This window comes from Micromonospora sp. DT31, assembly GCF_049841795.1.
Classification (GTDB): Bacteria; Actinomycetota; Actinomycetes; order Mycobacteriales; family Micromonosporaceae; genus Micromonospora.
This window is the reverse complement of sequence record NZ_JBNCKZ010000007.1, coordinates 1-54,203: the sequence shown is the minus strand read 5'-3', so window position 1 is coordinate 54,203 and position 54,203 is coordinate 1. Positions and strand designations below refer to the sequence as shown.

Sequence of the window (54,203 nt, the reverse complement as noted above, 5' to 3'; positions counted from 1 at the left end):
ACGCCCTGACCCGAGTGGAGGCGGGGGAGCTGACCATGCTGCCGCCCACCATGGTCACGCTCGCCGAGGTCGCCGCCGCGGGCGATCTGGGCGACGTGGCCCGCGCCGCGGCGGAGCGCGATCCGGGTACGCCGATCGTGCCCCACATCGACGGCCTGGACGGTGCCGAGCCCCGATTCCGCCTGGCCTGACCTGAACCGGCGGCGCGCCGCGTCGCGCCGAGCCGGCGTTGTTAAGAAGGGGCCCTTCCTCTACCGGAGGCGTTAACAGGGGGCCCTTCCTTACAGCTCAGCCGAAGCGGCCGGTGATGTAGTCCTCGGTCTTCTTCCGGCCCGGGTTGCTGAAGATCTTCTGGGTGTCGTCGTACTCGACGAGGCGGCCCGGGTCGCCGGTCTTCTCGATCGAGAAGAACGCCGTCCGGTCCGACACCCGGGCCGCCTGCTGCATGTTGTGCGTGACGATGATGATGGTGAACCTGTCCTTGAGCTGGAACATCAGATCCTCGATGGCCAGCGTGGAGATCGGGTCCAGCGCCGAGCAGGGCTCGTCCATCAGCACCACCTGCGGCTCGACGGCGATGGTGCGGGCGATGCAGAGCCGCTGCTGCTGACCGCCGGACAGGCCGGCGCCGGGCTTGCCGAGCCGGTCCTTCACCTCGTCCCAGAGGTTCGCCGAGCGCAGCGCCCGCTCGGCCGCCTCCTCCAGGATCGGCTTGCGCCGCACCCCGTTGAGCCGCAGCCCGGCCACCACGTTCTCGAAGATGCTCATGGTGGGGAACGGGTTCGGCCGCTGGAAGACCATGCCGATCATCCGGCGTACCGCGGTGACGTCCACGTCCCGGTGATAGATGTCCTGGTCGTCGATGGTGAGACTGCCCTCTACCCGGGCGCCGGGCAGCACCTCGTGCATCCGGTTGATCGACCGCAGGAAGGTCGACTTGCCGCAGCCCGACGGGCCGATCAGGGCGGTCACCGTCTTCGGCTCGACGGTCAGGTTGATGTTCTCGATCGCCCTGAACCCGCCGTAGTAGGCGGTCACGTTCGTGGCTTCGATGCGCTTGGCCATGGTGGCGGTACCTCCGGGGTTCATCGGCCGAGCTGGTTGCGTCGGGCCAGCAGTTTCGCCGCGACGGTGAGGACGAGGACGAGGACGACCAGGGTCAGCGCCGCGGTCCACGCCCGGGCCGGCGAGTACCTCGACGCCTCGCCCGCCTGCTGGTAGACGAAGAGCGCCAGCGACGACTGGTTGTTCTCGAACGGGTTGAAGTTGATCGCCGCGCCGCCGCCGGCGACGAGTAGAACCGGCGCGGTCTCCCCGGCGGCCCGCGCGATGGCGAGCATGATGCCGGTGACGATGCCGGGCAGCGCGGTGGGCAGCACGACCCGCAGGATGGTCTTCCACTTCGGCACGCCCAGGGCGTACGCGCCCTCGCGCAGTGGCGCCGGCACCAGCCGCAGCATCTCCTCGGTGGAGCGGACCACGGTGGGCAGCATCAGCACGCTCAACGCCAGCGCGGCGGCGAAGCCGGAGAAGCCGGGCCGGCCGTCGTTGAACCAGGGCGACACGATCAGCACCCAGAACGCCAGCACGAACAGGCCGGTGACGATCGACGGGATGCCGGTCATCACGTCCACGAAGAAGCGGATGGTGAACGCGAACCGCCCTCGGCCGTACTCCACGATGTAGATCGCGCAGAGCACGCCGAGCGGCACCGTGATCAGGGTGGCGATGCCGACCTGCTGCAACGTGCCGACGATCGCGTGGTACGCGCCGCCGTTGGCGTCCCGCGACCCGATGTTGTTCATCGAGGTGCCGAAGAAGTTCCCGTCCAACCGCTCGGCGCCCTTGCTGACGAGCGTCCAGACGACCGAGGCCAGCGGTAGCACGGCCAGCACGAACGCGGAGTGGATCAGGGCGCTCCAGGTGCGGTTGCGGGCCGACCGGCGGCCCTCCACCGCGTTCGCCGCGACGAACAGGCCGGCCAGATAGAACAGCGCGCCGACCACCACGACCAGCACCGGGCCGCCGACGGCGAAGCCGTACACCAGGCCGGCCGCGAGCAGCAGCGCCGCGACGGCGATGACGGGCGCGGCGTACGCGGGAAGTCGCCTCGCCCGCAGCGTGGCCGGCTGGGCCGGCGGGCGCGGGCGGCGGGAGGTGAGGGTGGACATCATCAGGCAGCCGACTCCGTGAACTCGCGCCGCCGGTAGATGATCGCGCGGGCGGTGATGTTGACGATCAGCGTGATGGCGAACAAGACCAGGCCGGAGGCGATGAGCGCGCCGCGGCCGGTGTCGTTCGCCTCGGCGAACCGGTTGGCGATGTTCGCGGCGATCGAGTTGCCGCCGCTTTCCAGGATGTTGAACGAGATGGCGTAGGTCGAGCCCAGCGTGAGCGCCAGCGCGATGGTCTCGCCGAGCGCCCGGCCGAGGCCGAGCATCACCGCGGCGATGACCCCGGGCCGCCCGTACGGCAGGACCGCGGTGCGGATCATCTCCCAACGGGTGGCGCCGAGCGCGAGGGCGGCCTCCTCGTTCGCGGTCGGGGTCTGTCGGAACACCTCGCGGGACAGCGAGGTGATGATCGGCAGCACCATGATCGCGAGCACCACGGAGCCGAGCAGGATCGAGTTGCCGTACGGGCCGTCGCCGAAGATCGGGAGCCAGCCGAAGTACGTGTTCAGCCAGGCGGACAGGTCGGCGACCGGCCGGGCGAGGTAGTCCCGGCCCCAGAGCCCGAACACGACGCTCGGCACGGCGGCCAGCAGGTCGATCAGGAAGCCCAGGCCGTTGCCGAGCCGCCGCGGGGCGTAGTGCGACAGGTAGAGGGCGATGCCCAGCGCGACCGGCACCGCCATGAGCAGCGCCAGCAGCGAGCTCAGGACGGTGCCGAAGGCGAGTGCGCCGATGCCGAACTGCGGCGGGTCGTCGTTGGGGAACCAGCCCTCGAAGGTCCAGAACGACTGGGTGTTGGCCCGCAGGGCGGGCACGGCCTCGGCGATCAGGAAGACCGCGATGGCCGCGATGACCACGAGCACGGTGGTGCCGGCGGCCAGGGTCAGGCCGTGGAACGCCCGTTCCGCGCCGAAGGCGCGGGCGCGCGGCAACGCGCCGCCGCCGCCGAGGCCGCCGCCGGGGTCGCCCGGCTTTCCGGAGTGCTCGGACACACGCGCCGGGGCGCCGGCGGGCCGGCCGTGGTTCGTCGCCACGGAGGTCCCGCCGGAGCCGGCGTGCGTCGAGCGCGGAGGGGTGTCACCCATCTGCTGGCTCGCTTCGCGTTGAGGAGGTGTCGATCGGGGTGTCAGGCGAGGCTCTCGACCGCGGCCTCGACCTTGGTGCGGACGGTCTCGGGCAGCGGGGCGTAGCCCAGCTCCACCAGTTCCTTCTGGCCCTCGGCGCTCGCCGCGTGCCCGAGCAGGCCCTTGACCAGCGGCAGCTTGTCGGCGGCGAGGCCCTTGCTGCAGACGATCTCGTAGGTCGCCAGGACGATCGGGTACGCCCCGGCCTCCTTGGTGTTGTAGTCGATCGACATCTTCAGGTCGTTGCCCTGGCCCTCGAAGGTGGCTCCGGCGATGGTCTTGCCGGCCGAGTCGCCGGTCAGCTCGACGAACTCGCCGTTGCCGTTGCGGATCTTCGCCATCGTCAGGTCGGAGTTCTCGGCGTACGACCACTCGACGTAGCTGATGGTGCCGTCGGTGCTCTTGACCTTGCTGGCCACCCCGTCGGACTTGGCCGCGCCGACGCCGCCGGGGGCCTTCCACGCCTTGGAGTTGCCGAGCGTCCAGTCCGCCTCGGCGGTCTTGGCGAGGTACTTGGTGAAGTTGTCGGTGGTGCCCGACTCGTCGGAGCGGTGCACCGCCTGGATCGCGGTCGACGGCAGCTTGGCGTCCGGGTTGTCGGCCTTGATCGCCGGATCGTCCCACTTGGTGACCTTGCCGGCGAAGATCTTCGCCAGGGTGGCCGGGCTGAACTGGAGGTTGTCCACGCCGGCGACGTTGTAGACGACCGCGACCGGGCCGATCACCATCGGCAGGTTGAGCGCCTGGCCGCCGGTGCACTTGGCGTCAGCCTGCGGCTGCTCCTCCGGCTTGAGCGGGGAGTCCGAGCCGGCGAAGTCGGCGGTGCCGGCGATGAACGCCTGGATGCCCGCTCCCGAGCCGCTCGGCTCGTAGTTGATCGTGGTGCCGGAGCACCGCTGCTGGTACGCCTTGATCCACTCGGCCATGGCGTTCTTCTGCGCGGAGGAGCCCTGCGCGTTCAGCGTGCCCGGGGCGCATTCCGCCGCGGCGGCGGAGCCCGCGGCGGCGGACGACTCGTTGTTGTCCGAGCCGCAGGCGCTGAGACCGAGAACCGCGGTAAGAGCGAGGCAGGCGATGGCGCCGTGCCGCTGAAGCTTCACTTGGGGGGTTTCCCTTCACGTCTCTGGTCAGGTCGCCCGGGTTGTCGGGCACCGGCACTGACCGGTTGACACGAAAGGTAGGAGGGCCAGGTGGACGGTTCGCCGGTCGGAAGTGAACGACCGATGAACAGCCTCAAGCGACCAGGTGGCCATGCGCCGAGGAGGGTCTGTCCAGTGCGTGAACGGACCCGGCGACCCCCGGACCGCGCCAGGTCCCGGGCTCAGCCGAGCTGATAGTTGACGTGCGCGGACCAGCGGGCGAACCCGAGCCGCTCGTAGAGCGCCACCGCGCCGCTGTTGCTCTCGTCGACGTAGAGCATCACCCGGTCCAGCCCGCGTCCGTCGCGCAGGTGGGCCAGGCCGGCGGCGGTGAGCGCCCGCCCGAGCCCGCCCCGGTGCGCCGACGGGTCGACGCCCAGCACGTAGACCTCACCCATCGGGGCGGAACCGGGCCGCTCGTGCACCTTGGTCCAGTGGAAGCCGAGCAGTCGGCCCGTCCCGGCGTCCACCGCGAGCAGGAAGCCGGCCGGGTCGAACCACGGCTCGGCGATGCGTACGCGCAGGTCGTCGAGCGTCCACCGGCCCTGCTCGGGGTGCTGGGCGAACGCCGCGTTGTTGACCGCCAGCCAGCTCTCGTCGTCCGCACCGGGCCGGAACGCGCGCAGCCGGACGCCGTCCGGCAGGACCGGCTCGGGGATCGCGGCGGTCAGCGGCCGGCGTAGCTGCCAGAGCACCCGGGCCCGGCTGAAGCCCAGGTCCACCGCGAGCGCGGCGGCCGAGGGGTGGTCGCCGTGCGCCCACGCCCGCAGCGGCCCGGTCGCGGTGGCCACCACGGCCCGGGCCAGTGCCCGGCCGCTGCCCCGGCGCCGGTGCGCCGGATGCACCACCAGTTCCACGCCGATGCCCTCGGCGGGGGCCGTGGTGTCCAGGTGCGCGTACCCGATCAGGCGGCCGTCGCCGGTGCGGGCGGTGAGGTGCGTGGCCGACGCCTGCGGGTCGCGCAGCCGCAGGAGCACGTGCTCGTCGAACGGGTCGGCGCCGTCGGTGTCACCGGCGGTGAGGGCCAGCGCCAGCACGTCGGTCACCTCGGCCGGGGTGAGCCGGTCCGTCCGGGCGATCCGGTCGCCCGGACCGGTCGGGTCGGGTGCGCTGCCACTGGTCGGCTCGGGGCTGCTCATCTGAGCCACGGTAGCGGCCGGCGGGCCGTCGGTCCCGCCGGATCGGTGGCGCCGGTGGTGGCGCGCGTCACGGTGTGTGCGCGGGCAGCGACTCCAGGTCGAACCGGCCCAGCAACTCGGGCAGGAGTTGCTGCAGCGCCTCGACCGTGCCGGAGCGGTCCCCGCCCGCGTCGTGCAGGAGCACGACGGCGCCCGGCCCGAGCTGCGACCGGATCCGCGCCTCGATGGTGAGGGCGCCGGGGGCCCGCCAGTCGGACGGGTCGACGTTCCAGTGCAGGGGCACCAGACCCAGGTCGGCGCAGGCCGACACCACGGCGGGTGTCCAGGCCCCACCGGGCTGGCGGAAGTGGGCGATCCGGGCGTGCGGCGCGGCGGCCAGGATCGCGTCGTTGGTGCGCAGCATGTCGGCTCGGATGAACGCCGGCGCCTGCTGGCCCAGGTCGACGTCGTGGCTCCAGGAGTGGTTGCACAGGGTGTGCCCCTCGGCCGCGATCGCCCGGATCAGGTCCGGGTGGCGCGCGGCGTTCTCGCCCACCACGCAGAACGTGGCCTTCACGCCGTACTGCGCCAGCAGGGTCAGCACCTGTGGCGTCCAGCGGGGGTCGGGGCCGTCGTCGAAGGTCAGCGCCACCCCGGACGTGCCGGTGGCGGTGAGCGTGCCGTACGGGCCGTCGCCGGCCGGCGCGAACGTCTGGGTGTCCGGCGCCGCCTCGTGGCTCGGGCCCGGGGCGGGCGGACGGGTCGCCGGGGCGTCGGGTGGCTGGTTGGCGTGGCGCGGGTCGGTGCCGGGCGCGGTGACCCCGGCATTCGACGGGTGCTGGTCCGGCACCAGGCCGCGACCCAGCGCGTATCCGGCGGCCAGCAGTGCGGCGAGCGCCACCGTCACGATCGCGGTCGCGGTCAGCGTCGCGCGCGGCATCATCGGTGCCGCCCGTTGTTCGCCCCCGTGTGCCCCTGCGCCCGCACCGTGGTCCCCCTTCGCCCGACAGGTCCGGCCACCACGCTATGGCGGACGAATCAGGCAAAGGGGCGAAAGAGAAAGATATCCTCGTTCGGGGTGATGCCGGCGGTTCAGACCGGCAGTGGCGCCGGCTCCGACTCCGGCAGCGAGCGTGACGGCTGCACGACGAACTTGTAACCCACCTGGCGAACCGTGCCGATCATGGACTCGTACTCCGAGCCGAGCTTCGCGCGCAGCCGCCGCACGTGCACGTCCACCGTGCGGGTGCCGCCGAAGTAGTCGTAGCCCCAGACCTCGCGCAGCAACTGGTCCCGGGTGAACACCCGGCCCGGGTGCTGGGCCAGGAACTTCAACAGCTCGAACTCCTTGTACGTCAGGTCGAGCGGCCGGCCCTTGAGCTTGGCGGCGTACGTGTCCGGGTCGATGTTCAACTCCCCGGCCCGGATCGAGCCGCCGGCCCCGGCGGTGGCGTTGCTCAGCCGGCCGACCGCGAGCCGCAGCCGGGCCTCCACCTCGGCCGGACCGGCCCCGGCGAGGATCACGTCGTCGACGCCCCAGTCGGCGTTCAGCGCGATGAGACCGGCCTCGGTCACCACCGCCACCAGCGGCACGCCCAGCCCGGTGGCGTGCAGCATCCGGCAGGTCGCCCGCGCCTCGCTCAGTTCGGATCGGGCGTCCACCAGGACGGCGTCCGGGGTGGGGCCGGAAACCAGGGTGCGCACATCGCGTGGTGCGGTGCGGACCGAGTGCGGCAACAGGTCGAGAGCCGGCAACACCGCCGACGGCTCGCCGGCCCGTGCGGTCACGAGCAGCAGGAGCTCCACGATCACCTCCGTCCCGGCGGCCTTTCGGCCGCGCGCGACAAGCGACACGCCCGGCTCCGGGCGGCGCTGCGAACTTGCGTGGGTCCCGGCGTCGCTGACGGGGCGGGTAACGGCCTGAGCGTAACCGATAGGCGGGCCGCCACCTTCGAGCGCTTTCCCGTTTGCCCTTTCTGCCCATGATCGGGCGGCAGGTTTTAACGTTGCCGAAACGGTGACCTCCGCCCGGCCGCCCGGGTCTGGCACGATCGGGGCGTGTTTCCCTCCACCTCGCGCGACACCGGTCGTGACCCGTGGGCCGTCGACCCGCCCGCCGGCCCGTCCGGTCCCGTGCCCGGCCACCCGCCCGCCCCGCGCACCGGCCCGGCCGAGGAGGAGCCCGAGCCGCGCAAGCGGACCGGCCCGCGCCGGCTGCGCAAGGGCGGCCCGGGCCGGCGGGCCGACGACGAGCCGGAGGAGGCAGCCGAGGAGGAGCAGCCGCCGGTGCCGGTACGCCGCTCGCTGGCGCTCACCGTGGCCGGCTTCGCCGCGCTGCTCGGCGTCGGTCTGGTGCTCGGCGCGCAGACCTCCGGCCCGGGGCACCGGCTGCCGTTCACCGTCATCATCTTCGGCGTCCAGATGCTCTACGTGCTCGCCTGGACGATGGCCATGCGACCGCCGGCGTTGCTCGTCGTCGCGCTGGTGAGCGTCGGCGTGGCGGTGATCGCCGACGTCGCCGCGGTGCAGTCGGACGTCGCCGGCCTCGCCCCGCTCGGTTACGCCGCGGTCGCCGGCCTCCTGCTCGGCGTGCTGGGGCAGCTCGTCCGGCGGGTGGACCGGGTCCGGGTGACCGACTCGCTCCGCGGCACCCTGCTCATCGTGGTGGGTGTGGTCGCCTTCGCCACGCTGATCGTGCTCAGCCGGATCCCCAAGGGCACCCAGGCGATCACCGTCTGTCTCACCGCCGCCGGGGTGGCGGTGCTGGTGGCCCGGCTCACCGACGCGGTGGCGCCGTGGCCGCGGCTCGCCCCGCAGGTGCCACGCGGGGCGGCCGGCGTGGTGGCGGGCGCCATGCTCGGCACCCTGACCAGCGCCGTGCTCGGCAGCTACCTCGTCGGGTTCACCCCGACCAGCGCCGCCCTGATCGGGGTGGTCACGGCGGCCACCGCTGTCCTGGCCGACCTCGCCGTCGGGTACGCCGAGGCGGGCCGGCTGATGGCCGGTGAGCCGCCGACCATGTGGGTGGCCCGGCACATGCAGGGACCGTTGGGCGGCTTCGCGCTGGCCGCGCCGGCCGCGTACGTCATGTGTGTGCTGTTCCTCTGAGCGCGGTTGGGGAGGATCCGCCTCGGGTAAGTACGGTGGCGCCCGCAAGGTGGTAGATGACGGCGGAGACGACGGGAGACGGCGTGGCAGAGGCGTATCCGGCGGAGGAGCGACCCCGCCGCCGCGGCCGGAAGGTGCTTGTCGGCTTCCTCGTGCTGCTGGTGGTGCTCGGCGGGCTACTGATCGCCGCCGACCGGGTGGCTGCCGGGGTGGCCGAGCGGGCCATCGCCGACCAGGTGCGGCAGGAGATCGCCAAGCAGGACGCCCAGTCGGCCGCGCCCAAGGTCGAGGTGGGCGGCTTCCCGTTCCTCAACCAGGTGCTCGACGGCCGGTACGAACACATCTCGATCCAGCTGACCGACGTGCGGGGCAACGTCCAGGGCGACGCGGTGGACGTGCCGCGGCTGGACGTGGACGCCCGCAACGTGACCGCGTCGCTGGACACGCTGCGCTCCGGCCGGGGCGACGTGGTGGCGGAAACCGTCGACGGGCGGGGCACGGTCACCTACGAGAGCCTGGCCAAGCTGATCGACCGGCCGGGACTGACGCTCGGCGAGCGTAACGGCAAACTGGCCGTCACCGCCCCGCTCGACGTGCTCGGCATCAAGCTGACCGTGAACGGCACCGCCGACGTCACGGTGGCGGGCAACAAGGTGGCGCTGCGCTTCAACGACCTCACCGCCGACGGGCTGCCCAACGTGCCGCTGGCCAAGGCCGCGCTCACCCGGTACGCCCAGGGCATCTCGATCGACGTGCCGCTGCCGGAACTGCCGTTCAAGCTCAACCTGCGCAAGGTGGAGCCGACGCCGGAGGGCCTGGTGGTCACGGCCAACGCCGCGAACGTGCCGATCAACTCCGCCGGCTGAGCGCCCCGCCCGTCGGCTCCCGAGCAGCCGACGGGCGGGACCGCCGTCCCGGATGCTGGTCGGACCGGTGGTACTCACCGCGTCGGCTGGTAATCTCCCTGGCCATGGGGACCCACCTCACCAAACGGCGCGCGGTCGACCTGTGCCGCGTGGCCACCTGCCTGTGTCGCCCCGTCATCTGACGGCGGGGCTGTCCCCGGTCGCCTAGAGCGGCCGACCTGATGGGTCCACGAACCTTTCCGGTTCCCCTCAACGCCCGGCAGCGGCGCCGTCGCACGTACCCGTGATCCGTTCCAGCTCTGGGTCCCGCGTGTGGTGCGACAACATTCGACGTCGAACTCCACGCGCAGGCTCACCAAACCATCCTCACCAGGGAGTGAACTGATGAGTCGCGACACCGCACTCGTCTCGGCCGAGTGGGCCGAGAAGAACCTCGACGCCCCGGGCGTCGTCTTCGTCGAAGTCGACGAGGACACCGCCGCCTACGACACCGGGCACATCGCCGGCGCGGTCAAGCTGGACTGGCGTACCGACCTCCAGGACCAGATCCGCCGGGACTTCGTCAACAAGAGCCAGTTCGAGGCGCTGTTGTCCGAGCGGGGCATCGCCAACGACGACACCGTGATCCTGTACGGCGGCAACAACAACTGGTTCGCCGCGTACGCGTACTGGTACTTCAAGCTCTACGGCCACCGCGACGTCAAGCTGCTCGACGGCGGCCGCAAGAAGTGGGAGCTGGACGCCCGTCCGCTCGTCACCGACGCGGTGCAGCGGCCGAGGACCCAGTACGTCGCCCAGGAGCCGGACGCCTCGATCCGCGCGTTCCGCGACGAGGTGGTCGACGCCATCGGCGCCAAGAACCTGGTCGACGTGCGCAGCCCCGACGAGTACGCGGGCCGGCTGCTCGCCCCGGCGCACCTGCCGCAGGAGCAGGCGCAGCGGGCCGGTCACATCCCGACCGCGATCAGCGTGCCGTGGTCCAAGACGGCGAACGAGGACGGCACGTTCAAGTCCGACGACGAGCTGCGCAAGATCTACGCCGACGCCGGGCTGGACGACAGCCGGGAGACGATCGCGTACTGCCGGATCGGCGAGCGCTCCTCGCACTCGTGGTTCGTGCTCCAGGAACTGCTCGGGCACCGCAACGTGAAGAACTACGACGGGTCCTGGACCGAATACGGCTCGCTCGTCGGGGTGCCGGTGGCCCTCGGCGACGAGCCGGGGGAGGCGTGACATGACCGCTCCGACCGCTGCCGGCTGCGCCGCGCCGGACCAGGCCGCCCCCCTCCCGGCGAGCCTGGACCTGGAGAAGGAGACCGTCATCACCGGCCAGGTGGTGGCCGAGTCCGGTGAGGTCGTGCCGGGCGCCTACGTGCGGTTGCTCGACTCGACGGGCGAGTTCACGGCGGAGGTGGTCACGTCGCCGGCCGGCCAGTTCCGGTTCTTCGCCGCGCCCGGATCGTGGACGTTGCGGGCGCTCTCCCGGCACGGCAACGGCGACAGCGCCGTGTCCGCGGCCCGCGGGATCAACGAGGTGACCGTCACCGTCGCCGTCTGACCCACGCTCGATCGTGGCCCGCCACCCCGGCCAGGGGTGGCGGGCCACGGGCCGTCGTGGGGGCCGGTGAGGCCCGGCGGGGTGCCTCGCCGGCGCGTGACACCATGGCCGGGTGACTGCCGTCCAGCCGGGCCACGCCCCGCCCACCCCACCCGACCGGCCCGGATCGCCTCGCCGTCGGCTGCGCTGGCTGGTGGCCGCCACGGTGGCGTGGGGGGTGCTGCTGGCCGGACTCACCTGGTGGTCGGTGCGTACCGACCCGCCGACGGTCAAGGAGCAGCGTTCGCTGGACCAGGCCGGTCCGGTGGTGGACCGGACGGTCGGTGCGCTGAGCGCCGCGGTCGGCGCGGACGGGGTGCCGGCGCTCCTGCCGGACCGGTTGGCGCGCGGATGCCGGATCACCCCGATCGACGGCGGTGCGACGCTGGAACGCGGCGTGGAGGTGATGACCGGCGGGGACGCGCGTGACGTGCTGCGCCGGATCGCCGACCGGCTGCCGTCGTCGTGGCGGGCCGGTGTGTCGACCTACGACGGGCAGCCGCTGCTGCGCGCCGACGCGGGCGAGTTCGTGGCGGTGGAGGGCCGTCCGGGCGGGGCCGGTCGGGTCCTGCTCACCGCCTCGACCGGCTGCCGGCCGGTGGGTTCGGGCTATCGCGCCCCGACGGCCGACGCCGCCGGGGAGTCCGCCGCGCTGGCGACCGCGCTGGGCCGCTGGGGCGGCGCCACCGGGCCGTTCCAGGTGCTGGCCGCGCCCTGCCCCGGCGGTGGGACCGCCCGCACCGCGCGCGCCGAGGCCGACCTGCCGGCGGACCGGCCGCTGGCCGCCGCGTTCGGCGACGGCGTCGCGCCGGTGGTGGACTCCGCCGACCGGTACGCGCGCCCGGGTGACCCGGCCGTGCTGGCCGAGCGGGTCGACGAGCGGGTCCGGGTGGCGGCGACCACCCCCTGCCCGGCCTGACGTCACCGCGCGGGGCGGTCCTCGTCGCTGGGCAGGCGGCTGCGACCCAGGGCGTCCACCCGGCCCCACCGGCCCGGGATGTCCAGCAGCTCCACCCGGCCCATGCCGGTGGGCACCGCCGGGTCGATGATCAGGTGCTCGCCCTGCGGTTCCAGTCCCAACATCACCCGCAGCAGCAGCAGCGGGGTGCCGGCGGACCAGGCCTGCGGGCTGCACGCCGTCGGATACTCCACCGGGTAGTCGGTGAGGTCACGCTCGTAGCCGGCGAACGCCTCCGGCAGCCGCCCGTCGAAGTAGCGGGACGCGGCGAGCATCGCCTCGCAGATCTGGCCGGCCTCGTGCCGGAAGCCGTACCGCCACAAGCCCCATGCGATGATCGAGTTGTCGAACGGCCAGACCGTGCCGACGTGGTAGCCGACCGGGTTGTAGCGGCACTGGTCGTCGGCGAGCGTGCGTACCCCCCAGCCGGAGAACAGGCGCGGGCCGAGCAGGTGCGCCGCGACGGCCGGCGCCCGGGACTCCTCCACGATGCCGCTCCACAGCAGGTGGCCGATGTTGGAGGAGAGCGCGTCCACGCGCTGCCCCCGCGGGTCGAGGGCGAGCGCGTAGTACTCCCGCTCGGGGATCCAGAAGTCCCGGTTGAACCGTTCCTTCAGCGCCGCCGCCTCGCGTTCCAGTTGGTCGGCGTACGCCGGGTCGTTCCAGTGGGTGCGGGCCAGGCGGGCGCCGCGCCGCTTGGCGTCGTACGCGTATCCCTGTAGTTCACAGGTGGCCCGGGGGAACTCGGGCAGCCGTCCGTCGGAGAAGGAGATGGAGTCCGGGGAGTCCTTCCAGCACTGGTTGGGCAGCCCGGTCTCCGGGTTGCGGGTCATGTACCAGACGTAGCCGGTGCCGAGCAGGTCCCCGTACGTGTCGAGCCAGGCCAGCGCGGCCCGGGTCTCGGGTTCCAGCCGGCGCACCAGTTCCGCGTCGCCGGTCCACCGCTCGTACTCGTCGAGCAGGACGACGAACAGCGCGGTGGTGTCGGCGGCGCCGTAGTAGGGCGAGTGGGGTTGCTCCTCGAAGCCGGCGGTCTCGCCGTAGCGCAGTTCGTGCAGGATCTTGCCGGGCTCCTCGTCGCGGAAGTCGTCGACCCGGCTGCCCTGGAGGCCGGCCAGCATGAGGATCGTCGGCCGGACCAGTTCGGGCAGGAACGGCAGCACCTGCAACGAGGTGAAGATGCTGTCCCGGCCGAACAGCGTCATGAACCAGGGCAGGCCGGCGGCGAGCAGCCGTACGCCGAGCGTGATCGACTCGTACCGGAGGGCGGCCAGGTCGTCCAGGCTGCGCCGGTACGCCCCGGCCAGCGGCTCGCAGTCGCACGTCAGCTTCGGCGCGCGGGTGATCAGGGCGTACTGCTCGGCTTCGATCTCGTCTGCCGTGCGCTCGCCACCGAGCGGCAGCGCGGCCCGGATGTCCTCGCCCCGGGCCCCGTAGATGACGGTGCCGACGTGCAGCCGGGTCGTCCACTCGGCGTGCGGGCCGAGCCGCACCCGGAAGGTCATCCCGTTGGAGTCGACCTCGGCGGGGGCGGTGCTGGTCACCATCGCCTCGCGGTGGAACGCCTCCCGACGGTAGGTCAGCCGCAGCCCGTTGCCCTCGACCGTGGGCGTGGTGCGTCCCTTCTTCTCCCCCCGGTGCTTGATCTCGAAGAGGTCGGCGAAGTCGGAGCCGATCTCCAACCGGAGGCGGAACTCCTTCTCCTGCTCGGAATGGTTGAGCAGGGTCAACTCCTCGTCCAGGCCGCCGCCGATGGCGCGGTTGCGGATCACCGAGGCCTTCGCGTCCAGGTAGTGCGTCGGCTCGCCGGGCACCAGGAAGAACCGGGTCGTGTGCGACCGCGAGTCGTCGATGGAGAGCGGGTGCAGGAGTTGACCGTCGAGGGTGAGGATCCAGGTGGAGAGGAACCTGGTGTCGAACGAGAACAGCCCGGTGGGGAAGTCGTACGACGCCTCGATGTTGCCGCGTTCGTCGCTGACCAGGAACGTGTTGCCGTCGAGGATGTTGACCCGGTTCTTCACGCCAGCCGCCGGACGTGGTCGCGGGCGGTTTCCCGGGGGTCCGGTGTGTCGGGGCGGCCCGGCAGGAACCGACGGAACGCCAGGAGCAGCACGACGTGGCCGCTGAAGGTGGCGTCGTTGCGCAGCAGCGTGGCCAGCCACGCCTCCCGGCCGGTGACCAGTCTCTCGAACAGGTCGACGGGCAGGCTCAGGACGCCGTCCGCCGGCCGTTGTTGCTCCCGACCCACCTGGGCGGAGCCGGGCGCCAGCGTCACGTACCAGTGTTCGGTGCGGTTGCCGTCCGCCAGGTCGATCTGAAGGATGCCGCCGACCGGGCTGTTCAGGACGGAAGCGGCGCGGGTCGGTAGGGATACGAAGAACCGCTGGATCGCCTCACTCACAGCTACAGGGTAGGCAATATCCGGACATTTAGGGCGGGTATCGGCGGTCTGAGCAGAATGGACAACCCCGACTGAGCGCTCAGTAAACCAACGCCTGCGCGCCGTCGGCCACGACCTCTTCGACGAACACCGCGGCCCCGGCGATGCGTACGCCGGGGAGCACGTCCTGGGCGCCGATGTCGCGGCGGGCGGCGCACTGCGTGCAGGCGGTCACCTGGCCGGTGGTCAGGACGATGTGCAGCAGTTCCGCCAGCGGCGCGGAGTGTGGCAGGTCGAACGACTCGGCCCGGCCGGGAAGGGCGAACCAGGTCGACTCACCGGTGAGCCAGAGCGACACGTCCACGCCGGCCGCGGCGGCGGTGGCGGCGACGGTGAACGCCTGGGCGCAGCGCTCCGGGGAGTCCGCGCCGGCGGTGGCCTTGACGACGAGAGTGCGCGCCATGCCGTCCAGCATAGGATGGTCCGGATGGTTACCGAGATCGGGTTCGTCAGCCTGCTGGTCGCCGGCTTGGGCGCGCTCGCCGGTGGCCTGGTCTACGTGGCGGTCCGCATAGCTAGAGGTAGATGGTGAGCGCGAGTGAGCAGTGAGAATCCGCTTCAGCCGCCGTGGCTGAACGCGCCGCCGGTCGACGCGTACCCCTTCGAGGAGAGTCACGACCTGCGGATAGGCCCGAAGCTGCACCCCAGCCTGGACGGGTTGCTGCCGTACGTCGGGGTGTGGCGCGGTCGGGGTCGGGGTGGGTTCCCCACGATCGAGGATTTCGACTACGGCCAGGAGGTCCGGATCAGTCACGACGGCCGGCCGTTCCTGTTCTACGAGTCGCGGGCCTGGATCCTGGACGAGCAGAGCCACCCGGTGCGTCCGGCCGGCCGCGAGGTGGGCTGGTGGCGTCCGGTGTTCGACGGTGAGCGGGTGACCGACGAGCTGGAGGCCCTGATGGCCGTGCCGACGGGTGTGATGGAGCTGCACATCGGCAAGCGCAAGGGCACCCAGATCGAGTTCGTCACCGACGCGGTGGTGCGTACCGCGACGGCGAAGGAGGTCACCGCCGGTGCCCGGCTGTTCGGCATCGTGGAGGGGGCCCTGCTCTACGCGCAGGAGATGGCCGCGGTGGGCCACGGCCTCAGTCCGCACCTCTCCGCCCGCCTGACCCGGGTAGCCGGCTGACAGCACCACCGTTCCGCCATGATCATCGGGTGGCGGCGGCGGAACGGACAGCCGCCGCCCTCGTGCTCAACGGGGCGGGGGAAAGTTCAGGAGGGTTTGCAGGCGGGGGGTCAGCGGGGATCCGGGGCGGGGGATGCCGTCCAGGGACGTGACCTCCGTCAGGCCGCGCAGGGAGCTGGTCAGCCAGATGCCCTCGGCCCGGTGCAGATCGGCGGGGGTGGGCAGGTCCTCGGCCGCGGTCAGGCCCAGCTCGGCGGCCCGGCTCAGCAGGTGATCGGCGGTCACGCCGGGCAGTACACCGGTCTCCGCCGCCGGCACCGTCGCGAGCGTGCCGCCGTGCAGCCACACCACGTTCGCGGTGGGCGCCTCCAGCACGTAGCCGTCGGTGGAGACCCAGAGCACGTCGTCCACGCCGGTGCGGTGCGCCCACCGGCGGGCGGCGGTGCTCAGCGCGTACGAGGTGGACTTCACGCCACCGGGCAGCCAGCCCAGCTCCGGGCGGGACCGGGCGGCCACGCCCAGCGGCAACGTGACGACGGTCACGCCGTCCCGCCGGGCCCGGGCCGCGGCCGCCGGCACCGCGCCGAGCGTGGCGTACACCGTCGGCGGCCCACCGCCCTCCGGCCCGCGGGTGCAGACCAGCCGCAACGCGCCCTCGACCCCGGCCGGCCAGCCGGCGCACACCGCGTCGAGCAGCTCCACCAGCGCCTCGTCCGGGGGCAGCGGCAGCTCGATCGCCGCCGCGCCGGCCCGTAGCCGGGCCAGGTGGGCGTCACGCAGCCAGGGGCCGCCGTCGCGCAGGTGCATCGTCTCGAACAGGCCGTCACCGTGCAGCACGCCCCGGTCGTCGCCGCGCAGCACCGGTTCGCCCGCCGGTACGACTCCCCGCCCCAGCACCGCCACCCGCGTCACGTCCACCGGCGCAGCGTAGTGGCGTACCCCGGCGGCAGCCGGGGCGGCGCGGCGGCCGAACTATGATCGAAGGGTGTCCGAATCCTCCCTCGCGGAAATGCTCCGCTCGCGCGGGCTGCGGCTGACGGCGCAGCGGCAGCTGGTCCTCCAAGCGGTCCTCGACCTCGGGCACGCCACTCCGGAGCAGGTGCACACCGCGGTCCGCGAGGTGGCGGCCGGGGTCAACATCACCACCATCTACCGCACCCTGGAACTGTTGGAACGACTCGGCCTGGTGACCCACACGCACCTGTCGCACGGTTCGCCGACCTACCACGCGGCCGGCGAGCACCAGCACGTGCACCTGGTGTGCCGGGAGTGCGGGGCGATCGACGAGGTCTCGCCGGAGATGTTCCGCCCGTTCGCCGACCAACTGGCCGGGGAACGCGGGTTCCAGGTCGACATCGGGCACGTCGCGCTCTTCGGGGTCTGCGGCCGCTGCGCACAGGACGGAGCAGGCGAATGATCGACATCGCGGGCGCGGTGACCACCGACGCCATCGACGAGCAGACCCGGGACCAACCGGAACCGGCCCACCGCGCGGCCGGGGTCGGTCCGGTGGCCGCGCACTACGGCGACCCGATGCGGGAGCAGCGCCTCCTGGCCACCGGGGTGGGTCTGGTCGACCGCTCGCACCGGGGCGTGGTCGCGGTGCCGGGCGAGGAACGGATCAGCTGGCTGCACACGCTCACCAGCCAGCACCTGGCCGCGCTGGCCCCGTGGCAGGGCACCGAGCTGCTCGTGCTCTCCCCGCACGGGCACGTCGAGCAGCACGCGCTTGTCACCGACGACGGCGAGACCACCTGGCTGGACACCGAGCCGGGGACGACCGGCGGGCTCCTGTCGTATCTGGAGAGGATGCGGTTCTTCAGCAAGGTCGACCCGCGGGATGCCACCGCCGACCACGCGTTGCTCTCGCTCGTCGGCCCGGAGGCACCCGCCGCGCTCGCCACGCTGGGCGTGACCGGGCTTGCCGACCCGGACGTGGCCGCGGTGCCGGGCCCGAAGTTCCGCTCCGGTGAGGTGCTCGCCCGGCCGTCCGCGGTGTACGACGTCAAGCCGCTGCCGGCCGGCGGCTGGGCCCGACGGGTGCCGCTCGGCGTCGACCTGCTGGTGCCCCGCCCCGCCATGGACCGGGTGGTGACGGAGCTGCGCGACGCGGGCGTGCCGGTGGCCGGGCTGTGGGCGTACGAGGCGATGCGGGTGGCCGCCCGGCTGCCCCGGGCCGGGGTGGACACCGACCACCGGACCATCCCCGCCGAGGTGGACCTGATCGCCCCGGCCGTGCACCTGGACAAGGGCTGCTATCGGGGGCAGGAGACGGTGGCGAGGGTGCACAACCTGGGCAAGCCGCCGCGCCGGCTGGTCCTGCTGCACCTGGACGGCGTGACCAGCGACCAGCTTCCGGCCTCCGGCACGCCGGTGACGCTTGACGGCCGCACCGTCGGGTTCGTCGGCACCGCCGTGCACCACTTCGAGCTGGGTCAGGTGGCGCTCGCGGTGCTGAAGCGCAACACCCGCGACGACGCCCGCCTGATGATCGGCGACACCGCCGCCGCCATCGACGTGTAAGGAAGGGCCCCTTGTTAACGCCTCCGGTAGAGGAAGGGCCCCTTCTTGACACCGCTCGTGCCGGAAATCCTCCGGTCGACCCGGTGTCGGCGGTCGGTCTAGGATCCGGGGCATGACCACAGGGACGTTGATCACGGTTGCCCCCACCGGTGCGGAGTCGGCAAAGGCGGAGGTGCCGGCGCTGCCGGTGACGCTCGACGAGCTGCTCCTGACCGCCAAGGAGTGCGAGGCGCTCGGCGCCGCCGTGATCCACGTACACATCCGCGACGACGAGGCGCGCCCCACGCTCGACCAGGGACGGCTGCGGGAGACGGTGGCGGCGCTGCGGGAGAGCACCGACCTGATCGTGCAGCTCTCCTCGGGCGGCGCGGTCACCGACCCGGAGGCCGCCCGGCTGGCCGTGCTCGACGCCGGGCCGGACATGGCCTCCTGCACCATGGGCACGGTCAACTTCGGCGACGACGTGTTCCTCAACCGCTGGGAGTTCATCGTCGACCTGCACACCCGGATGCAGGAGCGGGGCGTCGTCCCCGAGTACGAGATCTTCGAGCTCGGTCACCTCACGTCGCTGCAACGGCTGCTCGGCAAGTACGGCCTGCCGCACGGCGGGCACGTACACGTCGACTTCGTGATGGGCGTTCCGGGCGGTATGCCGGGCACCGCGGCCACCCTGGTCGCCGCCCAGCAGATGCTGCGCGACCTGCCGGCGGGCACCACGTTCTCGGCCACCGGCATCGGGCGCAGCACCATCCCGGTGATGCTGGCGTCGCTGTCCACCGGCGGTCACCTGCGGGTGGGCATGGAGGACACGGTCACGTACGCCAAGGGACGGCCGGTGGAGTCCAACATGCAGCTGGTCGCGCGGGCGGTCGGTTTCGCCCAGTTGGCCCAGCGTCCCCCGCTGACCACGGCCGAGGCGCGCGGACTGCTCGGCCTCCAGGAGCGGTAAGCGGCGTACGGCCGGTCGTCCCTGTACGGCATCGGCCGATGTCGCAGGTCACCCCGCTGCCCGCCGGGTCGGTCGCGTCGGTACCGTCCATAACGTGGGAAAGACGTACGAGGGTGGGGTGCCCCTCGCCGAGGTGGTCCGGTCCGGTTTCGTCGAGGGGCTGCACCGGGGTTCCGTGGTGGTGCTCGACGCCACCGGAAGGCCGGTCGGGGGTGCCGGTGACGTCACCTCGCCGATCTTCCCCCGCTCGTCGAACAAGCCGATGCAGGCCGTCGGCATGTTGCGGGCCGGGCTGCCGCTGACCGACCCGGCCGATGTGGCGTTGGTCGCGGCCAGCCACGCCGGTGAGGAGTTCCACGTCGAGCGGGTCGTCGCGCTGCTGCGCGACGCGGGCCTGACCGGGGAGGCGTTGCGCTGTCCGCCGGACCTGCCGTTCGGGGAGGCGGCCCGGGAGGCGGTGCTGCGTGCCGGCGGCGGTCCCTCCCGGGTGCTGATGAACTGCTCGGGCAAGCACGCCGGAATGCTGCGGACCTGCCTGGCGGCCGGCTGGTCGCTTGACGGCTACTGGCGGCCCGAGCACCCGTTGCAGCGGCGTCTGGCCGCCGCGGTCGAGGAGGCCACCGGGGAGCGGGCGGCGGCGGTCGGGGTGGACGGCTGCGGCGCGCCGGTGCTGGCCGTCTCGTTGACCGGGTTGGCGCGCGCCTTCCTGCGACTTGTCGACGCGGAGTTGGGCACCGTCGAGCGGACGGTGGCGGACGCGATGCGCGCGTACCCGGAGTTGGTGGGCGGCACCCGGGCGGAGGACACCCGGCTGATGCGCGGCGTACCCGGGCTGCTCGCCAAGATCGGCGCGGAGGGGGTGATCGCGGCGGCGGTCCCCGGCGTCGGCGCGGTGGCTCTGAAGATCGACGACGGCGCGGCCCGGCCGCGGATGCCGGTGCTGGCCTCGGCGCTGGCCCGGCTGCGCGTGGCCGCCCCGATCCTGACCGAGTACGCCGAGGCGCCCATCCTCGGCGGCGGCCTACCGGTAGGCGCGGTCCGCCCGACCTGGTGACCCCGCCAAGCGCGGCGACTCAGCGTGCGGGCAGGAAGTCGAGCAGGGCGGCGTTGACCGCGTCGGGGCGCTCCAGGGGCAGCAGGTGGGCGGCGTCGGGGATGTCGGGGAGGCGGGTTCCGTGAGGAGCCTCGTCGGCGATGCGGTCGGCCAGGCGACGGATGTCGGCCAGGTCGTCGGCGCCGGCGGCGGTCAGCACCGGCATGCCCAGGTCGCCCAGCCGGTCGATCGCGGGCGGGTCCAGCTCGCCCACCTCGACGGCGCTGAGGGCCTGCTCGGCGGCCAGTGCCAGGCGGTCCATCTCCTCGGCGAACCGGATCAGCCCGGGGTCGACGTCCTCCGGGCGGCGGGTCGGGCCGACCACCCAGAACCGCACCTCGCCGGCGGCGGTGGCCGCGAGGTCCGCCGGGTCGACGTCGCCGACCAGGTCCTCCCAGACCTGCTCGGTCTCCTCGGACCACTCGGTGCCGGAGACGGGGGCGCCGAAGAGGGCCACCGCGGTGATCCGCTCCGGGTGGGCCAGTGCGGTGTCCACCGCGACGCGACCACCGAACGAGCAGCCGACGAGCGCGGCCCGGTCCACGCCCAGCGCGTCAAGGAGCCCGACCACGTCGTCGTGGTGGGTGAACGGGGCTGGTGGCAGCTCCGACTCGCCGTAGCCCCGCAGGTCCAGGGCGAGGACGCGGTGGCGCTCGGCGAGCGCGGGCACCTGGGAGCGCCACATGCGCCGGTCGGCGATGCCGGCGTGCAGCAGCACCACGACGGTTCCGCTGCCGGCGTCGTCGTACGCGAGCCCCGCGCCGTTGATATCGATCTTGGTCACGGGGGGACGGTACGGACCGGACATCGCGCCCGCAACCCGGAATGGTGACCCTGCTAACTGTGGCTAGCGTTTTGCTTGCAGGAGCTAGCAGTCGGAGCTAGCGTTGGGTCATGGCCACCAGCAAGGACCTTCCCGATGTCGGCGGGTTCATTCGCGATCTGCGGCGCAACGCGAAGATCTCGCTCCGCCAGCTCGCCGAGCAGGCGGGCGTGAGCAATCCCTACCTGAGCCAGATCGAACGCGGACTGCGCAAGCCGAGCGCCGAGGTGCTCCAGCAACTCGCCAGCGCGCTGCGCGTGTCCACCCCGGCGATGTACCTGCGGGCCGGGCTGCTGGACGACAAGGAGGGCCAGGGCGTGCTCGCGGCCATCGCGGTCGATCCCGAGCTGACCATGGCCCAGAGGCAGTCGCTGACCCAGATCTACGAGACGTTCCGGCGCGAGAACGCGCGCCTGGCCGAGCCGCCCGCGGCAACCGCGCCGCCCGCCACGACCGAGTCCGCCGTGGCCGAGCCGCCCGCCACGACCGAGCCGCCCGCCACGACCGAGCCGTCGGCGGTGACCGAGCCGTCGACGGCGGCGCAGGCCCCGGCCACCGTGACGGCGGCCGCGACCGGTCCGGTGACGCCGGAGGGCACGCCGACCGAGGCGGTCCTGGAGTCGGTTGCCGTCACCGAGGCGGGCGCCGCACCCGCACCGCGCACCACCCCCGAGCCCAAGTCCGCCCACCGGGCGGCCCGCGAGGCCGCCGACGCGGCCGAAGAGGAGCAGTCATGACCCAGCCGAAGACCAACCGCATCCCCGCCCCCCTCTACGCCGCCGCCGGCGCCGGCGAGCTGGCTCTGGAGCAGCTGCGCAAGCTGCCCACCGTGGTCAGCGGCCTGAGCACCCGGGTGGTCGCCGACCTGGGCGGCAAGGCCGTCGTCACCGGCTACGACCTGCGGCACAAGGCGACCGAGACGCTGAAGACGGCCAACCTCACCGCGACCGGGCTGCGCGAGCGGGCCGGCGCGACCGACCAGCTCCGTGAGGCCGCCCACCTGGACAAGCTCCGCGAGGCGGCGAACCTGGACAAGCTCCGGGAGTCCGCCACCCGCAACGCCGCCGTCGTGGTGGCCGGTGCGCAGGCCGCACAGGAGCGGGCCCTGGCCGCGTACGCCGAGCTGGTCGCCCGTGGCGAGCGGGTCGTCGGCGCCGGCGTGCTGGAGGCCGCCGACACGGTGAACGCCGACATCGAGGCCACCGAGGCCACGATCGACGCCCCGAAGGCCACCGCGGCGCGGACCGACGCCCCCAAGAGCGAGGTGCCCACCCCGGCCGAGGTGGCCGAGATGGTGGCCGCCAAGCCGGCCGCCGTGAAGCGGACCCGGGCCACCAAGGCGACCGCCACGAAGGCGGCCAAGCCGGCCACGCCGTCGGCGAAGCTGCCGAAGGCCACGAAGCGGACCCGCCCGGCCGCCGAGTGACCAGAAGCTCCACCGGGACCCCGGACAGCGTCCTCTCGGACGTTTCCGGGGTCTCGGCATAAGCTTGCCCCCATGGCCAACGCCGCGCCGATCTTCGCGTTCGCAGTCCAAGACGTGATCCAGCTGATCCTGCTCGTCTTCGCCCTGGTCGTACAGGGGGTGGCGCTGGTGCACGCGGTCACCCAACGCGGTGACGGGTTCGCCGCGATCGGCACGCTGCCCAAGGGTGGCTGGATCGCCATCCTGGCGGTCTGCCTGTTGCTGACCCTGTTGGGCTTCGGCCCGATCAGCCTGTTCGGGCTGATCGGCATCGCCGCGGGCCTCATCTACCTGCTCGACGTGCGGCCCGGCCTGCGGGACCTGCACGGCGGCCGAGGGTCCTGGTGAGGAATTTCCGTTGGCCCCCGCCGCCGGACGGCGGCCCCCGCACCTGGGGTCCCGGCCCCGGCGCGCCCCGCAGCGGGCGGCCGGCGCTGCCCGAGCCGGAGACGGAACTCGTCGCCACCCCGCACGGGGTGAACCTGGAACGCCTGGTCACCGGCACCGGTGACCCGGTCACCGTGTTCGCGCACGGGCTGGGCAACGGCATCGCCACCACCCGCCCGTTCGGCAGCGGCGTGACCGGTCGGCGGATCTTCTTCCAGTTCCGCGGGCACGGCCGCTCGGACTCCCCGTCCGGGCCGTGGACCTACCTGGACCTGGCCCGTGACCTGCGGGCGGTGGCCGACCTGGGCGGGGCGACCCGGGCGTTCGGCGCCAGCCTCGGCGCGGGCGCGCTCTGCCGGCTGCTCGCCGAGAGTCCGGAACGTTTCGAGAAGCTCGTCTTCTTCCTCCCCGCCGCGCTTGACGCCCCGCGCGGTGAGGCGGCCCGGGCCCGGCTCACCGCGCTGCTCGACGCGGTGGCCGCCGGCGACGCCTCGGCGCTCGCCGACGTGGTGTCGCTGGAACTGCCGCCGTCGGTCCGCAACGTCCCGGCCGGCTGGGCGTACCTGCGGCAGCGGCTCGACCAACTGCTGCGCGACGGGCTCGCGCCCGGCCTGGCCGACCTGCCCGGGCAGGCGCCGCTTGACGACGCCGGGGTGCTCGCCGCGGTCACCGCGCCGGCCCTGGTCATCGCCGCCGCCGACGACGACCTGCACCCGGTCGCCGTCGCCGAACGGCTGGCCGCCGCGCTGCCGAATGCCACCCTGCACGTGTACGACCGGCCCGGCATGCTCTGGACCGAACGCGCGGACCTGCGGGAGCGCGTGTCGACGTTCCTCAACGGGTAACGTCGGCGCCCATGGGCGTCACACACCACGGCCGCACCCACCGGCTCGACCTCGCCGACCCGACCCTGCGCGAGTGGACCTGCCGGGTGCTGGCGGCCGACCCCGAGCAGGGCATCGTGCTGGACCGGTCCGCGTTCTACCCCGGTGGCGGCGGGCAGCCGCCGGACCACGGGGTGCTGCTCTGGCAGGGCGTACAGACCCGGATCGTCGGCACCCGCAAGGGCGACGACCTCTGGTTGGTCCCGGCCGAGGGTGACCCGGTGCCGCCGGTGGGCACCGAGGTCGTGGGCGCGGTCGAGGACGGCCGCCGGACCATGCTGATGCGTACCCACTCCGGGCTGCACGTGCTCTGCGGCGTGGTGTTCCGGGACTTCGGGGCGCTCGTCACCGGCGGCAACATGGAACCCGGCGAGGCCCGGATGGACTTCAACCTGCCCGAGGTGCCGCCGGACTTCAAGGCCCGCATCGAGGAGCTGGTCAACGCCGAGGTGGCCGCCGACCGGTCGGTGGCGGTCCGGGTGCTGCCCCGCACCGAGGCGCTCGCCCTGCCGGACATCATCCGCACCCAGTCCAACCTGATCCCGCCCGAGGAGCAGGAGGTGCGGATCGTCGACATCGTCGGGTTGGACGTGCAGGCCGACGGCGGCACGCACGTCGCCTCCACCGCCCAGATCGGCAAGGTCCAGGTGGTCAAGGTGGAAAGCAAGGGGCGGGCCAACCGTCGGGTACGCGTGCGCCTGGCGGACTGATCCGCCTCCGGTCAGCGCGGCAGGTGTGCCGCCCGGACGGCGAGCAACCAGCGCTCCACGGTCTCCTCGTCCGGGCGCTCCGGCAGCGGTGAGCGGATCCGGGCGAACTCCGCCTCGGCGGCCGCCACCAGGGCCCGCGCCTCGTCGAGTGCGCCGCCGGCCACCCGCTCGCCGAACGCGTGGAACCAGCCCGGGTCGGCCAGCCGGATCTCCAGCACCCCTGTCGCGTACAGCCCTCGGCCCTGGTGCAGCAGCCGGGCCAGGTGTCGGGCGTGCTTCGCCGAGCGTCGCCGGCTGCCGGTGTCCGCCGGGGCGGCGGCGAGCTTGCGGAACTGCTGCGCGGCGTAGCCGAGGTAGGCGTCGCGTACCCGGGGCGCGCTCACGAACGCCGACCGGATGCCGATCAGCTCGGCACCGAGGTCGGTGCGGGTCTCGTAGCAGTCCTCGGGCAGCCACATCAGTTCGGTGGCGGTCGGGTTGCCGCTCAACGCCAGCAGGGCGTATTTCCGGGCCTCGTGCAGGGTGAGGTCCGGCTCGGTGGTCACCACCGATTCGCGGGGCGGGCGCAGGCCGTGCAACGCCACGGTGGGTGCGGCGAACACGCCGAGCCGGTCGGTGTCGGAGCCGGGGCCGGCCAGCCCGTACGCGACCGAGCCGACGACCCCGCAGAGCAGCAGGTGCATACCGGTGATGATCGCCCATTCGGGTCGCTCGGAAAACCGGACTTCGGCTGTCAGGTATCGGTGACACGGTGGTCCCATGACCTCACCACTGACCGGAAGGGTGGCGCTCGTCGCGGGCGCGACCCGGGGCGCCGGCCGGCAGATCGCTGTCCAGCTCGGCGCCGCCGGAGCCACCGTCTACGCCACCGGCCGCAGCACCCGCGAGCGCCGCTCCGAGATGGACCGTCCGGAGACCATCGAGGAGACCGCCGAACTGGTCACCGCCGCCGGGGGCACCGGCATCGCCGTCGCGGTCGACCACCTCGACCCCGAGCAGGTGCGCGCCCTGGTCGCCCGGATCGACGCCGAACAGGGCCGCCTCGACGTGCTTGTCAACGACATCTGGGGCGCGGACCCGCTGATCACCTGGGAGAAGCCGGTCTGGGAACAACCCCTCGACGCCGGCTTTCGCACCCTGCGCCTGGCCGTCGACACGCACATCATCACCAGCCACTTCGCGCTGCCGCTGCTGATCCGCCGTTCCGGCGGACTGGTGGTGGAGATCGGCGACGGCACCAAGACGTACAACGACGCCACCTACCGGCTGTCGGTCTTCTACGACCTGGCGAAGGTCTCGGTCAACCGGCTCGCCTTCACCCAGGCGCACGAGTTGAAGCCGCACGGTGGCACCGCCGTCGCGCTCACGCCCGGCTGGATCCGCTCCGAGTTCATGCTGGAACGCTTCGGGGTGACCGAGGAGAACTGGCGCGACGGCGCGGCGACGGACCCGCACCTCCTCATCTCGGAGACGCCGGCCTTCGTCGGGCGCGCGGTGGCGGCGCTGGCCGCCGACGAGGACCGGGCGCGCTGGAGCGGACAGTCGGTCTCGGCGGGGGAGCTGTCCAAGGTGTACGGCTTCACCGACGTCGACGGCAGCCGACCGGACGCGTTCCGCTACATCCGCGAGGTGGTCGAGGCCGGCAAGCCGGCCGACGTCACCGGCTACCGCTGACCGGCGGGGACGGGCGGGCCGGGTCGTCGTAGCGCGCGGCGGCCCGGCGTGCCGCGTCCGCCATCCGCGCGCGCAGCTCCGGCGGGTCGAGCGCCTCGACCTCCGGGCCCAGCGCCAGCAGCTGGGAGTACGCGACCGGCACCGACTCGACGGGCAGCCGGACCACCACCCAGCCCTGCTCGTCGGGGTGGCCGGCGGTGGCGAGTACCTCCTCGTACACGAACGGGGCGTCGACGAGGTGCCGGAGCTGGCGCAGGCCGGTCGGGCCGACCCGGACGGTGACCTCCGCGCGGAGCATGGTGCGCAGGAACGCCCCGGCCTGCTCCCGCCAGTACGCGGCCAGGTCGAAGTCCTCGTCCCGGTCGATCGTCGCCCCGCCCACCTCGACACCGGTCACCCGGTCCACCCGGTAGGTGCGGTGCCCGTCACCGACGCGCGCGACCAGATACCAGACCCCGCTCTTGAGCACCAGCCCGTAGGGCTCGACCTGCCGGGTCACCTCCCGATCGCCGCGCCGGTAACGCAGCTCCACCACCAGGTCCCGCCAGACGGCGCGGGCCAGTTCGGTCAGCACGGGCGGCGGCGCGGTCTCCCGGAACCAGCCCGGCGCGTCCAGGTGGAAACGCCGCCCGGCGCGGGCCGGGGCGTCCCGCAGGCTCGGCGGCAGCGCGGCCAGCACCTTCAGCTCGGCGGCGGCCACCGCGTCGGCGAGGCCCATGTCGCCGGCCGGTCCGGGCAGCCCGGCCAGGAACAGCGCCTCGGCCTCGTCCCGGCTCAACCCGGTCAGCCGGGTGCGGTAACCGCCGAGGAGCCGGTAACCACCGGCCCGCCCCCGGTCCGCGTAGACCGGGACGCCGGCCGCGGAGAGCGCCAGCACGTCTCGGTAGACGGTGCGCTCGGACACCTCCAACTCGCGGGCCAGCTCGCCGGCCGTCATCGTCTCCCGGGACTGGAGCAGCAGCACCAACGAGATCAGCCGCGACGCACGCACCCGCCCATTGTGTAAGGAAGGGCCCCGCTTAACGCATCCGGTATAGGAAGGGACCCCTCCTAACACCCGGGCGACGGGGACCCGACCACTAGGCTGTGCCGTCGTGAACGCCTCCCGTACCGTCGCGCCGGTCGCCGGCGCGGCCACCCGCTTCCTCGGCGGCGCCGGGCTGCTGCTGCGCGGCTTCGGCATGTACGTCCGCAGCCCCAAGATGATGCTGCTGGGTGTCATCCCGGCGCTGATCTCCGGCGTGCTCTACCTGGCCGGCTTCGCCGCTCTGCTCTACTTCGTGGACGACCTGGCCGGCTGGCTCACCCCGTTCGCCGACGACTGGTCGTCGACCGGGCGCGGGTTGGTGCGGGTCGCCGCCGGGTTGGCCGTCGTCGGACTCGCCTGCCTGCTCGGGGTGCTCACCTTCACCGCGGTCACCCTCGTCATCGGCGACCCGTTCTACGAGAACATCTCCGAGCGGGTCGAGGACCGGCTCGGCGGGACACCGGGCAAGGTGGACGTGCCGTTCTGGGCGTCGCTGCGGCGCAGCGTCGTCGACTCGCTGCGCCTGGTGGCGCTGTCCGCGCTGATCGGCGTACCGCTGTTCGCGGCCGGTTTCATCCCGGTGGTGGGGCAGACGGTGGTGCCGGTGGTCGGCGCCCTGGTGGGCGGCTGGCTCCTGGCGCTGGAGCTGGTCGGCGCGCCGTTCTACCGGCGGGGGATGCGGCTGCCGGACCGGCGGGTGCGGCTGCGCGCCGACCGGCCGACCGCGCTGGGGTTCGGGGTGGCGGTCTTCCTGTGTTTCCTGATCCCGCTCGGCGCGGTGCTGGTCATGCCGGCCGCCGTCGCCGGGGCCGCCCTGCTGGCCCGCCGCTCGCTCGGCCAGCCGATCGAGGAGAGCTGACATGGACACCGTGCTGATCGAGGGGGACATCACCGCGCAGCAGGTCGACGCGATCGTCAACGCCGCCAACTCGTCGCTGCTCGGCGGCGGGGGAGTGGACGGCGCGATCCACCGCCGCGGCGGTCCGGCGATCCTCGCGGAGTGCCAGGCGCTGCGGGCCTCCCACTACGGGCGCGGGCTGCCCACCGGCCAGGCGGTCGCCACCACGGCCGGTAACCTGCCGGCCCGCTGGGTGGTGCACACCGTCGGCCCGGTCTACTCGCCCCGGGAGGACCGGTCGGCGCTTCTGCGCGACTGCTACGCCAACAGCCTGCGCGTGGCCGACGGGCTGGGCGCCCTCCGGGTGGCGTTCCCGCTGATCTCCGCCGGGATCTACGGCTGGCCGGTCGAGGACGCGGTGGCGCAGGCGCTGTCCGTGCTGCACGCGGCCACGCCGGTGCACGTGACCGAGGCCCGGCTGGTGTTGTTCGGCGCGGAGACGTACGCGACCGCGGTGCGGGTCGCCGCCGGGCTCAGGTGAGCGTCCGCCGGCACGACCACTGGCTGTCCACCGGCCGGTAGCCGAGCCGCGCGTTGACCGCCAGCATCGGCGCGTTCGCCTCGTCGTTGGAGGTGTACGCGGTCCGCACCCCACGCCGCGCGGCGACGTGCAGCGCGGCCTGCTTGGTCAGCCGGGCCAGCCCTCGGCCCCGGTAGGCGGGCAGGGTGCCGGTGAAGTCCGTCCACATCCGGTCCCCGTCCCGCTTCACCAGGCTCAACGCCACGAGTTCGCCGCCCACCTCGGCGACCGTGCTGGCCTTGCGGTCCAGCCCCGGGTTGTCCCAGCACTCGTGCTGCCACAGCTCGAAGTCGAGGGAGTCCGTCGGCACGTCCCCCGGCTCGTCCCGGGACGCCTCCGCGTCGACCCGGTGCACCTGGTGCGCGTCGAGCCCGGCGATCGCCCGCAGCCGTACGCCCGGCGGCGGTTCGGGCATCGGCGGGGCGGGGTCCAGGTCCAGCGCGGAGTAGCGCATTTCCCGGCTGGGGGTGAAGCCGTGCCGTTGCGCGAACGGCAGCGACTCGGTACGCGCGTGGATGAGCACCTGGGTGGTCCCGAGGGTCCGCAGGTGACCGAGCGCGGTGTCGAACAGCGCGGTGCCGGCGCCTTGGCGGCGGTGCTCCGGATGCACGTGCAGCAGGGCGATCTCACCCACGCCCGGTGTGGAGGTCTGCGTGTTGCGGAACGCCGACACCCAGCCGACGATCTGCCCGTCCGCCTCGGCGACCCAGCCGGCCCAGCCCTCACCGGGCGGCGGTTCGGCGATCATGCGGCGGGTCGACACGACGCCGCGCACCAGGTACGGATAGACGAGCGCACGCAACGCCACCACGGCGGGCGCGTCCTGGGCACGGGCGGGACGGATCGTGGCTTCACTCATCCGGCGGACCCTAGCCCTCGCGTCGGCCGCTCCGCGACCGGTTAACGCGCGGCGGGTGGTTAAGAGGGGCCCCCTGAGCCATTTTCATCCTGCGTATCGGTTGGCTTCGACGTGGTGCAGGACGAGGATGGCCCGCACGATGCCGCTCGCTCGGCGTGGGCAGCAGCGCAGCTTTGTCAGGATTTTCCAGGTCTTCCAGTGTGGCGATGGCGCGTTCGCCGCGGGCGCGGATCTTCGTGTGGGCGCGGTTGACGGCCTTCTGCCGGCGTGACAGCTTCGGCCGGAAGCGGCGTCGCTTGAACGGGGTGCGCGCGCTGCCGCGGGCGCCTTGATAGCCCTTGTCCGCGAAGGTCATCACGTCGGCGTTGGTCAGGGCGTCGATGATGCCGTGGGTGCGGGCGGCGTTCAGGTCGTGCGTCGAGGCGGGCAGCGCGGCCGAGGCCCAGACGAGACGCCCGGCTGCGTCGGCGATGACCTGCACGTTGACTCCGTGACGTTTGTGTTTTCCGGAGTAGTACGGCTTCTGGTTGGCGACCCGGTCGATCGGGATCAGGGTGCCGTCGAGGATTGCGTAGGCGAGCAGCCGGATCCTGGTCATGGCCGTGGCCAGGTCGTCGGCGGTCGCGGCGGGCAGGTCGATGGCCTCGCGGACATCACGCCAGGCGGTCGTGACGCTGATCTCGAATCCGGTGGCCAGGCAGGTCAGGGTGTCGCCGTTGCGCAGGTGGGCCAGGGCGAGCAGGGCTTGCCGGCCGGGGTCGAGGCGTCGCCACCGGGACCGTCGCTGCTGGCGGCGGGTTCGGATGAGGGCGGGCGAGGTGGTTCAGGCTGCGGGTGGACAACGGAATCGCGGCAGGGTAAGACAGCACAGCGAGGCTCCCGGTTGAGGCATCTGATCTTGGCCGATTGCTGTCTTACCGGGAGCCTCGTCCCTGCATAGACACCGGCCTCCCACACCGCCCGTTACCTGCACCGCCACGATGAAAATGGCTCAGAGGCAAGTTGAACGCCGAAAGATCGAGCTGGAACCCAGCCGGCCCTCACCCGGGATCCAACTGGAATCTCTGCCCAGGAACGCGCACCCACAGTCCACACCTGGCGGATATGTCAAGCAATCGTGGACGGCCAGCCATCGACCACCAGCGAGAGGACCGGGAGATCTACCATGACCGCGAAATCCAACTCCGACGCGACGACGCCGGACCTCGGCCCACTCAGCTTCAAACTGTGGTTTCCTCAGTGGGAAACAGTACAGGGCAATCTGCACTGCAGATTCTATGTCACAACGGCTGGATTAACTCAACTGCACGAAGGAAGCGCAGACTGCATGACTCATTTCCTGGCCGATCTCGCGCATCCCGACACGCAGGTCACCGATTGGTGCGTCAACCGGCACAGGACTACATACTTTTCGGATTATCCACACGCCGCCAACTGGCAGGATCGACTGACACTAACCTGGGCCGTCGAGGTTCAAACTGACCTGAAAGCAGATCCCGAGGACGCTGGAACGCATTCTCCCGGCCCGCATGGAAGCTATGCCTACGACATTACCTTCGAGGACGAAGATGACGCCTGGGAACGGACACGCGAGCGCGTGCTCGTCATCGCCGGCACCCCTTACGGCACTCAGATCGACGAAGCCTCGCTCAATCTTGGTCAAACCTTACGCGCACTGAGCATCCCGGCTTTCCAGGGAATGACCGTCTTGGACCTGGGCGAACTAGATCTTCCGGAAGATCTACCGCAGGTCGATCACGTCCTCGATCAGTGCAGCGAGAGAGGGCTTTGCACCAACTGGAAGAATCCGGTTCCGCCGTGGGACCGGTGATGCTTTTCGCAACCCACTCTCAATCCACGACAGACGATCGCCGGGTTGGCCTTGTACAGGCGGCCTCGACATCGATGCCACACTCGGCCAAACCGGCGTGGACCGTCTGCACGGCTTCCGATTCGGAAGCGAGCTCCACCAAGTCGGCGATCCAGAAGTCCAAGGCCAGGTGGTCAGCCGTGCCGAGCTCGAGGCTGCCCTTGCTCCCGCCGGTGGCGCTCACCGCGGCGGCCGGATGACACTCCACATTGTTGAGAGCGGCAACGACTGAAGTGTCCGCGCCACGGCCGGCAAAGGGCACCAGACACGCCACCGCCGAGAATGGCAAGGACCGGATCGCAAAGGGCTCGGAAGGCCTCTCCTGGTACGCAGCCGAAGATCTCACAGCCTTCCAACCGTGGAATCATCGACCACTCCTTTGCCCGGCTCGCCCAGGACAAGCCGGGCGGAGGCGGGGACCTACGCACCACGTACGCCAAGTAGGTCGCCTCAGCAAGGTCCCAAGAAACCTGGAGCAAGTTGAGTTCCATCCTGACCAGATCATTGCCGAGGACCCGGGACAATAACCATGGCAGCCGAACGACGTGACACCTACACCGCCATCGCCACACAGGCACAAATGCTTTACGATCAGGGTGCCCCCCCTGGCGAAGCCCTGCGTCAATGCTACGGCGTCGACCTGCCCGATGAGATCTTCATCATCGCCGACTCCGAACTCAGGACACGCGCGCCATCCATCCGATTCCCCATCCAGCCGTGGCGACTGATCCCACGTCCGGGCAGCATCGAGATACCGCGCGAACCGACCGGGTCGGACAGCATCGAGAAGGAACTCTTCCGTCGCGACTCGGACCTGTTTCCGCTGGCCTTCCTGACCAGGAGGGAAGCCCGGCACGGCGACGTCCTGGTCTGCTACCGGATGAGTGAACTCGCGGCCGGCCGCCATACGGTCCACGGAGTCCCCGGCGTGACTTACCGCGTCCCCGCCTCGCTGGATGTCAGATCCGCCCTCATTTCCCTCGGAAGTTCCTTGTTAACTGTCCTGCACGAGTATTTCACGGACATTTTCGAGAGCTTGGAGGCAGAAGCAGACAAGGAACGGGCATGGGGCACGGACGCGATCGACGATGAATCACTCGACCGCGCAAAGGGGTTCGTCGACCTGATCGAGGAGTTGCTGCGCAGAAGCCGCACCTGAGCCATGGGGAAGGCTGATCTCTGTGTCCCAGACCGAACGCTCGTGGTCGGGCTCGGCGTCGCGCAGGTTCGCCAGCGCCTCGGCACGGGCCTCCAACGCAGCACAATGCTCATCTTCCGGTGGACGAGAGATCTCTTCTCTCAGCAGGTCTAATACAGAAATACCAAGGTGTTCCAGATCCCCAAAATCAAGGCAAGGATCGGGTGTGGACTACCGCTGCGTGACAGAAGAAACGCCGGCAACGACGCAGGTAAGAAGTGGAGGCTTGGCTCAAGCAGGCCAAGGTCTAATCGAAGCCGGACAACAGTTCAGGAGCTGATCTCAGATCAGAATGTGGCGGAGCTTATCTGCCGCGCTGATGGCGCCAGTCGGCGACTCATCGATCAAGCGCCATTGCGCGAGGAAGGCGACGGTGTCGTCGACGGCAGCCTGGCTGCGGGCGAGTTCAATGTCGCGGGCGCGAGATTTCCTGACATCCTCGTGATCGGCGCTACTGTGCAGTTCGTCGAGGCGTTGCCGCAGCAGCGACCGCAGATCATCTCGCGTCGCCTCAGTCACATCGTTTCGCAATATGGTGGCAAGGCGGAAGGCGATGGCATCCAGGTTCGGCATGACGAGGGCGTGCAGCGGTGGTGCCGACTTGGCGGTTTCACGGATAGCAACGACCAGCGCGTTCAATCGTTGCAGTTCGACGTCCTCCGAGCTTCTCGGATCGAGCCACAACTGCGTACCTGAAACGACGACGGCGATCTTCCGAAAGGTGCCGCGCCGCCCGCGCGACAGGCTGCGGTCGCGATACTGAATCAACAGCGGTTCCAGCGTGACCAGAAGCGCTTCCATGCCGGTCTCGTCAATTATCTGATCGGAGCAGCTGCCCCTGCTCGACTCAGGGAGTAGAGGGGTGTCGCGCAGGCGGTCACGCACCGCTGGCCAGAGTGGCTCGGCCAGGTTGAGTCGGAATACAAATCGATGGTTTCCATCGAAAGCCTGGATCTCCGTCGCGCGCCGATAGGTCCAAATCGCCATTGCTGCCTTCTCTGGGTTGCGGTGTCCCGCCGGGTGGTGACATATGCCCTGAGGTTGTCCGAGATGGGCCCGCGGCCGAGCTCCTTCGAGGCGTATCGGCCAAGGGTAAACGATCGTCGGCCACGGCCCGGTGCTCGGTCGTAAAGTGTTCGATGGCGAGCCTGAACGTGGCGGTTCCGACGCCCCTGATGCCCGCATTCGCAACGTACGGAGGGATGTAGAGGTCCAATGCCAGCGTCGGCAGCGGCTCAGAATCGGGTGTGGGCGTCATGGGTTTCACGTAGGCCTCACCGAGGAAGATGCCCTTGGAAGCCGGCTCGCTGTACCCCACCGATCTTCGCCGCAGGATCGACGTGTAGGCCGAGCGTCCTGTAGGCAAGCCTCGGGTTACACGAAGATGGCCTTCAAGATTGTTTCCCAAGAGCTCCGTGCCTGCGGAAACGGTTCCGGATCGACCTCTTGGAGTTCTCGCAGCAGGCGCTGCACGTACCCATCTGTTCGCTCTTCTTCGGGCCCGCCCTGTTCCTCGAATGAGTTGATCTCAAGCTGGATGCGGCGGAGGAATTCGACGAATATGTCCAGCTTGCTGTTGATGAGCCTTGCGCGTCCCCTCCATCCATGAGTGGACGGTGCCTGTGGCTCCGTCGAGGAGGATGATCCCCGCATTCGGTCCTGGTCCGAGGGAAAACATGTCGTCCACTTCTATGACCTCGGATCGTCCGCGCTCCCGGGTGCCTTCTCCTTTGGTGATGAGTCGTCGGTGGATCGCGCTGAGAAAAATCTCGTACCCAACTGCTCTGGTAGGCCGACATTCACCAGCGAATCCGCTGATTCCTGATCTGCTACTCTTCCTTGCAATTGGTTCACGTCTACCTTGAGGCATTTTCATCGTGGCGATGCAGGTCGCGGAAGGCTTTGGTCTGATGTGGACATGGGGCGAGGCTCCCGGTAAGACAGCAGTCGACCAAGATCCGATGCCCCAACCGGGAGCCTCGCTGTGCTGTCTTACCCTGCCGCGATTCCGCTGTCCACCCGAACCCTGAACCACCTCTCCGACCTCATCCGCCGCCACCGCGACCAGCACCGATCACGATGGCGTCGCCTCGATCCCGGCCGGCAGGCCCTGCTCGCCCTGGCCCATCTGCGCAACGGCGACACCTACGCCCGTCTGGCCTGGGGGTTCCAGATCAGCATCGCCACCGCCTGGCGGTACGTGCGCGAGGCCGTCGACCTGCTCGCCGCGACCGCCGATGACCTGAACACCGCGATGGCCAGGATCCGCGTTCTGGCGTACGCAATCCTCGACGGCACCCTGATCCCGGTCGACCGGGTCACCGACCAGAAGCCCTACTACTCCGGGAAACACCGGCGCCACGGCGTGAACCTGCAGGTCATCGCCGACCCAGCAGGTCGGCTGATCCGGGTGTCCGCAGCCCTGCCCGGTTCCACCCATGACCTGACCGCTGCCCCGCACCCACCAGATCATCGACACGCTGAGCAGCGCCAACGTGATGACCTTCGCCGACAAGGCATACCAAGGCGCCCGCGGCAGCATCAGGATCCCGTTCAAACGCCACCGCCACCGGCCGAAACTGTCCCGTCGGCAGAAAGCGGTCAACCGCTCACACGCGCGTATCCGCGCCCGCGGTGAACGCGCCAACGCCACCGTCAAAACCTGGAAAATCCTAGCCAAGCCGCGCTGCTGCCCCCGCCGAGCCACCGCGATCACGCAGGCCATCCTCGCCCCTGCACCACGTCGAAGCGGACCGCTACGCAGGATGAAAAAGGCTCCCTGTTATGCGGAATGCGTTAACAGGGGGCCCCTCCTTACGCGGACTCGCGCCGCACCAGTTCGGTCGGGAGCAGCAGCGCCGGCTCGATCCGCTCGCCCGCCGCCATCCGCAGCAGCTGCCGGGTCATCGATCGGCCCAGTTCCACTATCGGCTGGCGCACCGTGGTCAGCGGCGGCTCGGTGTACGCGGCCGTCTCGATGTCGTCGAACCCGATCACCGCCACGTCGTCGGGCACCCGCCGGCCGGCCTCCCGCAACGTGCGCAGCGCGGCGTGCGCCATCAGGTCGGAGGCGGCGAACACGGCGTCCAGCTGCGGGTCGGCGGCGAGCAGCTCACGCATCGCCGCGGTGCCGGACTCGCGGGTGAAGTCGCCGTACGCGACCAGCTCCGGCAGCCCGGCGGCGGCGAGCGCGGTGCGGTAGCCGATCAGACGTTCGATGCCGGCGACCATGTCCTGCGGCCCGGCGATGGTGGCGATCCGCCGTCGCCCCACCGCGACCAGGTGTTCCACGGCCGCGCCGACCCCGCCCTCGTGGTCCACGTCGACGTACGGCACCTCGGCGCCGTCCAGCGGCCGTCCGCTGCACACCACCGGGATGCCGAGGCGGGCCAGCCGGCCGGGCAGCGGGTCCTCGCCGTGCAGCGAGGCGAACAGCACCCCGTCGACGTGCCGGCCGGTGGTGTACCGCTCGACCCGGTCGTGCCCCGCCGGTGAGCCGGCGAGCATCAGCACGAGCTGCTTGTCCGCCGCCTCCAACTCCTGCGCCGCGCCCCGGATGATGCCCGGGAAGACCTGGTCGTCGGAGAAGACCCGGGTGGCCGCCTCGGGCAGCACCAGCGCCACCGAGTCGGTCCGCTGGGTGACCAGGCTGCGCGCGGCCAGGTTCGGGACGTACCCGAGTTCCTCGACCGCGCGGCGCACCGCCAGCCGGATCGGCTCGGCCACCGTGGTCGAGCCGTTCACCACCCGGGAGACCGTGGCCCGGGACACGCCGGCCCGCCGGGCCACCGCCTCCAGGGTCGGCCGTTGTGCCGTCGTCATCCCCGTTCCCACCATTTCGTCACAGCCCGTTCCGGGCGATCACCTCCTGGTACCAGCGTGCGCTGCGCTTGGGTGTGCGCCGCTGGGTCAGGTAGTCGACGTGGACGATCCCGAACCGCTTCCGGTAACCCTCGGCCCATTCGAAGTTGTCCAGCAACGACCATACGAGATAGCCGCGCAGGTCCACTCCGCGGGCGAGGGCCCGGTGCGCGGCACGCAGGTGCCCGTCGAGGTATGCGGTCCGGTCGGCGTCGGCCACCCGGCCCTGTTCGTCGCGGTCGGTGTCCGGGAACGCCCCGCCATTCTCGGTGATCATTAGCGGTAGCCCGGGGTGGTCGGCGGCCACCCGTTCCAGCAGCCGGGTGAGCCCGTCGGGTTCGATCGCCCAACCCATGTCGGTGAGCGGTCCGGCCGCCGGGAGGACCTCGACCGCCCCGGCGGTGCCCGGGTACACCTCGCTGCCCGCGCCGTCGGCCCGCCCGGCCACATAGGTCGGCGCGTAGTAGTTCAGGCCGAGCAGGTCCAGCGGCGCGGCGATCGCCTTCTCGTCGCCGTCGCGGATGAAGTCCGGCGTGGTGAACCGGCTCAGGTGCGCCCGCATGTCCTCCGGGTAGCCGCCGCCGGTCAGCGGGTCCAGGAAGATCCGGTTGTGCAGGCCGTCCACCAGTCGTACCGCCTCGGCGTCGGCCGCGCTGGCGGGGTCGGCGGGTTGCACGTCGGCCAGGTTGAGCGTGATGCCGAGGGTCTGCGCGCCGGCCGCGCGCAACGCCCGTGCGGCCAGGCCGTGGCCGAGCAGCAGATGGTGGACGGCCCGGAAGGCGTCCCCGGCGTCGCGTCGGCCCGGGGCGTGCAGCCCGCAGCCGTACCCGAGGTAGGCCGAGCACCACGGTTCGTTGAGTGTGGTCCAGGTGCGGATGCGGTCGCCGAGGCGGCCGTGCACGGCCAGCGCGTACTCGACGAAGTGTTCGGCGGTCTCCCGGACGGTCCAGCCGCCCCGGTCCTCCAACGCCTGCGGCAGGTCCCAGTGGTAGAGCGTGACGATCGGGTCGATGCCGGCGTCCAGCAGCGTGTCGGTGAGCCGGTCGTAGAAGTCCAGCCCGCGCGGCTCGACCGGGCCGGTGCCGTCGGGTCGCACGCGCGGCCAGGACACCGAGAACCGGTACGCGCGCAGCCCCAGATCGGCCATCAACGCGACGTCCTCGGCGTACCTGTGGTAGTGGTCGCAGGCCACGTCGCCGGTGTGGCCGGCGTGCACCGCGCCGGGCGTGCGGCTGAAGGTGTCCCAGATCGACGGGCCGCGGCCGTCGTCGCGGGCAGCGCCCTCGATCTGGTACGCGGCGGTGGCCGCCCCCCAGACGAAGCCGTCCGGGAATCGCAGCTCGCTGTTCGCGCTCACGCCTTGACCGCACCTTCCATGATTCCGCCGATGATCTGGCGGCCGAAAACGATGAATACCAGCAGCAGCGGCAGCGTGGCGATGGCCGTGCCGGTGAACACCTGCGACATGTCCTGGTAGTAGCCGTCGGAGAGGGCCCGCAGCGACAGTTGCACGGTCGGGTTCTCCGGGTCGTTGAGCACCGCGTACGGCCACAGGAAGTCGTTCCAGGTGGTCATGAACGTGAGCAGGCCGAGGACGGCGGCGGCCGGACGCAGCGCGGGCAGCACGACGTTCCAGTAGATCCGCACGGTGTTGCAGCCGTCGACCCGGGCCGCCTCGACCAGTTCGGTGCTGACCGCCTGGCCGGCGTACTGGCGCATCATGAAGACCCCGAAGCCGGTGACCAGCGCCGGCACGATCACGGCGGGCAGCCGGTCGTTCCAGTTCAGCTTCGTCATGAGCAGATAGAGCGGGATCACGCCGAGCTGGGTGGGCACCATCATGGTGGCGATGATGACCAGCAGCAGCGCGTTGCGCCCGCGGAAGCGCAGCTTGGCGAAGGCGAACCCGGCCAGGGTGGAGAAGAACACCACCGAGATGGTGACGGTGAGGGCCACGATGGCCGAGTTGATCAGACCGGTGAGGAAGTACGCGTCGGTGTTGTCGAACAGCCGGGCGATGTTGGCGCCGAGGTTGCCGCCGGGCGTGAGCGGCGGCGGCACCTGGCCCATCGTGTCGCTGGTCCGGCTGGCCACCACGAACATCCAGTAGATCGGGAAGATCGACAGGGCGGCCGAGAGGGTGAGCGCCAGGTAGGTGAGCCGGCTGGCCGACCAGAGGCGGGTCATCGGGAGACCTCCTTGCGGGTGCCGCCGCCGAGCCGGCGCAGCAGCAGGACGTTTATCGCCGCGACCACCGCGATCAGCGCGAACAGCAGCCAGGCGACGGCGGAGCCGTAGCCGAAGTTGTAGTGCGGGGCGAACGCGTTCTCGAACATGTACATGGTCACGGTCTGGGACTCGCGCAGCGGACCGCCCCGGATGGCGTTGGTGCCGGAGTTGAACATCCGCGGCTCGGTGAAGAGCTGCAGGCCACCGATGGTGGAGATGATCACCGCGAAGATGATCGTCGGTTTGAGCAGCGGCACCGTGATGGACCAGAACTGCCGGGCCCGGCCGGCGCCGTCGATCGCGGCCGACTCGTACAGGTCGCGGGGGATGGCCTGCATCGCGGCCAGGAAGATGAGCGCGTTGTAGCCGGTCCACCGCCAGTCGACCATGGTGGAGATGGCGACCCAGGCGGCGAACCGGTTCGCCTTCCAGTCGATCGCGCTGATCCCGATGTGGTCGAGCAGCCAGTTGATCATGCCGAAGTCGCGGCCGAACAGCACCGCGAAGACGATCGCGACCGCGGCGGTCGAGGTGACGTTCGGGATCAGCACCGCCATCCGCCAGGTGGTGCGGGCACGTAGCTGCCGGTTGAGCAGGTTGGCCAGCCAGAGCGCGGCCAGCAGCTGGGGCACCGTGGAGATCACGAAGATGCCCAGCGTGTTCACCACTGAGTGCCAGAAGTCCGGGTCGGCGAGCAGTTGGGTGTAGTTGTCGAGCCCGATGAACGGGTGCTCCGCGCCGAGCAGGTCCCAGTCGTGCAGCGAGACCCAGAACGTGTACGCCAGCGGGTAGGCCCCGAAGACGCCGAAGAGCAGGAAGAACGGGGCGACGAACAGGTACGGCGAGTACCTGGTGTCGAGCCGGCTCAGCCGGATGCCCCGGGTGGGGCGGTCGGTGCGGGGTGCCGGTGCGACCGGTGGGCGGGCGTCGAGATGGACGGCCATGACCCGGACTCCTTTCCGCCGTGCGGGCGGTACCCGTGGCCGGGACCGCCCGCACGCGCTGCTCGGGCTACTTGGCGGCGGCCTTCTTGGCGTTGGCGACCGCGTCGGTCCAGCCCTGATCCGGGGAGCGCTTACCCAGCTCCACGCTGCGTACGGCGTTCTCCACCTCGGTCCGCACGGCCTGGTTCTTCGGACCCATGTAGACCGGCTTCAGGTTCTTGGCGCCCTCGGCGAAGATCTTCCCGACCGGTGCCTCGGAGAAGTAGGCGTTCTTCGACTCGAGGATCGCCGGGTCGGCCAGCGCCTGCGAGGACGAGGGCAGCGGGCCCTTCGCCTTGAACGCGCCGATCTGGCCCTTGGCGCTGGTCAGGAACTTGGCCAGCTCGATCGCCTCGGCCTGGTGCTTGCTCTGCTTGGGCACGGCCAGGAAGGAGCCGCCCCAGTTGCCGCCGTTGCCGGGGACCTGGGCGATGTCCCACTTGCCCTTGGCGCCCGCTCCGGCGTTGCCCTCGATCACCCCGGTCATCCAGGCCGGGCAGGCGATGGTGGCGAACTTCGACTGCTTGAACGCCGACACCCACTCCTCCGACCAGGAGCCGTACTTGCCGGACAGCCCCGAGTCGATGATGTCCATCGTGGTGTCGTACGCCTGCTTCACCGCCGGGTTGCTGTCCACGACGAGCTTGTCGCTGGTGTCGTAGTAGCTGTAGCCGCTGCTGTTGCCGGCGGTCTGGAGCAGGATCGTGTTGAACGTGTTGGTGGCGGCGTCCAGGAACGAGGCGCCGGTCTTCTTCGCGGTGAACTGCTCACCGACCTTGATGTAGTCCGGCCAGGTGGGCCAGAGCTTGGACACCGCCTCGCGGTCGGTGGGCAGGCCGGCCTTGGCGAACAGGTCGGTGCGGTAGCACATGGCCATGCCGCCGACGTCCGTGCCGAGGCCGATGAGCTGCTTGCCGTCGGCGGTGAGCCCCTGGTTCCACTTCCAGTCGAGGAAGTTGCCCTTCAGGTCGTCCGCGCCGTGGTCGAGCAGGTTGACGAAGTTCTGCGGGTTGGCCTTGTACTCGACCAGCAGCCCTTCCTCGATGGCGACCACGTCGCCGGCGCCCTTGCCGGCGGCCAGCCACTGGGTCAGCTTCGGCGAGTACTCGTCGAGGTTGCCGCCCGTGCCCCGTTCGACGATCTTCACGTTGGGGTGGCTGGCCATGTATTCCTGGTAGAGGTCCGCGTAGCCGAACTGGCCGAAGACGTCGACGGTGAGGGTGATCGGCCCGTCGGCGGCGGTCTCTTCGTCGCCGCCGCAGGCGGTGGTGCCGAGCAGCGCGGTGGCGGCGACCAAGGCCACCGCCACCAGGCGACGGCGCGTGAAGGTGAGCATGCTGTCCTGACCTCTCGGGTCGTCGTAACGGGTGGTGAAGGGGCGGTGCGGGAAGGTGAGAGAGCGCTCTCAGCGACAGCGTGGTGGAGGGTCCGGGACATTGTCAAGAGAGCGCTCTCAGTCGGGCGAAAAAGGCGGAGAGGGGCCGTTAGCGCCCCTCTCCGCCCGGATTCGCCGCCGCGTCAGCCCACCCGCAGGCCGCCCAACAGGCCGCGGTCACCGGCCACGTCAAGCGCGTCGAAGCTGATCCGCCCCATCAGCGCCAGCAACAGATCGCTCGCCGTGCCGGACACCTGCGCCCGGGCCCGATGGTCGTCGTGGTCGAGGATCGTCGCGGTGTCCAACAACGCGACCCCCTCGCCGCGCAGCCGCAGATACCACTCCTGCGCGGCGTCCGACGCGCTCAGCTGCACCACACCGTGCCACTGCCCCGGCTGCGTACGCCGACCCGCCGGCAGCCAGGTGTCCAGCACCTCGCTCACCCCGTCGGCCGCCAACTTCGCCTCGATCGGATCACCCGCCCCGATGGCGAGTTGGGCGTCCCAGCGGTGCACCGCGGTCTCGTGCGCCAGTCGCCGCGGCCAGAACGCCGCCCTCTTCGGCTGGGGCGCGAAGTTCCAGGCCGGCGCCTCCGGGTCGGTCGCCTCCAGCAGCGCGGTGACCCGCTCGTACTCCCGCGCGTACCACTGCGCCGGGGTGAGGTCGGCGGGCGGCTCCGGATCCTGCCGCTGCGGCCGGGCGGTGCCCCCGGCGGTCAACACGGTGCCCGCCCAGACGTAGGCACGGGTCAGGTGATGGGCGAGATCGGTCACCGTCCAGCCGGGACAGGACAGCACGGGTGTCTCCGGCGGCGCCTCTGCCACCGCGGTGGCGAAGGCGGGCCCCTCCGTCCGCAGCGCGCCGATCCAGAAGTCCTTCGTGTGGTGCAGTCTGCTCATCGCCATCCTCCCGGGGGTGACCGGGCGACCAGTGGGTGCGCCGGCTACCCCTCAGCCTAGGGTGAAAGACGTGTCAGACGTCTACGCCGAACCGACGACCGCCGCCGGCCCGACCGATCCGGCCACCCTGGCGCGTTATACCACGCTCCGGCTCGGCGGTCCCGCCGGCCGCCTGGAGACCGCCGGCGACGCCGCCGAGATCGTCCGCAGGGTGCGCGAGGCCGAGGCCCGCGGGCAGGCCGTCCTGGTGCTCGCCGGCGGCAGCAACGTGGTCATCGGCGACCAGGGCTTCCCCGGCACCGTCGTGCTCGTGCGCTCACGCGGGTTCCGGGCCGTCGCCCAGGACGGCGACACCGTGACCGTACGCGTCGAAGCCGGCGAGCCGTGGGACGACCTCGTCGCCGCCACCGTCGAGCGCGGCTGGGCCGGGCTGGAATGCCTCTCCGGCATCCCCGGCTCGGCCGGCGCCACCCCGATCCAGAACGTCGGCGCCTACGGCCAGGAGGTGGCCGAGACGATCGTGGCCGTCGAGGCGTACGACCGCACCCGGGGCGAGACCGTACGGATCCCGGCCGCCGACTGCGGATTCACCTACCGGGGCAGCGTCTTCAAGTACCGCGACCGCTGGGTCGTGCTGTCGGTGGACTTCCGGCTCACCCGCTCCCCGCGGTCCGGCCCGATCCGCTACGCCGAACTCGCCCGCGCGCTCGGCGTCGAGGTGGGCGACCGGGCGCCGCTGGCCGACACCCGGGCCGCCGTACGTCGGCTGCGCGCCGGCAAGGGCATGGTGCTCGACCCGGCCGACCCGGACACCCGCTCGGTGGGCTCGTTCTTCACCAACCCGGTGCTCGACGGCCAGGCGTACGAACTGCTGCGCGAGCGCGCCGCCGACCTGGGCGAGCCGCCGCACTGGCCGGGCGCCGGTGACCTGGTGAAGGTCAGCGCGGCCTGGTTGATCGACAAGGCCGGCTTCGGCAAGGGCTACGCCGGACCGGGCGGCGTCGCCATCTCCGGCAAGCACACGCTGGCGTTGACCAACCGGTCGGGCACCGCCGACACCGCCGATCTGGTCGCCCTGGCCCAGGAGATCCGCGACGGCGTGCAGGCCCGCTTCGGCGTCCCCCTGCACCCGGAACCCGTCCTGGTCAACTGCGCCATCTGACCCGTCCTGCCGCTCTGCTGCCGACGCCACGTGCGCACCCGGGGCGCGGGTCAGCGGGGAGCGACCGCCGGCCAGGGAAGCGTCAGATAGCCCATGCGCCAGGCGCGCGGGCCGTCCTGGACCGGCCAGCCCGCCTCCCGGACCGCCGTCACCGCGCGTAGCCACCGCTGGCGCGGCCCGAACGGGGCATAGCCGGCGGCCGCACGCCACCCCTGCTCCAGCGCGTCGAGCAGGGCATGGACGCGTTCGCCGGGGACGTTGCGGTGGATCAGCGCCTTCGGCAGCCGCTCGGCGAGCGTCGCCGGGCTGTCGAGCGTGGTCAGCTTGGCCGACAGGGTGAGCGTGCGCGGGCCGTCGGCGTCCAGCAGCACCCAGGCGCCGAGCCGCCCCACCTCGTCGCAGGTGCCCTCGACCAGCACCCCGCCCGGCGCGAGCCGACCGGTGACCGTACGCCAGGCGTCGGCGACCTCGCTCTCGTCGTACTGCCGCAGCACGTTGAACGCCCGGACCAGCGCCGGACGCGACCCGGCCAGTTCGAAACCGCCGCGGGCGAACGTCAGACCGGGCGGGGCGGCGGCCGGGCGGGCGGCGGCCACGCGTACCGGATCGATCTCCAGCCCGACCACCCGCACATCCGCGCGCACCCCGGCGGCCAGCCGGGCCCGCAGCTCGACCGCGGTGACCGGGGTGGCGCCGAAGCCCAGGTCCACCACGAGGGGGTCGACAGCCGCCCGCAGGGCATCGCCGCACGCCCCGACGATCCAGTTGTCGACCCGCCGGAGCCGGTTGGGGTTCGTCGTGCCCCGGGTGACCACCCCGAGCGGGCGTTCCATCGGCCCGCCTCAGGCTTCCCGGTGCACCTTGTGCTGCGCGGCCTGGGCCAGCGGCCGGACCACGAGTTGGTCGATGTTGACGTGGTGCGGTCGGGTGGCGCACCACGCCACGCAGTCGGCGACGTCGTCGGCGACCAGCGGCTCCGCCACCCCGGCGTAGACCGCCTCGGCCCGGTCGGCGTCCCCGCCGAAGCGGACCAGCCCGAACTCCTCCGTCCGCACCATGCCCGGGTCGATCTCGATCACCCGGACGGGCCGCCCGCACAACTCCAGCCGGAGCGTGCCGGCGATCGCGGTCTGCGCGTGCTTGGCGGCCGTGTAGCCGCCCCCACCCTCGTAGACCACGCGCCCCGCGGTGGAGCTGACGATAACCACGGTCCCGGCGCCGGAGCGCTCCAACGCCGGCAGCAGCGCCTTCGTGACGCGCAGGGTGCCGAGCACGTTGACGTCGTACATCCACCGCCAGTCGCCCACGTCGGCGGCCTCGACCGGGTCGAGGCCGCGGGCCCCGCCGGCGTTGTTGACCAGCAGCGTGACCGGCCCAGGTGCGGCGTCGGCCGCGCCGGCCAGGCCGGCGACCGACTCGTCGGAGGTCACGTCGCACACCACCGCGGTCGCGGTGCCGCCGGCCGCCTCGATCGCGCCGACGAGCGCGGCGAGCCGGTCGGCGCGCCGGGCGGCGGCGAGCACGTGGAAGCCCTCGGCGGCCAGCCGGCGGGCGGTGGCCGCGCCGATCCCGCTCGATGCCCCGGTGACGATGGCGACTGAAGTCATCCGGACATTCTCCCCCGCCCCGCCGCCGGACGGGGTGATGAGGTCCGTCACGCCCGGGACCCGGGGCCACGCATTTCCGTACCCCGATGGGGAAGATGACACCCGGCGCGCGGGTTGACCGAGAAGCGCCGGTCGTGCGGGACGGCATCAACCGTGACAGAGGGAGCGGACGTGGCGGAGTTGCACACCGGTGTGGGACGTCAGCGAGGTGCCCTGCCGTGGCCACGGCCACGCCGCATCGCCACCCTCTCGGTGCACACCTCGCCGTTGCACCAGCCGGGCATGGGCGACGCGGGCGGCATGAACGTGTACATCCTGGAAGTCGCGCGGCGACTTGCCGAGGCGGACGTCGAGGTGGAGATCTTCACCCGCGCCACCGCCGGCGACCTGCCCCCGGTGGTGGAGATGGCGCCCGGGGTGACGGTCCGGCACGTCACCGCCGGGCCGTTGGAAGGGCTGACGAAGGAGGAGCTGCCCGGCCAGCTCTGCGCCTTCACCGCCGGCGTGCTGCGCGCCGAGGCGGCCCGCGCCCCGGGCCACTACGACCTGATCCACTCGCACTACTGGCTCTCCGGCCAGGTCGGCTGGCTGGCCAAGGAGCGCTGGGGCGTGCCCCTGGTGCACACCGCGCACACCCTCGCCAAGGTCAAGAACGACCGGCTCGCCGCCGGGGACCGGCCGGAGCCGAAGGCCCGGGTGATCGGCGAGGAGCAGGTGGTCGCGGAGGCCGACCGGCTCGTCGCGAACACCCGGGTGGAGGCCCGCGACCTGCTCGACAGGTACGCGGCCGACCCGGGCCGGGTCGCCGTGGTGGAACCCGGCGTCGACCTGGACCGGTTCCGTCCCGCCCCCGGCGACCGGGACGCCGCCGCCCGCGCCGCCCGCTGGCGCCTCGGCCTGCCGACCGACGGGCACGTGGTTGCGTTCGTCGGCCGGATCCAGCCGTTGAAGGCGCCGGACGTGCTGGTCCGCGCGGCCGCCGCGTTGCGCGAGCGGGAACCCGCGCTCGCCGACGAGCTGACCGTGGTGATCTGCGGCGGCCCGAGCGGCACCGGCCTGGACCGCCCCACCGCCCTGATCGAGCTGGCCCACTCGCTCGGCGTCGCCGACCGGGTGCGCTTCCTGCCCCCGCAGACCGGCGCGGACCTGCCCGACCTCTACCGGGCCGCCGACCTGGTGGCGGTGCCGTCGCACAACGAGTCGTTCGGGCTCGTCGCGTTGGAGGCCCAGGCATGTGGCACGCCGGTGCTGGCCGCCGCCGTCGGCGGGCTGGTCACGGCGGTACGCGACGGCGTCAGCGGGATCCTCATCGACGGTCACGACCCGGTCGAGTGGGCCCGGGCCCTGGCCCAGCTGCTGCCCGACCGGCTGCGTCGCGCCACGCTGGCCCGGGGAGCGGAACGGCACGCCCGCGACTTCTCCTGGCACCGCACCGTCTCCGGTCTGCTCGCCGTCTACGGTGAGGCGATCACCGAGCACCGGGCCCGGCTGGCCGCCCGGCTCGGCGACCCGGCCCTGACGTGCTCGTGGTGATCGTCGTCGCCCACCGGGCGACCCGGTCCGGCCGGCCGTAGAGTGGGTGCGATGAGCCGCAGGAACGAGGTCGCCGCCCTGATCGAGGCCGTCTGCGCCGAGCGCGAGCTGGAGTGGGAGTCGACCGGCGAGGCGTCGTACGCGGTCACCCTGCCGGGCACGCACAAGCTCAAGACGATCTGCAACCTGATCGTGGGTGAGCACGCGCTGCGGATCGAGGCGTTCGTGATGCGTCAGCCCGACGAGCGCCGCGAGGAGCTGTGGGCCTGGTTGCTTCAGCGCAACGCCCGCATGTACGGCGTCTCGTTCTCCATCGACGCGGTCGGCGACGTCTACCTGACCGGTCGGGTCAACCTGGCCGGGCTCGACGCCGACGAACTGGACCGCCTGTTCGGCTCGGTGCTGACCTACGCCGACGAGTCGTTCGACAGCATGCTGGAGATCGGCTTCGGCACCGCCATCCGCCGGGAGTGGGAGTGGCGGGTGAAGCGCGGTGAGTCGACCGCCAACCTGGCCGCGTTCGCCCATCTCTTCGAGCCGTCGACGACCGCCGGGTCGGCCGCCGGAGGTTCGGAACCCGCCTGACGGGTATGCCGCACCGCGCGGTGCGGAGCGTTGTGGGACCCACCGCGCGCCGAGGACGGACTGTCGAGGAGCGTGTCCCATGGCTCAGCGCAACAGCTCAGGTCGCGGCACGACTGCGACCCGGACCAAGCGGCAAACCGGCAACCAGACGCCGAACACCCCGAGGGTGTCGGAGTCGGAGATCTCCCGGATGAAGGTCGACGACATCCGTAGCCAGCTTCGCCGGCGCGGTGTCTCCGGGATCTCCGCGCTGCGGAAGCCGGAACTGGTGAAGACCCTGGCGCGGACCATGCGCGGGGAGAGCGGCGGTGCCGCCCGGCGGAGCACCGGCCCGGCCGGCCGACCCGCTGCCGCCCGCAAGACCACTACCCGCAAGGCCACCGCCGGCAGGACCACTGCCGGCAGGACCACTGCCGGCAGGACCACTGCCGGCAGGACCACCACCGGCCGGGCCGCCGCCGCGAAGAAGACCACGGCGGCGAAGCGAGCCGCACCGGCGACCAGATCCGCGCCGTCCGCGCGCGCCACCGGCGCCCGGGCCAAGGCGACGGGTACCCGCGCGAAGGCCACCCCGTCGCGGGCGGGGACGACGGCTTCCGCCCGGACCCGGGCCGCTTCGGCTCCGGCGAAGGCGTCGCCGGCGCGGGCGACGACCGACACCTCGTCCCGGACCGGGGCGCCCGCCGGCCGTACGTCCTCGTCCGGCCGGGCGCGGACCGCGCCGACGCGGGGGCCGGCGTCCAGCCGGTCGGTCGGATCGTCCCAACTCATCACCTCGCCGGCGGATCGGCCCGAGCGCCCCGGGCGCAGCCTGGTCACCCGCAACCACGAGGTGATCAAGCGGTGGGCGCAGGAGCGGAACGCGAAACCGGCCACCATCGCCGGCACCGAGCGGGGCGACCGGCCCGGGGTGTTGACGTTCGACCTTCCCGGTTACCGGGAGAGCAGCCGGATCCGGGAGATCAGCTGGAACGACTGGTTCCGCACGTTCGACTCACGGCGGCTGAACCTGATCTACCAGGAGCAGTTGCGCAACGGCCGGCAGAGCAACTTCTTCCGGACCGAGAACCCGAATCGTGAGGACGGCTGAGGTTTAGGGGAATGGCCGACGGGAACCCGCTGTTGGCCAAGCCAGAGACCGGGGTTCGGGCTGCCGGATTTCCGACACGGATGTTGTGACGGGTAAAACAGCGAGCCAGGTTGAATCCGGAATCCGGGCGAACTAACTTTATTGCACCGTGTCCCGCTTGTTTTCGTTCGGGGGAGCGATGGATCGATCAGATCCGAGCAAGCGAGATGCGAAGATCGGGTGGAGCACACCGTTGGGGGACGGTGCCACCCGTGGAACCGGCGGCGCGAGCGGGCGACGCTTACGGGGGTGAGTGTCGCCCGCCGCCGCCGGGCGTACGGTGGAGCGCCCATGTCGACCTGGGGTCGGGGTGGGCGCTCTACCGTTTGCCCCGCGATCGGTGCGGTGTCCGCCCCCGATGCGGTGGTCACGCCGTCCTCAGGAGGAACCCGCCCGGACCGGTTCGGTGGGTGCGGTGGCCGCGGCCTCCGCACTCTCGGGCACCGGGGTCCGGGTGAGGGTGACCGGCGGGACGGACGTGCCGGCGGTGCGCAGCAGTGTGGCGCGGCGCTCCCGGGCCGGGCCGGAAACCAGGTGGGCGACGGCCGCCACCACGCCGATCCCGGCGCAGCCCAGCCAGAGCGTGGTGTTGCCGGCGTGCTCCCGGACCAGGCCGCCGAGGATCGGTGCGGCGGCGCCGGCGAGCTGCCAGGACAGGGAGAACACGCCCTGGTACCGGCCGCGCAGCGCGGCCGGCGACAGTTCCGCGATCAGGGTGGCGTTGGACGGCGAGTTGAGCATCTCGCCGACCGTCCAGATCAGCACGGTCAGGCCGTACAGCCAGACCGTGTCGGCGAACGCGGTGAGCCCGAAGCCGACGCCCATGACCAGCGTCGCGAGCGCCAGCACGTGCGACCGGCTCCGGCCCTTGATGACCCGGGGTACGAAGAGCTGACCGAAGACGATCAGAACGCCGTTGAGCGCGATCACCGAGCCGTACGTGGCCGGGCTGAGCCCGGAGTCGCTCATGGCGATCGGCAGCATCGAGATGTGCTGGAGGAAGACGACCGCGGCGAGCAGGTTGAGCGCGACGAAGCCGAGGAAGACCCGGTCGGCCAGGATGGTGCGCAGCGCGCCGGGCGGCACCGGCCCACCCTTGGCGCTCGGTGTGGCGGCGGCGCGGGTCTCGCCCACCCGGACGAAGATGATCAGTGCGGTGACGACCGTGGTGGTCGCGTCCACCAGGAAGAGCAGCAGGTAGCCGCCCTGGGCGGCGAAGCCGGCGAGGACGGCGGCGCAGGCGAACCCCAGGTTGATGGCCCAGTAGTTGAGCGAGAAGGCGCGCAGCCGGTCCTTCTCCGGGACGACGTCGACCATCATCGCGCCGAACGCCGGGCGGGCCGCCTCGGCGAACATGCCGAGCAGCAGCGCGCCGGCCGCCACCGCCCACAGCGGCCGGGCGAAACCCAGCGCGACCATCAGGGTGGCCGCGCCCAGGTGCGCGGTGAGCAGCGTGGGCCGCCGCCCCCAGCGGTCGGTGAGGGTGCCGCCCACGGTGTGCCGACCGCGCCGCCGACACCCCACAGGCCGATCACCAGGCCGGCCTGGGAGGCGGAGAAGCCGCGCTCCTGGGTCAGGTAGATCGCCAGGAAGACCAGGATGAACGAGCCGAGCCGGTTGATGAGCGTGCCGGTCCAGAGATACCAGAACGTCCGTGGCAGTCCGCCCGCCGTGTCCCGGAACCAGCCCCGTACCGTACGCATTCTCGACGCCCCCGCTTGGTAATGACCGAGCAGCCTCGGACGGCTTACAATTTAGTGCTCGGCCGGAACGCCGGTCATCAGCTTTTCCACGTGGTGGTCGTCACCACCGCTCGCCGCGTGTCCCGCCGGGCGGTACGGCAGGATGATCCGCATGACTGCGAGCGAAGGGCCCACCGTCGGGACGCTGGTCCTGCTGCGGCACGGCGAGAGCGACTGGAACGCCAAGAACCTCTTCACCGGCTGGGTCGACGTCGACCTGACCGCCAAGGGGGAGACCGAGGCGCGGCGCGGCGGCGAACTGCTGCGCGAGCACGATCTGCTGCCGGACGTGGTGCACACGAGCCTGCTCCGCCGCGCCATCCGCACCGCCGAGCTGGCGCTGAACGCCGCCGACCGGCACTGGATCGCGGTGCGCAGGTCGTGGCGGCTCAACGAGCGTCACTACGGCGCCCTCCAGGGCAAGAACAAGAAGCAGACCCTCGACGAGTACGGCGAGGAGCAGTTCATGCTCTGGCGCCGGTCGTACGACACGCCACCGCCGGTCATCGACGACGCGGCCGAGTGGTCGCAGGTCGGCGACCCCCGGTACGCGCTGCTGCCCACCGAGCTGATGCCGCGCACCGAATGCCTCAAGGACGTCGTCGACCGGATGCTGCCCTACTGGTACGACTCGATCGTGCCGGACATCCTCGCCGGCCGGACCGTGCTGGTGGCCGCGCACGGCAACTCGCTGCGCGCCCTGGTCAAGCACCTCGACCAGGTCTCCGACTCCGAGATCGCCAAGCTGAACATCCCGACCGGCATCCCGCTGCGTTACGACCTGGACCCCGACCTGCGCCCGCAGGTGCTCGGCGGCACCTACCTGGACCCCGAGGTGGCCAGGGACGCCGCCGCAGCCGTGGCCAACCAGGGCCGCTGAGGTGTAAGGAAGGGCCCCCTGTCAACGCCTGCGGTAGAGGAAGGGCCCCTTCTTAACAGCTCACGGTTAAGAAGGGGCCCTTCCTTCCGGCGCCTCAGCTGGAGGGTGAGCCGGTGATCAGGTAGACCACGTGCTCGCCGGCGTTCACCGCGTGGTCGGCGAAGCGCTCGTAGAAGCGACCCAGCAGCGTGGCGTCGATGGCCGTCTCCACCCCGTACGGCCAGTCCTCGCCGAGCAGCACCCCGAACAGGCTCTTGTGCCGGTCGTCCATCGCGTCGTCGTCCCGGTCCAGTTCGGCGGCCACGTCGGCGTCCGGCTTGGCCAGCACCGCGCCGATCTTCTCGGACATCCGGTCGGCGATGCCGGCCATGTCGGTGAAGACCGGGCGCAGCTCGGCCGGCACCGCCGGGGAGGGGTGGCGGCGTAGCGCCGTCTTCGCCACGTGGTCGGCCAGGTCGCCCATCCGCTCCAGGTCGGCGGCCACGTGCAGCGCGGTGATCATCGCGCGCAGGTCGGAGGCGACCGGTGCCTGGCGGGCCAGCAGGTCGCAAACCCGCTCCTCGACGTGCCGGTAGAGGTCGTCGATCTCGGCGTCCCGGGCGATCACCCCCTCGGCGGCGGCCCGGTCCGCGGTGAGCAGCGCCTTGGTGGCCTGCCGCATGGCGGCGCGGACCGCCTCGGCCATGTCCACCAGTAACTGGCTGACGGTCTGCAGGTCGGCCCGGAACTCGTCGCGCATCGTCACTTCCTGGGTTCGGTCGCCGTCGCCGCGAGGCGGGTACGGCATGGGCGGGTGCGCGGCCCACGGTAGGCCGGACGGCCGGCAGCAGGGTGAACGTGGGTGAACGCCGTGGGACCCGCGGATGAACTTTGCCGAACGCGAGAGTGATTCGTCCCATTTTGTCCGATACTCGGGTTAACAATGACCCTACGATCGCCGGGTGGAATGGGCGGTGGCCACCGCGGTGGCCCTGGCGCTGGTGACCGGTCTGGTCGCCGGGGCGCTGCTGCCCGAGCCCGTTCGACAGTGGCGGCGCCGGTGGGCGTCGCCAGGCGGCGGGACCTCCCGCCGTGACGCAGGGAGGCCGACGATTCCGGACGACCAACAGGGGGGCCTGCCCGGGCTCGGCCGCAAGACCATCGACTCGCTGCGCGCCGGTGTGGTGGTGCTCGGCCCGGACGACGTGCCGGTGCTGGTGAACCCGGCCGCCCGCGCCATGGGCCTGCTCCGGTCCGGGCCGACGCCGGGCTCGATCGCGGCGCACCCGTTGATCCGTACCCTCGCCGGTCAGGTGCGCCGCACGGGCGTGCGGCGCGAGATCGAGTTCGACCTGCCCCGAGGTCGCGGCAGCGCCGCGGACAACCCGCTCGGCGTGCACCTGAGGGCCATGGGGCTGGGTGTCGGCCACGTAGCGATCGAGGCGGTCGACGTCACCGAGTCGCACCGCCTGGCCCGGGTGCGTCGGGACTTCGTGGCCAACGTGAGCCATGAGTTGAAGACGCCGATCGGCGCGCTGCAACTGCTCGCCGAGGCGCTGGTCGGCGCGACCGAGCCGGCCCCTGGCGGCGCACCCGACCTGTCCGAGGACCTGGTCGCCGCGCGGCGGTTCGCCGAGCGGATCCAACACGAGTCGACCCGGCTCGGCCGCCTCGTGCAGGAGTTGCTGGAACTGACCCGCCTTCAGGGCGCCGAACCGCAGCCCGCACCCGAGCCCGTGTCGGTGGACTGGGTGCTCGCCGAGGTCGTCGACCGGACCCGCACCGCGGCCGCCGCCCGCCGGGTGGAGATCGCCGTGGGCGGGCAGCGGGGCCTGACCGCGTACGGCAGTGACAGTCAACTGGCCACCGCCGTGGCGAACCTGGTCGAGAACGCGATCAACTATTCGGCCGAGGAGACCACGGTACGGGTGACCGTGCGCGGCGGCGACGAGCGCGTGGAGATCGCCGTCGCCGACGAGGGCATCGGCATCGCCCCGAACGAGGTCGACCGGATCTTCGAGCGGTTCTACCGGGCCGACCAGGCCCGTTCCCGGGCGACCGGCGGCACCGGCCTGGGGCTGGCCATCGTCAAGCACATCGCCAGCAACCATGGCGGTCGGGTGGACGTGTCGAGCACCCTTGGTGGGGGTTCGACGTTCACCCTCCGGCTGCCTGCCCGTCCCCCGGAGGACCTGGAGGCGCCACTCGCCTCCGCTGGGATCGAGGCCGGCCCGGCCGATTTCCGGCAGGCCTGACCACAGGAAAGGAAGCACCGTTGAGCCGCGTACTGGTGGTCGAGGACGAGGAGTCGTTCTCCGACGCCCTGTCCTACATGCTCCGCAAGGAGGGTTTCGAGGTTTCCGTCGCGGCGACGGGCACCTCCGCCCTGACCGAGTTCGACCGGACCGGCGCGGACATCGTGCTGCTCGACCTGATGCTGCCGGAGATGTCGGGCACCGAGGTCTGCCGGCAGCTCCGGCAGCGCTCGCACGTGCCGATCATCATGGTGACCGCGCGGGACAGCGAGATCGACAAGGTGGTCGGGCTGGAGATCGGTGCCGACGACTACGTGACCAAGCCGTACTCGCCGCGTGAGCTGGTCGCCCGGATCCGGGCGGTGCTGCGTCGGCGCAGCGCCGAGGCGAGCGATACGGGTGCGCAGACGTTGGCCGCCGGGCCGGTCCGGATGGACGTCGAACGGCACGTGGTGACCGTCGACGGCGCCGGCGTGCAGCTGCCGTTGAAGGAGTTCGAGCTGCTGGAACTGCTGTTGCGCAACGCGGGTCGGGTGCTCACCCGGGGGCAGCTCATCGACCGGGTGTGGGGCGCCGACTACGTCGGCGACACCAAGACGCTCGACGTGCACGTGAAGCGGCTGCGCTCGAAGATCGAGCCGGAGCCGTCCGCGCCGCGCTACATCGTCACCGTGCGGGGCCTGGGCTACAAGTTCGAGCCGTGACCCGCACCGTCCACGACTAGCCCGCGCGGGCACCCTCGACGGGGGCCGGGCCGTCCCCGGCGCTCGTTGCGGCGGCGGCCGAACCGGCCCACCGCGCTGATCTTGCACTTGTCGCCCGGGGCGAACCTCGCAAAGGTGACATTCCCTGGGTGGCAACCGCAAGATCGGCGAGCCCGGGTGGGTGGGTCGCGGTCGGTGTGGGTGGGGTGTCCGGTTCGGCGGTGGTGGGCGGCACTCTGGCGGCGGAATCGCGGTCGGGTCGGTGGCGTTGTATCCAGGTGAACGGCCGAGGAAGACCCGGCCCCCCGTGCCGGGCGCGTACCGCGCCCCCCGGGGCCTCGCCCGGGGAATGACCCGGGACGGTCGGTCGTTGAGCAGGGTTCCGGCGCCGCGGAGGCCCCCCGCCCCGCAGGGCTGTCGGATCCCCCCCCTGAAGACTTTGTTCGAGTGCCTGACGGTGCTCGCACCCCCACCGATCTCCCCCTGTCGGTGCGGGGCGTCGATCCCCCGAACGGAGCCCCTCATGAACACGATCCTGCGTAAGAGCATCCTCGGTGTCGCTGCTCTGGCCTTCACCGGTGGCGTGTTCGCCGGCCCGGTCACCGCCGGCACCGCCCACGCCGCCGAAGCCGGTAGGCCGGTCGCGGTGAGCGTGCAGGCCGACAAGCTGATCCCGCACGGCGTGCAGGGCACCCAGTCCCGCATCGACCTCAACGACGAGCAGACCAAGAACGTGAAGGCGATCAT

The 54,203-nt window shown here is 71.6% G+C and carries 57 protein-coding genes and 4 pseudogenes (1 of these 61 running past the window's edge); 32 read left to right on the top strand and 29 right to left on the bottom strand.

Translation table 11 applies throughout. The annotated features are described in order from the left end of the window. Positions 1-191: the 3' portion of an NUDIX hydrolase gene (locus tag ACLQ2X_RS14070; protein ID WP_425681449.1), read on the top strand. The gene continues 637 nt to the left of window position 1, outside the view; 191 of the gene's 828 nt are visible here — the last part of the coding sequence; its start codon lies beyond the left edge, outside the window; it ends in the stop codon at positions 189-191. Positions 192-288: 97 nt separating this feature from the next. Here the strand turns inward: ACLQ2X_RS14070 and pstB are convergent, their stop codons facing one another. From pstB to ACLQ2X_RS14035, 7 genes are all read right to left on the bottom strand, one after another. Continuing rightward, positions 289-1,065 carry a phosphate ABC transporter ATP-binding protein PstB gene (gene pstB / locus ACLQ2X_RS14065; protein ID WP_425681448.1) on the bottom strand — a complete coding sequence of 259 codons (777 nt, stop codon included), beginning with the start codon at positions 1,063-1,065 and terminating at the stop codon, positions 289-291. A 20-nt stretch (positions 1,066-1,085) separates the two neighbouring features. Further along, the gene (gene pstA, locus ACLQ2X_RS14060; RefSeq protein WP_425681447.1) at positions 1,086-2,174 is read right to left on the bottom strand and encodes a phosphate ABC transporter permease PstA; all 1,089 of its coding nucleotides are present in this window, start codon (positions 2,172-2,174) and stop codon (positions 1,086-1,088) included. Further along, complete coding sequence (pstC, locus tag ACLQ2X_RS14055; RefSeq protein WP_425681446.1) at positions 2,174-3,259, bottom strand: phosphate ABC transporter permease subunit PstC; 1,086 nt, start codon at positions 3,257-3,259, stop codon at positions 2,174-2,176. The genes pstA and pstC overlap by 1 nt, the downstream gene beginning before the upstream one ends. 41 nt (positions 3,260-3,300) lie before the next feature. After that, complete coding sequence (gene pstS / locus ACLQ2X_RS14050; protein WP_425681445.1) at positions 3,301-4,398, bottom strand: phosphate ABC transporter substrate-binding protein PstS; 1,098 nt, start codon at positions 4,396-4,398, stop codon at positions 3,301-3,303. A 221-nt stretch (positions 4,399-4,619) separates the two neighbouring features. After that, positions 4,620-5,576, bottom strand: coding sequence for a mycothiol synthase (gene mshD, locus ACLQ2X_RS14045; protein ID WP_425681444.1), 957 nt, complete (start codon positions 5,574-5,576; stop codon positions 4,620-4,622). Between the two features lie 67 nt (positions 5,577-5,643). Then, positions 5,644-6,495 carry a polysaccharide deacetylase family protein gene (locus tag ACLQ2X_RS14040; RefSeq protein WP_425681682.1) on the bottom strand — a complete coding sequence of 284 codons (852 nt, stop codon included), beginning with the start codon at positions 6,493-6,495 and terminating at the stop codon, positions 5,644-5,646. A gap of 152 nt (positions 6,496-6,647) precedes the next feature. Continuing rightward, the gene (locus ACLQ2X_RS14035) at positions 6,648-7,367 is read right to left on the bottom strand and encodes a winged helix-turn-helix transcriptional regulator (protein WP_425681443.1); all 720 of its coding nucleotides are present in this window, start codon (positions 7,365-7,367) and stop codon (positions 6,648-6,650) included. A 246-nt stretch (positions 7,368-7,613) separates the two neighbouring features. On the opposite strand from ACLQ2X_RS14035, the gene ACLQ2X_RS14030 reads away from it, so the two are divergent. The 6 genes from ACLQ2X_RS14030 to ACLQ2X_RS14005 all read left to right on the top strand — a co-directional run bounded on the left by ACLQ2X_RS14030 (position 7,614) and on the right by ACLQ2X_RS14005 (position 12,045). After that, entirely contained in the window at positions 7,614-8,663 is a 1,050-nt protein-coding gene (locus ACLQ2X_RS14030) for a hypothetical protein (RefSeq protein WP_425681442.1), read from the top strand. 56 nt (positions 8,664-8,719) lie between these two features. Further along, a complete protein-coding gene (locus tag ACLQ2X_RS14025) occupies positions 8,720-9,529 on the top strand; it encodes a DUF2993 domain-containing protein (RefSeq protein WP_425681441.1) in 810 nt (269 codons plus the stop codon). 104 nt (positions 9,530-9,633) lie between these two features. Then, positions 9,634-9,711: an Ms5788A family Cys-rich leader peptide gene (locus ACLQ2X_RS14020; protein WP_310503780.1), complete on the top strand. Its 78-nt coding sequence runs from the start codon at positions 9,634-9,636 to the stop codon at positions 9,709-9,711. Between the two features lie 202 nt (positions 9,712-9,913). Continuing rightward, entirely contained in the window at positions 9,914-10,762 is an 849-nt protein-coding gene (locus ACLQ2X_RS14015; protein WP_425681440.1) for a sulfurtransferase, read from the top strand. A 1-nt stretch (position 10,763) separates the two neighbouring features. Next, a complete protein-coding gene (locus tag ACLQ2X_RS14010) occupies positions 10,764-11,087 on the top strand; it encodes a DUF1416 domain-containing protein (RefSeq protein WP_425681439.1) in 324 nt (107 codons plus the stop codon). Positions 11,088-11,199: 112 nt separating this feature from the next. Further along, positions 11,200-12,045, top strand: coding sequence for a hypothetical protein (locus ACLQ2X_RS14005; RefSeq protein ID WP_425681438.1), 846 nt, complete (start codon positions 11,200-11,202; stop codon positions 12,043-12,045). Between the two features lie 2 nt (positions 12,046-12,047). Here the strand turns inward: ACLQ2X_RS14005 and ACLQ2X_RS14000 are convergent, their stop codons facing one another. From ACLQ2X_RS14000 to ACLQ2X_RS13990, 3 genes are all read right to left on the bottom strand, one after another. Beyond that, positions 12,048-14,105, bottom strand: a complete 2,058-nt coding sequence (locus ACLQ2X_RS14000; protein ID WP_425681437.1) for a glycogen debranching N-terminal domain-containing protein — start codon at positions 14,103-14,105, stop codon at positions 12,048-12,050. Continuing rightward, positions 14,102-14,485 (bottom strand): SCP2 sterol-binding domain-containing protein, encoded by a 384-nt coding sequence (locus ACLQ2X_RS13995; protein ID WP_425681436.1) that lies wholly within the window; start codon positions 14,483-14,485, stop codon positions 14,102-14,104. The genes ACLQ2X_RS14000 and ACLQ2X_RS13995 overlap by 4 nt, the downstream gene beginning before the upstream one ends. Before the next feature lie 79 nt (positions 14,486-14,564). After that, positions 14,565-14,939 carry a DsrE family protein gene (locus ACLQ2X_RS13990; RefSeq protein WP_425681435.1) on the bottom strand — a complete coding sequence of 125 codons (375 nt, stop codon included), beginning with the start codon at positions 14,937-14,939 and terminating at the stop codon, positions 14,565-14,567. A gap of 12 nt (positions 14,940-14,951) precedes the next feature. Here ACLQ2X_RS13990 and mtfM point away from each other — a divergent pair, with 12 nt between their 5' ends. Both mtfM and ACLQ2X_RS13980 read left to right on the top strand, forming a co-directional pair. Further along, on the top strand, positions 14,952-15,056 hold the full coding sequence (gene mtfM, locus ACLQ2X_RS13985; RefSeq protein ID WP_013475110.1) for a small membrane protein MtfM: 105 nt from the start codon (positions 14,952-14,954) through the stop codon (positions 15,054-15,056). A gap of 6 nt (positions 15,057-15,062) precedes the next feature. Next, the gene (locus ACLQ2X_RS13980) at positions 15,063-15,653 is read left to right on the top strand and encodes an FABP family protein (protein WP_425681434.1); all 591 of its coding nucleotides are present in this window, start codon (positions 15,063-15,065) and stop codon (positions 15,651-15,653) included. A gap of 66 nt (positions 15,654-15,719) precedes the next feature. On the opposite strand, the gene ACLQ2X_RS13975 is transcribed toward ACLQ2X_RS13980, so the two are convergent. Further along, positions 15,720-16,571, bottom strand: coding sequence for an aminotransferase class IV (locus tag ACLQ2X_RS13975; protein ID WP_425681433.1), 852 nt, complete (start codon positions 16,569-16,571; stop codon positions 15,720-15,722). 91 nt (positions 16,572-16,662) lie between these two features. Between ACLQ2X_RS13975 and ACLQ2X_RS13970 the strand changes: the two genes are divergently transcribed. The 4 genes from ACLQ2X_RS13970 (at position 16,663) to ACLQ2X_RS13955 (ending at position 20,179) form a co-directional block, all read left to right on the top strand. After that, on the top strand, positions 16,663-17,070 hold the full coding sequence (locus ACLQ2X_RS13970) for a Fur family transcriptional regulator (RefSeq protein WP_425681681.1): 408 nt from the start codon (positions 16,663-16,665) through the stop codon (positions 17,068-17,070). Further along, positions 17,067-18,176 carry a YgfZ/GcvT domain-containing protein gene (locus ACLQ2X_RS13965; protein WP_425681432.1) on the top strand — a complete coding sequence of 370 codons (1,110 nt, stop codon included), beginning with the start codon at positions 17,067-17,069 and terminating at the stop codon, positions 18,174-18,176. Before ACLQ2X_RS13970 ends, ACLQ2X_RS13965 begins: the two co-directional genes overlap by 4 nt. A 112-nt stretch (positions 18,177-18,288) precedes the next feature. Beyond that, positions 18,289-19,125 (top strand): 3-keto-5-aminohexanoate cleavage protein, encoded by an 837-nt coding sequence (locus tag ACLQ2X_RS13960; RefSeq protein ID WP_425681431.1) that lies wholly within the window; start codon positions 18,289-18,291, stop codon positions 19,123-19,125. Positions 19,126-19,219: 94 nt separating this feature from the next. Then, on the top strand, positions 19,220-20,179 hold the full coding sequence (locus ACLQ2X_RS13955; RefSeq protein ID WP_425681430.1) for an asparaginase: 960 nt from the start codon (positions 19,220-19,222) through the stop codon (positions 20,177-20,179). A gap of 19 nt (positions 20,180-20,198) precedes the next feature. Here the strand turns inward: ACLQ2X_RS13955 and ACLQ2X_RS13950 are convergent, their stop codons facing one another. Then, positions 20,199-21,002 carry an alpha/beta fold hydrolase gene (locus ACLQ2X_RS13950; RefSeq protein ID WP_425681429.1) on the bottom strand — a complete coding sequence of 268 codons (804 nt, stop codon included), beginning with the start codon at positions 21,000-21,002 and terminating at the stop codon, positions 20,199-20,201. A 110-nt stretch (positions 21,003-21,112) separates the two neighbouring features. Between ACLQ2X_RS13950 and ACLQ2X_RS13945 the strand changes: the two genes are divergently transcribed. From ACLQ2X_RS13945 to ACLQ2X_RS13925, 5 genes are all read left to right on the top strand, one after another. Beyond that, positions 21,113-21,778: a helix-turn-helix domain-containing protein gene (locus ACLQ2X_RS13945; protein WP_425681428.1), complete on the top strand. Its 666-nt coding sequence runs from the start codon at positions 21,113-21,115 to the stop codon at positions 21,776-21,778. Then, complete coding sequence (locus tag ACLQ2X_RS13940) at positions 21,775-22,467, top strand: hypothetical protein (protein ID WP_425681427.1); 693 nt, start codon at positions 21,775-21,777, stop codon at positions 22,465-22,467. The genes ACLQ2X_RS13945 and ACLQ2X_RS13940 overlap by 4 nt, the downstream gene beginning before the upstream one ends. Positions 22,468-22,539: 72 nt before the next feature. Then, on the top strand, positions 22,540-22,854 hold the full coding sequence (locus ACLQ2X_RS13935) for a DUF2516 family protein (RefSeq protein ID WP_425681426.1): 315 nt from the start codon (positions 22,540-22,542) through the stop codon (positions 22,852-22,854). Continuing rightward, complete coding sequence (locus ACLQ2X_RS13930) at positions 22,851-23,738, top strand: alpha/beta fold hydrolase (protein WP_425681425.1); 888 nt, start codon at positions 22,851-22,853, stop codon at positions 23,736-23,738. The genes ACLQ2X_RS13935 and ACLQ2X_RS13930 overlap by 4 nt, the downstream gene beginning before the upstream one ends. An 11-nt stretch (positions 23,739-23,749) precedes the next feature. Next, the gene (locus ACLQ2X_RS13925; RefSeq protein WP_425681424.1) at positions 23,750-24,487 is read left to right on the top strand and encodes an alanyl-tRNA editing protein; all 738 of its coding nucleotides are present in this window, start codon (positions 23,750-23,752) and stop codon (positions 24,485-24,487) included. Positions 24,488-24,498: 11 nt separating this feature from the next. On the opposite strand, the gene ACLQ2X_RS13920 is transcribed toward ACLQ2X_RS13925, so the two are convergent. After that, entirely contained in the window at positions 24,499-25,170 is a 672-nt protein-coding gene (locus ACLQ2X_RS13920; protein ID WP_425681423.1) for a nucleotidyltransferase domain-containing protein, read from the bottom strand. A 76-nt stretch (positions 25,171-25,246) separates the two neighbouring features. Between ACLQ2X_RS13920 and ACLQ2X_RS13915 the strand changes: the two genes are divergently transcribed. After that, on the top strand, positions 25,247-26,161 hold the full coding sequence (locus tag ACLQ2X_RS13915; protein WP_425681422.1) for an SDR family oxidoreductase: 915 nt from the start codon (positions 25,247-25,249) through the stop codon (positions 26,159-26,161). Here the strand turns inward: ACLQ2X_RS13915 and ACLQ2X_RS13910 are convergent. After that, positions 26,145-27,152 carry a helix-turn-helix transcriptional regulator gene (locus ACLQ2X_RS13910; protein WP_425681421.1) on the bottom strand — a complete coding sequence of 336 codons (1,008 nt, stop codon included), beginning with the start codon at positions 27,150-27,152 and terminating at the stop codon, positions 26,145-26,147. The two genes, ACLQ2X_RS13915 and ACLQ2X_RS13910, sit on opposite strands and share 17 nt — an antisense overlap. A 103-nt stretch (positions 27,153-27,255) precedes the next feature. Here ACLQ2X_RS13910 and ACLQ2X_RS13905 point away from each other — a divergent pair, with 103 nt between their 5' ends. Both ACLQ2X_RS13905 and ACLQ2X_RS13900 read left to right on the top strand, forming a co-directional pair. After that, positions 27,256-28,047, top strand: coding sequence for an EI24 domain-containing protein (locus ACLQ2X_RS13905; RefSeq protein WP_425681420.1), 792 nt, complete (start codon positions 27,256-27,258; stop codon positions 28,045-28,047). A gap of 1 nt (position 28,048) precedes the next feature. Then, on the top strand, positions 28,049-28,567 hold the full coding sequence (locus ACLQ2X_RS13900; protein WP_425681419.1) for an O-acetyl-ADP-ribose deacetylase: 519 nt from the start codon (positions 28,049-28,051) through the stop codon (positions 28,565-28,567). Here ACLQ2X_RS13900 and ACLQ2X_RS13895 read toward each other — a convergent pair. Both ACLQ2X_RS13895 and ACLQ2X_RS13890 read right to left on the bottom strand, forming a co-directional pair. Further along, on the bottom strand, positions 28,560-29,465 hold the full coding sequence (locus ACLQ2X_RS13895; protein WP_425681418.1) for a GNAT family N-acetyltransferase: 906 nt from the start codon (positions 29,463-29,465) through the stop codon (positions 28,560-28,562). The two genes, ACLQ2X_RS13900 and ACLQ2X_RS13895, sit on opposite strands and share 8 nt — an antisense overlap. Positions 29,466-29,549: 84 nt before the next feature. Next, positions 29,550-30,334, bottom strand: a pseudogene (locus ACLQ2X_RS13890) (transposase family protein). Between the two features lie 296 nt (positions 30,335-30,630). Between ACLQ2X_RS13890 and ACLQ2X_RS13885 the strand changes: the two are divergent. Then, positions 30,631-31,296, top strand: a complete 666-nt coding sequence (locus ACLQ2X_RS13885) for a hypothetical protein (protein WP_355015058.1) — start codon at positions 30,631-30,633, stop codon at positions 31,294-31,296. Between the two features lie 19 nt (positions 31,297-31,315). Here the strand turns inward: ACLQ2X_RS13885 and ACLQ2X_RS13880 are convergent, their stop codons facing one another. Next, positions 31,316-31,609, bottom strand: a complete 294-nt coding sequence (locus tag ACLQ2X_RS13880) for a hypothetical protein (RefSeq protein WP_354868502.1) — start codon at positions 31,607-31,609, stop codon at positions 31,316-31,318. A 255-nt stretch (positions 31,610-31,864) separates the two neighbouring features. On the opposite strand from ACLQ2X_RS13880, the gene ACLQ2X_RS13875 reads away from it, so the two are divergent. Continuing rightward, positions 31,865-32,494, top strand: a complete 630-nt coding sequence (locus ACLQ2X_RS13875) for a hypothetical protein (RefSeq protein ID WP_354868500.1) — start codon at positions 31,865-31,867, stop codon at positions 32,492-32,494. Positions 32,495-32,815: 321 nt separating this feature from the next. Here ACLQ2X_RS13875 and ACLQ2X_RS13870 read toward each other — a convergent pair whose 3' ends face one another. Together ACLQ2X_RS13870 and ACLQ2X_RS13865 are read right to left on the bottom strand one after the other, a co-directional pair. Further along, positions 32,816-33,520, bottom strand: a complete 705-nt coding sequence (locus ACLQ2X_RS13870) for a hypothetical protein (RefSeq protein WP_425681417.1) — start codon at positions 33,518-33,520, stop codon at positions 32,816-32,818. A gap of 387 nt (positions 33,521-33,907) precedes the next feature. Next, positions 33,908-34,186: an SUKH-4 family immunity protein gene (locus ACLQ2X_RS13865; RefSeq protein ID WP_425681416.1), complete on the bottom strand. Its 279-nt coding sequence runs from the start codon at positions 34,184-34,186 to the stop codon at positions 33,908-33,910. A 331-nt stretch (positions 34,187-34,517) separates the two neighbouring features. Here ACLQ2X_RS13865 and ACLQ2X_RS13860 point away from each other — a divergent pair. After that, positions 34,518-35,302, top strand: a pseudogene (locus tag ACLQ2X_RS13860) (transposase family protein). 45 nt (positions 35,303-35,347) lie between these two features. On the opposite strand, the gene ACLQ2X_RS13855 reads toward ACLQ2X_RS13860, so the two are convergent. From ACLQ2X_RS13855 to ACLQ2X_RS13830, 6 genes are all read right to left on the bottom strand, one after another. After that, positions 35,348-36,355, bottom strand: coding sequence for a LacI family DNA-binding transcriptional regulator (locus tag ACLQ2X_RS13855; protein ID WP_425681415.1), 1,008 nt, complete (start codon positions 36,353-36,355; stop codon positions 35,348-35,350). Positions 36,356-36,374: 19 nt separating this feature from the next. Further along, on the bottom strand, positions 36,375-37,751 hold the full coding sequence (locus ACLQ2X_RS13850) for a GH1 family beta-glucosidase (RefSeq protein ID WP_354868489.1): 1,377 nt from the start codon (positions 37,749-37,751) through the stop codon (positions 36,375-36,377). Next, on the bottom strand, positions 37,748-38,581 hold the full coding sequence (locus tag ACLQ2X_RS13845; RefSeq protein ID WP_425681414.1) for a carbohydrate ABC transporter permease: 834 nt from the start codon (positions 38,579-38,581) through the stop codon (positions 37,748-37,750). The genes ACLQ2X_RS13850 and ACLQ2X_RS13845 overlap by 4 nt, the downstream gene beginning before the upstream one ends. Then, positions 38,578-39,567: a carbohydrate ABC transporter permease gene (locus ACLQ2X_RS13840; protein WP_425681413.1), complete on the bottom strand. Its 990-nt coding sequence runs from the start codon at positions 39,565-39,567 to the stop codon at positions 38,578-38,580. The genes ACLQ2X_RS13845 and ACLQ2X_RS13840 overlap by 4 nt, the downstream gene beginning before the upstream one ends. A gap of 67 nt (positions 39,568-39,634) precedes the next feature. Continuing rightward, positions 39,635-40,942 carry an ABC transporter substrate-binding protein gene (locus ACLQ2X_RS13835; RefSeq protein WP_425681412.1) on the bottom strand — a complete coding sequence of 436 codons (1,308 nt, stop codon included), beginning with the start codon at positions 40,940-40,942 and terminating at the stop codon, positions 39,635-39,637. A gap of 182 nt (positions 40,943-41,124) precedes the next feature. Then, the gene (locus ACLQ2X_RS13830) at positions 41,125-41,880 is read right to left on the bottom strand and encodes a maleylpyruvate isomerase family mycothiol-dependent enzyme (RefSeq protein WP_425681411.1); all 756 of its coding nucleotides are present in this window, start codon (positions 41,878-41,880) and stop codon (positions 41,125-41,127) included. A 70-nt stretch (positions 41,881-41,950) separates the two neighbouring features. Here ACLQ2X_RS13830 and ACLQ2X_RS13825 point away from each other — a divergent pair, with 70 nt between their 5' ends. Beyond that, on the top strand, positions 41,951-43,042 hold the full coding sequence (locus ACLQ2X_RS13825) for a UDP-N-acetylmuramate dehydrogenase (RefSeq protein ID WP_425681410.1): 1,092 nt from the start codon (positions 41,951-41,953) through the stop codon (positions 43,040-43,042). A 50-nt stretch (positions 43,043-43,092) separates the two neighbouring features. Here the strand turns inward: ACLQ2X_RS13825 and ACLQ2X_RS13820 are convergent, their stop codons facing one another. Together ACLQ2X_RS13820 and ACLQ2X_RS13815 are read right to left on the bottom strand one after the other, a co-directional pair. Beyond that, the gene (locus ACLQ2X_RS13820; RefSeq protein WP_425681409.1) at positions 43,093-43,875 is read right to left on the bottom strand and encodes a class I SAM-dependent methyltransferase; all 783 of its coding nucleotides are present in this window, start codon (positions 43,873-43,875) and stop codon (positions 43,093-43,095) included. 9 nt (positions 43,876-43,884) lie between these two features. Beyond that, positions 43,885-44,649, bottom strand: a complete 765-nt coding sequence (locus ACLQ2X_RS13815; protein ID WP_425681408.1) for an SDR family NAD(P)-dependent oxidoreductase — start codon at positions 44,647-44,649, stop codon at positions 43,885-43,887. Positions 44,650-44,820: 171 nt separating this feature from the next. On the opposite strand from ACLQ2X_RS13815, the gene mshA reads away from it, so the two are divergent. The 3 genes from mshA to ACLQ2X_RS13800 all read left to right on the top strand — a co-directional run bounded on the left by mshA (position 44,821) and on the right by ACLQ2X_RS13800 (position 47,857). Continuing rightward, on the top strand, positions 44,821-46,182 hold the full coding sequence (gene mshA, locus ACLQ2X_RS13810; RefSeq protein ID WP_425681407.1) for a D-inositol-3-phosphate glycosyltransferase: 1,362 nt from the start codon (positions 44,821-44,823) through the stop codon (positions 46,180-46,182). A gap of 51 nt (positions 46,183-46,233) precedes the next feature. Then, the gene (locus ACLQ2X_RS13805) at positions 46,234-46,767 is read left to right on the top strand and encodes a YbjN domain-containing protein (RefSeq protein WP_425681406.1); all 534 of its coding nucleotides are present in this window, start codon (positions 46,234-46,236) and stop codon (positions 46,765-46,767) included. A gap of 190 nt (positions 46,768-46,957) precedes the next feature. Further along, on the top strand, positions 46,958-47,857 hold the full coding sequence (locus ACLQ2X_RS13800) for a hypothetical protein (RefSeq protein ID WP_425681680.1): 900 nt from the start codon (positions 46,958-46,960) through the stop codon (positions 47,855-47,857). A gap of 417 nt (positions 47,858-48,274) precedes the next feature. Here ACLQ2X_RS13800 and ACLQ2X_RS13795 read toward each other — a convergent pair. Next, positions 48,275-49,599: pseudogene (locus ACLQ2X_RS13795) on the bottom strand (MDR family MFS transporter). 151 nt (positions 49,600-49,750) lie between these two features. Between ACLQ2X_RS13795 and ACLQ2X_RS13790 the strand changes: the two are divergent. Further along, complete coding sequence (locus ACLQ2X_RS13790) at positions 49,751-50,518, top strand: phosphoglyceromutase (protein ID WP_425681405.1); 768 nt, start codon at positions 49,751-49,753, stop codon at positions 50,516-50,518. Between the two features lie 94 nt (positions 50,519-50,612). On the opposite strand, the gene phoU is transcribed toward ACLQ2X_RS13790, so the two are convergent. Beyond that, a complete protein-coding gene (gene phoU / locus ACLQ2X_RS13785; RefSeq protein ID WP_425681404.1) occupies positions 50,613-51,257 on the bottom strand; it encodes a phosphate signaling complex protein PhoU in 645 nt (214 codons plus the stop codon). A 202-nt stretch (positions 51,258-51,459) separates the two neighbouring features. Between phoU and ACLQ2X_RS13780 the strand changes: the two genes are divergently transcribed. The 3 genes and pseudogenes from ACLQ2X_RS13780 to ACLQ2X_RS13770 all read left to right on the top strand — a co-directional run. Further along, positions 51,460-52,752 carry a sensor histidine kinase gene (locus tag ACLQ2X_RS13780; RefSeq protein ID WP_425681403.1) on the top strand — a complete coding sequence of 431 codons (1,293 nt, stop codon included), beginning with the start codon at positions 51,460-51,462 and terminating at the stop codon, positions 52,750-52,752. Between the two features lie 20 nt (positions 52,753-52,772). Next, complete coding sequence (locus ACLQ2X_RS13775; protein WP_425681402.1) at positions 52,773-53,456, top strand: response regulator; 684 nt, start codon at positions 52,773-52,775, stop codon at positions 53,454-53,456. A 523-nt stretch (positions 53,457-53,979) separates the two neighbouring features. Further along, positions 53,980-54,203: pseudogene (locus tag ACLQ2X_RS13770) on the top strand (hypothetical protein); the annotation flags it as partial.

Excerpts from the sequence above, each read along its gene's own strand:
- ACLQ2X_RS13895 (WP_425681418.1), bottom strand. The coding sequence starts at position 29,465 with ATGAGTGAAGCCACGATCCGTCCCGCCCGTGCCCAGGACGCGCCCGCC.
- ACLQ2X_RS13925 (WP_425681424.1), top strand. The coding sequence starts at position 23,750 with ATGGGCGTCACACACCACGGCCGCACCCACCGGCTCGACCTCGCCGAC.
- ACLQ2X_RS13915 (WP_425681422.1), top strand. The coding sequence starts at position 25,247 with ATGACCTCACCACTGACCGGAAGGGTGGCGCTCGTCGCGGGCGCGACC.
- ACLQ2X_RS14020 (WP_310503780.1), top strand. The coding sequence starts at position 9,634 with ATGGGGACCCACCTCACCAAACGGCGCGCGGTCGACCTGTGCCGCGTG.
- ACLQ2X_RS13935 (WP_425681426.1), top strand. The coding sequence starts at position 22,540 with ATGGCCAACGCCGCGCCGATCTTCGCGTTCGCAGTCCAAGACGTGATC.
- ACLQ2X_RS13945 (WP_425681428.1), top strand. The coding sequence starts at position 21,113 with ATGGCCACCAGCAAGGACCTTCCCGATGTCGGCGGGTTCATTCGCGAT.
- ACLQ2X_RS13900 (WP_425681419.1), top strand. The coding sequence starts at position 28,049 with ATGGACACCGTGCTGATCGAGGGGGACATCACCGCGCAGCAGGTCGAC.
- ACLQ2X_RS13920 (WP_425681423.1), bottom strand. The coding sequence starts at position 25,170 with ATGCACCTGCTGCTCTGCGGGGTCGTCGGCTCGGTCGCGTACGGGCTG.
- ACLQ2X_RS13790 (WP_425681405.1), top strand. The coding sequence starts at position 49,751 with ATGACTGCGAGCGAAGGGCCCACCGTCGGGACGCTGGTCCTGCTGCGG.
- pstC (WP_425681446.1), bottom strand. The coding sequence starts at position 3,259 with ATGGGTGACACCCCTCCGCGCTCGACGCACGCCGGCTCCGGCGGGACC.
- ACLQ2X_RS13830 (WP_425681411.1), bottom strand. The coding sequence starts at position 41,880 with ATGAGCAGACTGCACCACACGAAGGACTTCTGGATCGGCGCGCTGCGG.
- ACLQ2X_RS13820 (WP_425681409.1), bottom strand. The coding sequence starts at position 43,875 with ATGGAACGCCCGCTCGGGGTGGTCACCCGGGGCACGACGAACCCCAAC.
- ACLQ2X_RS13960 (WP_425681431.1), top strand. The coding sequence starts at position 18,289 with ATGACCACAGGGACGTTGATCACGGTTGCCCCCACCGGTGCGGAGTCG.
- ACLQ2X_RS13835 (WP_425681412.1), bottom strand. The coding sequence starts at position 40,942 with ATGCTCACCTTCACGCGCCGTCGCCTGGTGGCGGTGGCCTTGGTCGCC.
- ACLQ2X_RS13970 (WP_425681681.1), top strand. The coding sequence starts at position 16,663 with ATGCTCCGCTCGCGCGGGCTGCGGCTGACGGCGCAGCGGCAGCTGGTC.
- ACLQ2X_RS13840 (WP_425681413.1), bottom strand. The coding sequence starts at position 39,567 with ATGGCCGTCCATCTCGACGCCCGCCCACCGGTCGCACCGGCACCCCGC.
- ACLQ2X_RS14040 (WP_425681682.1), bottom strand. The coding sequence starts at position 6,495 with ATGCCGCGCGCGACGCTGACCGCGACCGCGATCGTGACGGTGGCGCTC.
- ACLQ2X_RS13805 (WP_425681406.1), top strand. The coding sequence starts at position 46,234 with ATGAGCCGCAGGAACGAGGTCGCCGCCCTGATCGAGGCCGTCTGCGCC.
- ACLQ2X_RS14015 (WP_425681440.1), top strand. The coding sequence starts at position 9,914 with ATGAGTCGCGACACCGCACTCGTCTCGGCCGAGTGGGCCGAGAAGAAC.
- ACLQ2X_RS13845 (WP_425681414.1), bottom strand. The coding sequence starts at position 38,581 with ATGACCCGCCTCTGGTCGGCCAGCCGGCTCACCTACCTGGCGCTCACC.
- ACLQ2X_RS13800 (WP_425681680.1), top strand. The coding sequence starts at position 46,958 with ATGAAGGTCGACGACATCCGTAGCCAGCTTCGCCGGCGCGGTGTCTCC.
- phoU (WP_425681404.1), bottom strand. The coding sequence starts at position 51,257 with ATGCGCGACGAGTTCCGGGCCGACCTGCAGACCGTCAGCCAGTTACTG.
- ACLQ2X_RS13815 (WP_425681408.1), bottom strand. The coding sequence starts at position 44,649 with ATGACTTCAGTCGCCATCGTCACCGGGGCATCGAGCGGGATCGGCGCG.
- ACLQ2X_RS13875 (WP_354868500.1), top strand. The coding sequence starts at position 31,865 with ATGGCAGCCGAACGACGTGACACCTACACCGCCATCGCCACACAGGCA.
- pstA (WP_425681447.1), bottom strand. The coding sequence starts at position 2,174 with ATGATGTCCACCCTCACCTCCCGCCGCCCGCGCCCGCCGGCCCAGCCG.
- ACLQ2X_RS14010 (WP_425681439.1), top strand. The coding sequence starts at position 10,764 with ATGACCGCTCCGACCGCTGCCGGCTGCGCCGCGCCGGACCAGGCCGCC.
- ACLQ2X_RS14025 (WP_425681441.1), top strand. The coding sequence starts at position 8,720 with ATGACGGCGGAGACGACGGGAGACGGCGTGGCAGAGGCGTATCCGGCG.
- ACLQ2X_RS13855 (WP_425681415.1), bottom strand. The coding sequence starts at position 36,355 with ATGACGACGGCACAACGGCCGACCCTGGAGGCGGTGGCCCGGCGGGCC.
- pstB (WP_425681448.1), bottom strand. The coding sequence starts at position 1,065 with ATGGCCAAGCGCATCGAAGCCACGAACGTGACCGCCTACTACGGCGGG.
- ACLQ2X_RS13940 (WP_425681427.1), top strand. The coding sequence starts at position 21,775 with ATGACCCAGCCGAAGACCAACCGCATCCCCGCCCCCCTCTACGCCGCC.
- ACLQ2X_RS13870 (WP_425681417.1), bottom strand. The coding sequence starts at position 33,520 with ATGGCGATTTGGACCTATCGGCGCGCGACGGAGATCCAGGCTTTCGAT.
- mshD (WP_425681444.1), bottom strand. The coding sequence starts at position 5,576 with ATGAGCAGCCCCGAGCCGACCAGTGGCAGCGCACCCGACCCGACCGGT.
- mtfM (WP_013475110.1), top strand. The coding sequence starts at position 14,952 with ATGGTTACCGAGATCGGGTTCGTCAGCCTGCTGGTCGCCGGCTTGGGC.
- ACLQ2X_RS13885 (WP_355015058.1), top strand. The coding sequence starts at position 30,631 with ATGACCGCGAAATCCAACTCCGACGCGACGACGCCGGACCTCGGCCCA.
- ACLQ2X_RS13865 (WP_425681416.1), bottom strand. The coding sequence starts at position 34,186 with ATGCGGGGATCATCCTCCTCGACGGAGCCACAGGCACCGTCCACTCAT.
- ACLQ2X_RS13965 (WP_425681432.1), top strand. The coding sequence starts at position 17,067 with ATGATCGACATCGCGGGCGCGGTGACCACCGACGCCATCGACGAGCAG.
- ACLQ2X_RS13990 (WP_425681435.1), bottom strand. The coding sequence starts at position 14,939 with ATGCTGGACGGCATGGCGCGCACTCTCGTCGTCAAGGCCACCGCCGGC.